The organism is Pseudomonas sp. SJZ077 (assembly GCF_007993905.1).
Taxonomy (GTDB): domain Bacteria; phylum Pseudomonadota; class Gammaproteobacteria; order Pseudomonadales; family Pseudomonadaceae; genus Aquipseudomonas; species Aquipseudomonas mandelii.
Genome location: NZ_VIUJ01000007.1, coordinates 179959 through 236422 on the forward strand (window position 1 = coordinate 179959; position 56464 = coordinate 236422).

Consider the following 56464-nt stretch of genomic DNA (forward strand, 5'->3'; position numbering starts at 1 on the left):
CATTGCCGCCGGGGTGGCGGCGTGTCCAGAGCTCAGTGGCTGGTTGATTGTGCTGGGGGATATGCCGTTTATCTTGCCGTCGAGTATCGAGCGGGTGGTGGCCGGGATTGCGGACGATTGCGTCAGCGTTCCGGTCCGTGCGGGGAAGTACGGACACCCGGTTGGGTTCGGTCGCAGTTTTGGGCCGGGGTTGATGGCGTTATCGGGTGATCATGGGGCCAAGCCGTTGTTTGCGCAGGGCAGGGTGGTTGAAGTGGCGGTGGATGATGCCGGGGTGTTGTGGGATGTGGATGTGCCTGCGGCATTAGTATTTTCCTGACACACCGTCTTGCCCGCGAAGAACGATAACGCGGTCTACTTGCTTTATCTCAGATGTAAAAAAGCCCCGCCTGGATCACCAGGCGGGGCTTTTTAGTGGCCGATGGAATCAGACGAGGGGTTTAGGCTCGTGTTCTTTTTCCAGGGCTTGTTCGTGTTGCTCGACCGCTTCCTGTACGGAGCGCGGTGCTTCTTCGATGACCGATTCGGCAACAGGTGCCGCTTCGATCACTTCAGCCACAACCGGTGCAGGCTCGTCAGCGACAATCGCTTCAACCGGAGCAGCAGCGGCAGCCAGTTCGGCTTCCTTCTGCAGACGCTCTTCTTCACGCTTGCGACGACGCACTTCACGTGGATCGTTCGGTGCACGGCCGCTTGGCGTCAGGGCGCTGACAGGGGCGGCTTCGACTTGCGGTGCAGCCACTTCGGCAACGACCGGCGCCGGTGCTTCAACGACTGGAGCAGGTTCGGCAGCCACAATCACTGGCTCGGACACCATGGCTTCAGCAACCTGAGCTTCAGCAACCGGAGCAGGCGCTTCAACCGCAGCCGGCTCGGCAACCCAGTTGAACGCGGTTTGTTCTTCACGAACTTCGCGGACAGCTTCGGTTACGGTTTCGCTGGAGGTTTCGGCAGCTGGCTCGGCAGCAAACACTGGCTCGGGGGCCGCTTCAACTTCAGGCTGTGCTTCACGAACCGGTGCCACTTCGATTTCCGGAGCCGCAGTGGCTTCTACCGGAGTCGTTGCTTCCACCACTGGCGCTTCGACCGAAGCCGTTTCCAGGGTGGCGGCCGTTGCGCGTTCGGCTTGCTCGTTGGCTTGGGCTTCAGCAGGCGCGCTGATCACGGTGCTGGCAACGGCTGCGGTAACAGCCAGGCCGGCGGCCAGATCGGAAGTGCTTGGCGCTTCGTTGCTTTCGCCCGCTTCGCTGCCTTCGGCGGATTCGGATTCTTCCGAACCTTCGATCACGTTGCCGTTGGCATCGCGTTGACGCTCGCGACGGTTGCTGCGACGACGCTGGCCACGGGAGCGGCGGCGTGGACGATCGCCTTCGGCGCCTTCCTGACCGTCTTCCTGCAGTTGCTCTTCGTTGGTTACCAGTTCTTCTTCGGCAACCGCGGCAGCGGCTTGCTCGGCACGTGGCTGACGTTCTTCACGCGGTGGGCGCGGAGCGCGTTCTTCACGTGGCTGGCGAGCTGGACGCTCTTCAGCGGTCGCAGCAGCGGCTGGAGCGGTTGCATCCAGAGGTTCGCGCAGTTCACGCACGCGTTCTTCACGCTCGCCACGTGGCTTGCGGTCTTCGCGAGGTGCGCGCGGTGCACGTTCTTCACGAGGGGCGCGTGGTGCGCGCTCTTCACGTGGAGCACGTTCTTCGCGGGCGACTACCGGGGTTTCTTCCCGGGTTTCGCGTGGTTGACGCTCTTCGCGTGGCTCACGTGGTGCGCGTTCTTCACGCGGTGCACGTTCCTCACGAGGCTTGCGCTCTTCATCGCGGCGACCGTTACGGTTGCGGCTCTGCTGACGACCGTTGCGACGCTCTTCGTTACGGGCCGGGCGCTCGGTGGTCGCTGGTTTTTCAACCACAACCGGAGCAGCAGGCTCTTCCTTGGTAGCAAACAGGCTGACCAGCGACTTCACCAGGCCTTTGAACAGGCTTGGCTCTGGCACGGCGATCGGTGCAGCAACAGGTGCGGCTGCGACGACTTCGGTCGGAACCGGAGCGTTGGCGCGGGCCGGCGCGGTCTTGACTGCGGCTTCCTGACGAACCAGGGTGCGGGTCGCGGCGGCTGGCTGGACTTCTTCGACTTCGGCAGCGGCTGCTGCGATTTCGTAGCTGGACTGGCCGACTGCGGCTTCCGGGCTGTCATCACGCAGACGCTGAACTTCGAAGTGCGGCGTTTCGAGGTGATCGTTCGGCAGAATGACGATGCGGGCACGGGTGCGCAGTTCGATCTTGGTGATCGAGTTGCGTTTTTCGTTGAGCAGGAAGGCTGCGACCGGAATCGGCACTTGGGCGCGAACTTCGGCGGTGCGGTCTTTCAGGGCTTCTTCTTCGATCAGGCGCAGGATCGCCAGGGACAGCGATTCAACGTCACGGATGATGCCGGTGCCGTTGCAACGCGGGCAAACGATGCCGCTGCTTTCGCCCAGGGATGGACGCAGGCGCTGACGGGACATTTCCAGCAGGCCGAAGCGCGAGATGCGGCCGACTTGCACGCGAGCGCGGTCGGCTTCCAGGCATTCGCGGACTTTTTCTTCCACGGCGCGCTGGTTCTTGGCAGGGGTCATGTCGATGAAGTCGATGACGATCAGGCCGCCGATGTCGCGCAAGCGCAACTGACGGGCGATTTCTTCGGCGGCTTCAAGGTTGGTCTGCAGGGCGGTTTCTTCGATGTCGCTGCCTTTGGTGGCGCGTGCCGAGTTGATGTCGATGGACACCAGGGCTTCGGTCGGATCGATAACGATGGAGCCGCCGGAAGGCAGTTCAACGACGCGCTGGAAAGCGGTCTCGATCTGGCTTTCGATCTGGAAACGGTTGAACAGCGGAACGCTGTCTTCGTACAGCTTGATCTTGCTGGCGTACTGCGGCATCACCTGGCGAATGAAGGTCAGGGCTTCGTCCTGGGCTTCAACGCTGTCGATCAGCACTTCGCCGATGTCCTGGCGCAGGTAATCGCGGATGGCGCGGATGATCACGTTGCTTTCCTGGTAGATCAGGAACGGCGCGGAGCGATCCAGCGAAGCTTCTTTGATGGCGGTCCAGAGTTGCAGCAGGTAGTCGAGGTCCCACTGCATTTCTTCGCTGCTGCGGCCCAGGCCGGCAGTACGAACGATCAGACCCATGTCGGCTGGTGCAACCAGGCCGTTCAGGGCTTCACGCAGTTCGTTGCGCTCTTCACCTTCGATGCGACGGGAGATACCGCCGGCACGCGGGTTGTTCGGCATCAGCACCAGGTAACGACCGGCCAGGCTGATGAAGGTGGTCAGGGCAGCGCCCTTGTTGCCACGTTCTTCTTTTTCGACCTGAACGATGACTTCCTGGCCTTCGCTCAGGACGTCCTTGATGTTGACGCGGCCTTCAGGGGCTTTCTTGAAGTATTCGCGGGAGATTTCTTTGAGGGGCAGGAAGCCGTGGCGCTCAGAGCCGAAATCGACAAAGGCAGCCTCAAGGCTTGGTTCGATGCGAGTAATCCGGCCTTTATAGATGTTGGCCTTCTTCTGCTCGCGTGCACCGGATTCGATGTCCAGGTCGTAGAGGCGTTGGCCATCTACCAGTGCAACACGCAACTCTTCGGGTTGAGTTGCGTTAATCAGCATTCTTTTCATGTAGTACCGTCGGTTTCCGGGCTGCCGGAAACGGCGTTCGGCACACACGACTTCTCATGGTCGGTGTCAGGTGCGTCGGGAGTGGTTGGCCATTCCCGTGTCCAGCGATGTCTGGCCAATTGGGCCGTTATCGCGACTTACGCGTCCTGCTTGCTGTGGCTACTTAAGCACTCAGTCAGGAGGAGGAATCAACCAGCGGCTGTGGACGAGATGAAGCGTCTTGATAAAGCCTATTGCTACACAGTCCAGCGGTTGTGCATCTCCACCCTACACGTATCCCTGATAATTCGGGTGCTGCCGCGCGCAGAATCCGCAGCGGGTTGGCATTTACCGTGAGCTCCGAAGGGGGAGGTCACGCATCATGGCTAATTTAGGCGTTGTTTCCGAAGCGTTCGCTCGGGGTCGTCCTTAGCTGACTGCACTTTGTGAACTGGCCATGAATATTGGCTCGCAAGGGGAGTGAAAACTCTGCTTTGCGGCTTGATTCAGGCCTCATGTCACCTGCGCTTGTTACAGCTGAAAACTCCACCGTTACGTAGCGAAAGCCCCGTAGGACGGCCTCGCGTCCTGGTGAATTGCGTTGGTCAGGGCCGGTTTTTGACCGTTAGTCCGCTGTCCAGGCCGCTTTTGGCGGCGTTCGCGACTATAGCAGCAATGATTAAGTGCTTCAATTCCATAAAAAATTGTTATCATCCGCGGCATGACGACTACTGCCCCTTCGACCCCAGCCGTACAACTGCTGGAGGTCTCGCCGGAATATGCCGGCCAACGTATTGATAACTTCCTTCTCGCTCGGCTCAAAGGCGTGCCCAAGACCTTGATTTACCGCATTTTGCGCAAGGGCGAAGTGCGAGTGAACAAAGGTCGGATCAAGCCCGAATACAAGCTGCAGGCGGGCGATATCGTGCGCGTGCCGCCGGTTCGCGTGCCTGAACGCGACGAGCCGGTGCCGCTGGCCCAAGGCCTGCTGCAACGCCTCGAAGCCTCGATTGTGTTCGAGGACAAAGCGCTGATCGTGATCAACAAGCCTTGCGGCATTGCGGTTCATGGCGGCAGCGGCCTGACTTATGGGGTGATCGAAGCCTTTCGTCAGTTGCGTCCCGATTGCAAGGAGCTCGAACTGGTTCACCGTCTCGACCGTGATACCTCCGGCCTGTTGATGATCGCCAAGAAACGCAGCATGTTGCGCCACTTGCACACGGCCTTGCGCGGCGATGGCGTCGACAAGCGCTATATGGCGCTGGTCCGTGGTAACTGGGCGGCTTCGATCAAGCAGGTCCGCGCGTCGCTGGGCAAGAGCAATCTGCGTTCCGGCGAGCGTATGGTCGAGGTCGACGAGGAGGAGGGCAAGGAGTCTGTGACCGTGTTCAAGGTCCTGCGCCGCTTCGGCGACTTTGCCACCCTGATCGAGGCGAGGCCGATTACCGGCCGGACCCACCAGATTCGCGTCCATACCTTGCATGCCGGGCATTGCATCGCTGGCGACACCAAGTATGGCGACGAAGGTTTCAGTAAGGAAATTCGCGATTTGGGCGGCAAACGCCTGTTTCTGCACGCCTACCTGCTGACTGTGCCGCTGCCCGATGGTGGCGAGCTGAAATTGCAGGCGCCGGTGGATGAAATGTGGGCCAAGACCGTGGAGCGCCTGAGTGCACCCCTCTGATTACAAACTGCTGATTTTCGATTGGGACGGCACGCTTGCTGACTCCATTGGTCGGATTGTCGAGGCGATGCATGTCGCGTCCGAACGGTCCGGGTTTCAGCTGCGCGATGATTTTGCCGTCAAAGGCATTATCGGTCTGGGTCTGCCTGAGGCCATTCGCACGTTGTACCCCGATATTGGCGATGCCGAGCTGATTGCGTTCCGCCAACACTATGCGGATCACTACATCGCCGCAGAGGCTGTGCCTTCACCGCTGTTCGAGGGTGTGCTCGAGTCGATGGAGGCGTTTCGCGCCGAGGGTTATCATCTGGCTGTGGCCACGGGCAAGGCGCGTCGCGGGCTGGATCGGGTGCTGAAAGCCCATGGCTGGGAAGATTATTTCGATATCACCCGCGCCGCCGACGAAACCGCCAGCAAGCCCCATCCGCTGATGCTTGAGCAGATTCTTGCGCATTGCGAGGTTCGCCCGCAGCAGGCACTGATGGTGGGCGATTCGTCCTTCGACCTGCAGATGGCGCGTAACGCCGGTATGGATTCGGTGGCAGTCAGTTATGGCGCGCAATCGATCGACGCGCTGAAGCTGTTCGAGCCGCGACTGGCCATTGATCGTTTTTCAGAATTGCATGCCTGGCTGGGTCAGCGGGCTTAACGGGTTTTTGCTGGGGTAGATGTCATGACCGACGAATGGAAAGCGCCCGCCAAGGCGAGCGCAGAGAGCGGTGACGAAAAAAGCTGGAAGCTGCTGGAAACGACCCTGCTGGCCAGTGTCCAGGAGCAGCGCCGGTCTCGTCGCTGGGGTATTTTCTTTAAATTGCTGACCTTTGTGTACCTGTTTGGCGCGTTGATTCTGTTCACGCCGCTCATGGACATGGAAAAAAGCGCGACCCGCGGTTCCCACTACACGGCGTTGATCGATGTAACCGGCGTGATCGCCGACAAGGAGCCGGCCAGCGCCGACAACATCGTTGGCAGTCTGCGTGCTGCCTTCGAGGATGAGAAGGTCAAGGGTGTGGTTCTGCGCATCAACAGCCCGGGCGGCAGTCCGGTGCAGTCGGGTTATGTGTATGACGAGATCGTCCGTCTGCGCGGCTTGCACCCGGATACCAAGGTGTACGCGGTGATCTCTGACCTGGGCGCTTCCGGTGCTTACTACATCGCCAGCGCGGCGGATCAGATTTACGCCGACAAGGCGAGTCTGGTCGGTTCCATTGGTGTGACGGCGGCCGGTTATGGTTTCGTCGGCACCATGGAGAAGCTTGGCGTCGAGCGTCGGACCTACACGTCCGGCGAGCACAAGTCGTTCCTCGACCCGTTCCAACCGCAGAAGCCTGAGGAAACTCAGTTCTGGCAGGGCGTTCTGGATACCACGCACCAGCAGTTCATCAACAGCGTGAAGAAGGGCCGTGGCGACCGTCTCAAGGATAAAGAGCATCCAGAGTTATTCTCCGGGCTGGTCTGGAACGGTGAGCAGGCGTTGCCGCTGGGTCTGATCGATGGCCTGGGGAGTGCCAGTTCGGTGGCGCGCGATGTAATTGGCGAGAAGGAGCTGGTGGATTTCACCGTTCAGGAATCGCCATTTGATCGTTTCTCGAAAAAGCTCGGTGCCAGCGTGGCTGAGCAACTGGCGATGTGGATGGGCTTCCAGGGGCCTTCGTTGCGTTGATTCTTTGGTTGCACCAGAAAACCGGCCTCAGTGGCCGGTTTTTTGTGTTCAGGGAATTTGCACGCCCTCGGTCAGTAGCATGTCGATCAGGCGAATCAGCGGCAGGCCGATCAGGCTGGTGGCGTCAGGGCCTTCGGTGCTTTGAAACAGGCTCACCCCCAAGCCTTCGGCCTTGAAGCTGCCAGCGCAGTCGTAGGGCTGTTCGGCGTGCAGGTAGCGCTCGATGCGTGCCGGGTCGAGGGTGCGCATGTGCACGGTGAAAGGCACGCAGTCGACCTGGCAGTCGCCGGTCTGGCTGTTGAGCAGCGCCAGGCCCGTCAAGAAGGTCACGCTGGCACCGCTGGATGCCAGTAGTTGTTCGCGGGCCTTCTCGAAGGTGTGGGGTTTGCCGATGATTCGATTGCCGAGGACGGCAACCTGGTCGGAGCCGATAATCAGATGAGCAGGATGGCTGCCGGCCAGTGCCCGGGCTTTTTCTTCGGCAAGGCGTTTTACCAGTTCGATGGCCGTCTCGTCGGAGCGATGGCTTTCATCGATATCCGGCGAGCTGCAGGTGAATGGCAGCTGCAAGCGGGCCAGCAATTGCCGGCGATAAACCGAGCTTGAAGCGAGTAATAAAGGCAGCATGCGTATCTCCGGAAGACAGGCGCGAATTCTACCGAGGCTTCCAAGTGACGGACAGGGCTGAATTTCCTTTGACATGGCTGGGTGCATCCCTATAATGCTGCGCCTATGTTGAATGACCCGATTCCACCTCACGTTGACCCGCGCAAATTGGCTGACCGTGGCACCACCCTTCAAGGTGAACTGCTGCTGGCCGATTTGGAGAGACTCTGCGACCCGCTTTCCGATACTGTCGGTACGGTGCAGGCTAAATTCGTTTTTGAACGAGATGAACGTAAGTCTGTGGTAATCCACAGTTTTATCGACACCGAAGTCAAAATGGTTTGCCAGCGTTGTCTTGAGCTGGTCACCCTGCCGATCCATAGCGAATGCAGTTATGCTGTGGTGAAGGAGGGTGCGAATACCCAGTCGTTGCCGAAAGGTTATGACGTGCTGGAACTGGGCGAAGATCCATTGGATCTGCAGTCACTGATCGAGGAGGAGCTTCTGCTCGCCTTGCCCATTGTGCCTGCTCATCATCCGGAAGAATGCCAGCAGCCGGCGGGTCTCGATGAGCCCGAACCGAGCGAGGACGAGGTAACGCGGTCCAACCCGTTCAGTGTATTGGCGCAGTTAAAGCGTGACCCAAACGTTTAGGAGTTAATCAATTATGGCTGTTCAGCAGAACAAAAAATCCCGCTCTGCCCGTGACATGCGTCGTTCGCACGACGCCCTGACGGCAAGCACTCTGTCTGTAGAAAAAACCACCGGTGAAATTCACCTGCGTCACCACGTATCGCCAGAAGGCGTATACCGTGGCCGTAAAGTGATCGACAAGGGCGCTGACGAGTAATCACTTGTCTGCTCAAGTCATCGCGATTGACGCAATGGGCGGGGACTTCGGTCCCCGCAGCATTGTTCAGGCCAGCCTTGCTTGTCTGTCTGCTACGCCCTCGCTGCACCTGACCCTCGTCGGTCAACCCTCTCTTCTTGAAGAATTGCTCTCTGGCCAATCGGCTGTGGATCGCTCGCGCCTGTCGATTGCTCCGGCGTCCGAAGTCATCGCCATGGACGAAAAGCCTGCCCAGGCCTTGCGTGGCAAACCTGACTCGTCGATGCGCGTGGCGCTAGAGTTGTTGCGTGATGGCAAGGTTCAGGCCTGTGTCAGTGCCGGCAATACCGGTGCGCTGATGGCGTTGTCGCGGTTTGTGCTCAAGACGTTGCCCGGCATCGATCGGCCGGCGATGGTGGCGGCGATTCCAACGCAGAAGGGTTATTGCCAGTTGCTCGACCTCGGCGCCAACGTTGATTGCAGTGCCGAGCATTTATTGCAATTTGCGGTGATGGGCTCGGTGGCGGCAGAAACCCTCGGCATTGTTCGCCCACGGGTGGCCTTGCTGAACATCGGCACCGAAGACATCAAGGGTAATCAGCAGGTCAAGCTGGCGGCGACCTTGTTGCAAAGTGCTCGCGGCATCAACTACATCGGCTTTGTCGAAGGTGACGGTTTGTACCGGGGCGAGGCGGACGTGGTGGTGTGTGACGGCTTTGTCGGCAATATCCTGCTCAAGTCCAGCGAAGGCCTGGCGACCATGATTGCCGGGCGCATCGAAGCCTTGTTCAAGAAAAACCTCGCCTCGAAAATGATCGGCGCGCTGGCGCTGCCCCTGATGAAGCGTTTGCAGGCCGATCTGGCGCCTGCGCGACATAACGGCGCAAGCTTCCTGGGTTTGCAGGGGATTGTGGTGAAAAGCCACGGTTCGGCCGGGGTTCAGGGTTTTCAGAGTGCCATTTCCCGTGCGCTGATCGAGATCCAGGAAAACCTTCCGGAACGCATTCACGGTCGTCTGGAGGATTTGTTGCTTTAGGCGTTTTCGTCGGACAATGCTTAAATGTGACCGCTCAGTTCAATTGGCCATCCAACTGTCAGTTTCTTGCGTCCCCCAAGCGGGACGTCAAATTCTCCGACGACAAGATCATTAGGGGCTTGTTACATGTCTGCTTCCCTCGCATTCGTCTTTCCAGGACAGGGTTCGCAGTCCCTCGGCATGCTGGCCGAGTTGGGCGCACAACATCCGGTTGTCCTCGAAACATTCAAAGAAGCTTCCGATGCTCTGGGTTACGACCTGTGGGCACTGACCCAGCAAGGGCCGGAAGAGCAACTCAATCAAACCGATAAAACCCAGCCGGCCATTCTGACTGCCTCGATCGCCTTGTGGCGTCTGTGGCTGGCGGAAGGCGGCGCGCGTCCGGCTTACGTTGCCGGTCACAGCCTGGGCGAGTACAGCGCACTGGTCGCGGCGGGCAGCCTGAGCCTGGGCGCCGCCGTCAAGCTGGTGGAGCGCCGTGGTCAGTTGATGCAGGAAGCGGTTCCGGCCGGGCAGGGCGGCATGGCCGCAATCCTGGGTCTGGAAGATGCTGACGTGTTGGCCGCCTGTGCCGAAGCGGCGCAAGGCGAAGTGGTCAGCGCGGTCAACTTCAACTCCCCGGGCCAGGTCGTGATCGCCGGTGCCAAGGCTGCGGTCGAACGCGCCATCGAAGGCTGCAAGGCTCGTGGTGCCAAGCGTGCCATGCCGTTGCCGGTCAGCGTGCCGTCCCACTGCGAATTGATGCGTCCGGCAGCCGAGCGTTTCGCCGAGTCGATCGCTGCCATTGACTGGCAGGCTCCGCAGATCCCTGTGGTGCAGAACGTCAGCGCCAATGTGCCGGCCGATCTGGACACCCTCAAGCGCGATCTGCTTGAGCAGCTCTACAAGCCTGTACGCTGGGTAGAGTCGGTCCAGGCGCTGGCCGCCAAGGGCGCGACCCAGCTGGTCGAATGCGGCCCTGGCAAAGTACTCGCCGGCCTGAACAAGCGTTGCGCCGAAGGCGTGTCGACATCCAACCTCAATACCCCAGACGCTTTCGCTGCCGCCCGTGCAGCGCTGGCCTGAATCAGGAGAAACTTGCATGAGTCTGCAAGGTAAAGTTGCACTGGTCACCGGTGCGAGCCGCGGTATCGGCCAGGCCATCGCCCTGGAACTGGGTCGTCAGGGCGCTATTGTTGTCGGTACCGCGACGTCCGCTTCCGGCGCCGAGCGTATTGCCGCTACCCTGAAAGAAAATGGTATTCAAGGCACTGGCCTGGAACTCAATGTCACCAGCGACGAATCCGTTGCTGCGGTGTTGGCGAGCATCACAGCACAGTTCGGTGCGCCGGCGATCCTGGTCAACAATGCCGGTATCACCCGCGATAATCTGATGATGCGCATGAAAGATGACGAATGGCATGACGTCGTCGATACCAACCTGAACAGTCTGTTCCGCCTGTCCAAGGGCGTTTTGCGCGGTATGACCAAAGCCCGTTGGGGACGAATTATCAGTATTGGCTCGGTTGTGGGTGCCATGGGCAACGCAGGCCAAGTAAACTACGCAGCCGCCAAGGCCGGTCTGGAAGGTTTCAGCCGTGCACTGGCGCGTGAAGTCGGTTCGCGTTCGATTACGGTAAACTCGGTGGCCCCTGGGTTCATCGACACCGATATGACCCGCGAACTGCCTGAGGCACAGCGTGAAGCCTTGCAGACGCAGATTCCGCTGGGCCGTCTGGGGCAAGCTCAAGAGATCGCGTCTGTGGTCGCTTTTCTTGCATCCGACGGTGCGGCTTACGTTACTGGGGCTACAATCCCGGTGAACGGCGGGATGTACATGAGTTAAATGTGACGGATTGCTTCAAAAAAATGTCATACGAGCTGTCTAAAATCCGTTATAAAGCTGCAATCTATTTATAGGCAGAGGGTCGTCGGGTTTGAGGAGTGAAGCTTTCAGTTGAAAAACTGAAAAGTCTTTCTATACACTTACCCACTGGCCAGCTGCCTGAATTTGTCCATTAGGAGTGAAAACAAGGTATGAGCACCATCGAAGAGCGCGTCAAGAAAATCGTTGCTGAGCAACTGGGCGTTAAAGAAGAAGAAGTGGTCAACACTGCTTCCTTCGTTGAAGACCTGGGTGCCGACTCCCTTGACACCGTTGAGCTGGTGATGGCTCTGGAAGAGGAATTCGAGACCGAAATCCCTGACGAAGAAGCTGAGAAGATCACTACTGTACAAGCCGCAATCGATTACGTTACTAACCACCAGGCTTAATAGCTTGTAATCGTTGCTTGCTGTCATGGAAAAACCGCACTGCCATCACGGCGTGCGGTTTTTTCTTTAGGCCTGATGCAAAGTCGTCATTTGAAAAAGGAGAGTGCTGTGTCGCGTAGACGCGTCGTAGTCACCGGTATGGGTATGTTGTCGCCACTGGGCACGGATGTGCCAAGCAGTTGGCAGGGCATTCTGGCTGGCCGCAGTGGCATTGGTCTGATCGAACACACCGACCTTTCTGCCTATTCCACCCGTTTTGGCGGCTCGGTAAAGGGCTTCAATGTCGAGGAATACCTGTCGGTCAAGGAAGCTCGAAAGCTCGACCTGTTCATTCAGTACGGTCTGGCCGCAGGTTTTCAGGCTGTACGTAACGCAGGCCTTGAAGTCACCGACGCCAACCGTGAACGCATCGGCGTGGCCATGGGGTCGGGTATTGGCGGTCTGACCAATATCGAAGAAACCAGCCGCACCCTGCATGATTCCGGGCCACGACGGATTTCTCCGTTTTTCGTGCCTGGCTCGATCATCAATATGATTTCCGGTTTTCTGTCCATCCACTTGGGTGCACAGGGACCTAACTACGCCATCGCCACCGCGTGTACCACCGGTACGCACTGCATTGGCATGGCTGCGCGCAACATCATGTACGACGAAGCCGACGTGATGATTGCCGGCGGCGCCGAGATGGCGGCTTGCGGTCTGGGCATGGGTGGCTTCGGTGCTTCCCGTGCGCTGTCGACCCGCAACGACGAGCCAACCCGTGCCAGCCGTCCATGGGACAAGGGCCGTGATGGCTTCGTTTTGTCCGACGGTGCCGGCGCCCTGGTTCTCGAAGAGCTGGAGCACGCCAAGGCGCGCGGCGCGACCATCTATGCCGAGCTGATCGGTTTCGGCACCAGCGGCGATGCCTACCACATGACTTCGCCTCCCGCCGATGGCGCCGGTGCTGCCCGTTGCATCACTAATGCCTTGCGCGACGCCAGGATCAATGGCGATCAGGTCCAGTACATCAACGCCCACGGCACCTCGACCTCGGCCGGCGACCTCGCCGAAGCCTGTGCGATCAAGTCGGTGTTCGGCGATCACGCCTACAAACTGGCCGTCAGTTCGACCAAGTCCATGACCGGTCACTTGCTGGGTGCAGCAGGCGCAGTCGAGGCGATCTTCAGCGTGCTGGCGATCAACAGCCAGGTAGCGCCACCGACCATCAACCTCGATGAACCGGACGAAGGCTGCGATCTCGATTTCGTGCCGCACACCGCGCGCAATATGGATATCGATGTGGTGCTCTCCAACTCCTTCGGATTTGGCGGTACCAACGGCTCGCTGGTGTTCCGCCGGTTCGCTGACTGATGGACAGCTGGGTCGACGGTCAGCCGGCTGACGCTTTGTCGCTGAAGGATCGCGGCCTGGCTTACGGTGATGGTCTGTTCGAGACCATCGCCGTGCGTGGTGGGCAACCCTTGTTGCTGGACCGACATCTGTCGCGTCTGGCCGATGGCTGTTCACGGCTGGCGATCACTGCCGATCACGAGCTGATCCGCAGTGAGCTGCTGGCCTATGCCGCCGCACTGGGTCAAGGTGTGCTCAAGCTCATCCTCACCCGCGGCGACAGTCTGCGTGGTTACGCTCCCGATCCTTCGGCTCAGGCCCGACGTATTCTGCAAGGAAATCCACCCGCTGCTTATCCTGCCGTTCATGGCGAGCAGGGCGTTCGCCTGTTCCCGTGTGCGACGCGACTGTCCAGGCAACCACTGCTTGCCGGCCTCAAACACCTGAACCGCCTGGAGCAGGTCATAGCCCGTTCCGAATGGCAGGACACCGAGCATGCCGAAGGCTTGATGCTCGACAGGACAGGGCGGGTGATCGAAGGCGTATTCAGTAATCTTTTCCTGGTGCGCGATGGCGTGTTGATCACAGCCGATTTGAAGCGCTGCGGCGTGGCGGGTGTGATGCGTGCCGAATTATTGTTTCAAGCCGAGTCATTGGGGATCCCCACGCAAATCACCGACATCAGCCTCGATCAGCTGCAATGGGCCGATGAAGTCTTTGTCTGCAACAGCGTGTATGGCGTTTGGCCGGTGCGCGCCTATGCTGCGCTGAGCTGGCCGGTTGGGCCGCTCACCCGTAAACTCCAAACCATTGCCCATGCGCTACTGGATGCTTGATACGTGAGACGTAAATTGTTGCTGCTGCTGGAAACCGGATTGGTTCTGGCAGGGCTGTGTCTGGGCGCCTCCGCCTGGAAGATTCATACGGCGCTGAATCAGCCGCTGAACATCACCCAGGAAGAACTGCTGGAAGTGCCTAAAGGCACGACACCCACCCGCACCTTCTATCGACTCGAAGCCGATGGCGTCATCAAGGACGCTTTCTGGTTGCGCGTGTATTGGCGATTCAATCTGGCCGGACAACCCTTGCACAAGGGCGAATACCGCATGCAGCCCGGCATGACCGTCGAAGGGCTGATCGACCTGTGGAAGCGTGGGGACATCGTTCAGTACAGTCTGACTCTGGTCGAAGGCTGGAATTTTCATCAGGTCCGGGCGGCATTGGCCAAGGATGAAAAACTCGAGCAGACCCTCAACGGCTTGAGCGATAGCGAAGTGATGACCAAGCTGGGCCATACCGGGATCTTTCCCGAGGGCCGGTTCTTCCCCGACACTTACCGCTTCGTGCGGGGCATGACCGACGTCGATCTGCTGAAAAAAGCCTACGATCGCCTCGACGAAGTCCTGGCCAGGGAATGGGAGCAGCGCGCTGCTGATTTGCCGTACACCGAACCCTATCAGGCGCTGATCATGGCCTCGCTGGTTGAAAAGGAAACCGGTGTGCCCCAGGAGCGCGGGCAGATTGCAGGCGTGTTCGTGCGACGCATGGCGATGGGCATGCTGCTGCAGACTGATCCGACGGTGATCTACGGCCTGGGTGATCGCTACAGCGGCAAGTTGACCCGCGCCCACCTCAAGGAGGCCACGCCGTACAACACCTATATGATTTCGGGCCTGCCACCCACCCCGATTGCCATGGTCGGCCGCGAAGCGATCCATGCCGCGTTGAACCCGGTGGCAGGCAACAGCCTCTACTTTGTGGCTCGCGGTGACGGCAGCCACGTGTTCTCCGATGATCTGGACGCCCACAATAATGCGGTGCGCGAGTTCCAGCTCAAGCGTCGTGCCGATTATCGGTCCAGTCCGGCACCGGTCTCCGCACCAGAAACTCCGAGTGCCGACACACCGGGTACCGAAGCGCCGATTCCGGCCGCTTCGCCCAATCCCGATCCCGAAGCTTTGCCAGAAGTAGCGCCACAAGACGTGCCGCAAGAACCCGCTCCGGCGCCCGAACCCGTGCCCGAGCCGGACACACCGGCTCCGCAAAGCCCGCAATGACTCTGATTAAGGACTGCCCGTGACTGGCTTGTTTATTACCCTGGAAGGCCCGGAAGGCGCCGGCAAGAGCACCAACCGCGAATACCTGGCCGAGCGCCTGCGCGCCGCCGGTATCGAGGTGGTGTTGACCCGCGAGCCGGGTGGTACGCCCTTGGCCGAGCGGATCCGCGAGGTGCTGTTGGCGCCGGTTGATGAAGTCATGAACCCTGACACCGAGCTGCTGCTGGTGTTCGCCGCGCGCGCCCAGCATCTGGCCGAGGTGATTCGCCCGGCGCTGGCCCGCGGCGCGGTAGTCTTGTGTGATCGCTTTACCACGACGCTATTTTTTAATGGAAGAGAATGTAAACGTGCAAAGGGGGTGGGACAAAATCGGGGATTAATAGGGCAATCCACTGTATCTAGGGAGCTTCAGGCCGCCTAGTACCTGCCCGCTAAATCTATCTTAGCACTGATCCCGAAAAAAAAGTAAACCCCCTCCATTTCGCGCCTTTCGAACCCCCGAATGTAAACCTGGTTTCACTGCATTCGCCCTATAGCGTGCATCTCGAAATCGAAAAATCTCTCAATCCCGCGAGTTTCTTAGCTTTTCAGGTTGACATTCTCTCTTTCTTACCCTTCCATACGCCTCAAAAAGCTCGTTGAAACGGTGGCATTTAGCTAGCCAGAAATTTTTGTCAGATAGCGCTGCACGGTCGATTTCGAGACCCCCAGCTGCTGGGCAATCTCAGAATTTGACATCCCGGACTGTTTGAGGAGAGGTGCGCGTTCGAGCGCCTTCTGCGCGTCACGAGCCACGGGGCGACCGGTTCTAGGTTCGGGTTCGTAGATGATCCGCTCGAGGGCTCCTTCACGTTTGAGAGAGTCGAGCTTAGTAGAGATGCGCTGCAAGGCCACATCTGCAGGTTCGCCAGACTGCAGTGAGTTGGCGAGGAGGATGATGAGGGCGGAATCAACATGAAGCATTTCGGCGATCTTTGAAATGGTCTCCATCGTCGCGTTAGCCTTGCCTCTTTCAACGCGATTTCTTTGAGAGCGACCGATCAAAGTTAGGTCGTCCTGCGTCATATTCGAACTCTGTCTCAGGGCTCTGACAACCGCTGCAAGGGCCTCGCTAAGAGACATAATTGCCACCTGTAAAAATACAGGATGAGGCCACATTGCATCGACCCATAACACCCCCTATACTGCCCGATATGGGTTTGCCCCGATTACCCCGCATACCCATAGGTGTGGCGCGGTGCCTCTACGTCTTAAAGAATGAAGATGGTTAAACATATGCCATATATTGACGGAAGTTAGGTTCCCGCGGAGATGGCTGAGTAGAGGAGAGTTGATTACGATGACGGCAGATCAAGGTCAGATTGGGGCGTGTCAAGTCGCTGCATGATGGGTAGGGCGTGCTGAGGAATTCGTGCGTATTAATATTACAGAAGGGGCGGAAATGTTTAGTAGTCATGAGTTTTGGAGTTCTAGTGCCTCTGTACTTTTAGGGGATGGTCACACCTGCATGACAATTGTTGAGTGGCACAGTAATTATCACTGGTATCAGGTTGTTGTGAGCGAAATTGAAAATGGAAAAAAGGTGTCGCGCACGTTCTTAATAAGCGATGTCGATATCCTAGACAGTGTTCTCGAAAAACAATGTGACGACTTTAAGGTTGCCGAAGTTCTTTTGGTAAGCCCAGCTTGGATGAATGGCACCAGTGGCTGGGCCCTGAATAAGCTATTGAGTTTGATTGTTGGGCGCAGCCAGTCCGGTGGGAAGGTTTGTTTGCATAAAGTAGCAGATGGTGTGGTTTACACTTCGCCAGCTGGGGGTAAGATTGATACGTTAGAGGAGGGTGGATTTAAAGTCATTATCTAAGTGCGCGGCTGATATGTCGGATCATATTTCCGAATTAATATCTAGCGTTAAAAACAGGCGCGCTGCGCACTTTTGCGTAAATGGGCTAAATTCCCGTATTCGGACGATCTATAAACACTCCAAGACTGCACATTCAGCAGAGAAGGAAAGTGCCGAGCACTCAACAAAACGGTGACTCCGATGAAACTTCAAATCTATTCAGATCTGCACCTGGAGTTCGCTCGGTTCGATCCAGCACCAAGCGATGCGGATGTGGTCATCCTGGCCGGTGACATTGATATCAAATCGCGCGGCGTAGCTTGGGCGAACGACACATTCCATTGCCCGGTGATTTACGTTTGCGGAAATCATGAGTTTTACGGCGGTCACATCGATCGCACGCTTCGAAAAATGAAGGACGCCGCAGCGCCACATGTTCACGTCCTCGAAAACGAAGTCTTGATACTCAATCAGAGGAGGTTTTTGGTCACGACTGCATGGACAGATTACTCGTCGACCGGAGATGTCGTTGCCGCGAAACGAGTCGCGTGGGACTGGATGAACGATTTCACTGTGATCAGAACTGATGCAAATTTCCGGCGTTTACGTCCTGATGACTTGATCGCTAAATCTCAGGCGGCGTACGCCTGGCTAACTGGCGAATTGGACAAGCCCTTCGCGGGTAAAACTGTTGTCGTCACTCACCATGCCCCCGCTTTGGAACACGTGAGTGAGGATTTTCCTGCACACCTCAGTGCTGCGTACGCAAACAATTGGCCTGAGCTTCTAGAGAAGGCCGATCTTTGGGTGTACGGGCATACCCACATCGCTGCGGATTTCGTTAAACGAGGCTGCCGAGTTGTGTCAAATCCTCGCGGATACCCGACCGAAGAGACCGGTTTCGACCAGGATTTTCTGATCGAGATTTGATGAGCTGTCTCTCAGTTATGAACCTTAGCGAACTGAATTTCGCTGCGTACGAATTCGAGAAAATTACATGGTCACGTTAGAAGAAATCTCGCAGCTACTTTACGGCGCAGGCGCGGAGATGGCTGGCTGGTTGGGGTCTGAGGAAGACCTGATCTATTTAGCAGCAAAGTCATTCCCAGGCAAAGCATTCTGCGTTGTTCGGCAGTGGATTTTGATCGACCTCACGGTCAATTCAGATGAGAAAGAAAAGCTCATCGGACTGGGTTTACTGCCCGCGACTCTGTATGCGCATGAAGTTGTTTTTGATAACCGAAATCGATTTCAGGCAGGCATGTGGGTACGCAGCAATTTTGGCGTGTCTTTTAGCCAGGGTTGCATGTTTGAAACCAGGAGTACGGTCTACCTCCTGCTGGGATCGGGCGTAAGAAAAAATGCCAGCATAGGTGCTGCTTTTTCAATGAAAGCGGATTGAGCAATGACTGGCGCAAAATACTACTTGAGTCATTTGGAGATGGACGGATGCCTGAAATCATCGAAGTCGAATTTCATAGTAAGTATCTCAGTGACTTCCAGCTGAACCGTCTTGTACAAGCGAGTCTTCAGAAGTACACAGTAGCCATAACGGCTTTTATCAGCGATGTGGTGATCATAGAGGACAGGTGCCTTGGAGTGTCTTTCGATCACCTGCAGCAAGACGACGCGTATCGGACAGCCAATGGCGGAATTATTCGCACAGAAAAAATCCAAAGGGCATGGAAAGAAGGGCGTTTTTGGCTTATCGAGACGCGAGAAGGAAATTACCTCATTGGTAGCTTCAAACGTGGGGGTGGACGACGTAGTTTTCTTGAGTTGCTTCGTTCCGGTGAACGTCTCCAATCTGAGGATTGAATGTTCTGGTGGAGTGGAACTGCATGGCAGCTGATGAACGCTGGACAGTTGCTCGGGCAACGAGAAATTTCGATGAGTTGCTCGAGAAGGTGATCATGATGTGTAAACCGGTTTTTATCGATGGTCAGCAAAGGAGTGCTGTGCTGATCTCGATAGAAGAGTGGAACGCCGTCCAGGATGAGCTCCGTGCCCGCGTTCTGTCAGACCTATGAGACATCGCTTGCTAGGCCTCATACGGTTTGAATTAGCAGCGCTCCGAGTTAGCCGTGCGGAGCGCTTCAAACTGCCTCTATCCCGCGAAGCTCATTTTGCCGTCGGAAGGATTCACAGCTCACCTCTCAGTAACCGTATTCGTTCAGCAGTTTCTGCAAAAACTCCCGCCTCCGCTGGACGATACTCAAAATGAGATAGTCACGCTCGGTGTCCCTCGTCGATAAATGCCCCGCGTCCACCAATCCGTGAATGTAGCCCTCGGCCTTACCTCTTGCTTCGAGTAATGCATTGATGGACGTGCTTTTGTAGATGTCTTCAGCGATGAGCTGCCACCGCTTCATTTGACGGCGTCCAACTGGGTCGTCCGAAAATTTTGGTGCACTAATCAGTGCGTTGAAATCGTTGGATACGCTGGTTGTGCTCAAGGTTGACTCTCAGAACAGTGATGTCTGAGCCGAGGCTAGCATGCGCACACTTAGTCGCCTGTTGCTGGTGGGTTTATAGCTCAACGATCTTTCCTATTGAGCGCACAACACAGCTAGACAGTCACAGCGGTCACTGGGATTCAGTGACTGCTTTTTTATGTTGCGGGCCTAATTGTCGGGTTCAGTTTCTCGCTTGCTCACGTGCGACTTGAGCCTGGTGAGCTGCAGTTTCCAGACGCTCCTGATGGCGTTTGTTGTCTTCTGCAGTAATCGCAGCAGATTCGGGGACGCTGTGATGCTGGAGCCACTCAGTGCTGAGCTTCCCGGTCAGGTGGAGCGCAATCAAGGGCTTCACGTCGCGCTGGTTGTACAAAACGGCAAGCAACTCACCGCCTGGAGCGTAGACGTAGGGTCTATAGGGGGAACGAGTCGGCCTTCCGTTAAAACCACGGTCTAATTGAAAGGCCCCGATGCGATATCCCACCGATATTCTTTTTCGAGCCAAGTCGTTGGCATGAGCCAATTGCTGGCAGCCGTAGACGATTGCGTACAAGGGGAAGACAGCCACGGCAGAAAGGGTGGACAAAACCCATGAAGGAACATGACTGGTGCATAGCACGAGAAATAAGACCAGGAAAAAACAGGCGTTCGATGCGATGAGAAAACCGCCCAGGCGCTTCAATAACCCAGCTCGTCCTTCGTCTTCGACAAGCTTTTTGAGGATGTCGTTGCCGTTGTAATTGATGTCCATGCCACTCATGGCAGCTCAATCCCTAACCGATCCTTCAGCACCTGCTTTCCGTATGCTTTGCCGATTTCCAGCATTACCGCCAGGCTCACCCCTCCAGCTTTTTCAGCACCTGCCTTCGTTAAACGCCATACCTCTCGATCTCGAATAGTGTCGAGGAACTCGTGGCCCCTGATGGTCAGGCGTTTTGGCCGCCAATCAAAATCACTCATGGAGCAAAGGTCTTGCGCAACGATGAACCCAGCCTCGTGCAGCAGCATGACGTGGTAGGAGACTTCATCCTCGCTATGACTTTCGATGGTGAGATCGATCCAGGAGTCAGGTGTTTTGTCGCTGGCTTCAATGGCCAACAGGATCTCGCGTACTAAGTCTTTGTCGAGTTTCATTGAAGTGTCCGTCCTGGATGTGATGAGGACATTATCACGCAGTGAAAGGCCATTCGTGCAAAACTCAAAAGTGGAGCGGATATCCGACTGACGATGTTCGTTGATAACCAAGGCTGCTGTGGACGCAGTGGGTCGAGTATTCCGGCCAGGGTTCAAGTACAGCAAGGCTGAGGTACTCCTACTCAACCTTTGCCAACAAGGTGAGTACACCGATGACCTGTTTTCAATTTCCCAGCCGGTCGCCACTGAGAAAGTCATGAGCGTGCTGGACTCCATCAATGAGCGATGGGGTAGGGGAACACTGTGCTTGGCGAGTGTGCCAACCAATCCGGATTGGGGTATGCGAAGGGAGATGATGAGTCAGAGCTTTACGACGCGGGTTGATCAGCTGTGGACGGTGTACTGCAGGTGATTCGAGTTTCACCAGCGCTGGGGAGGCCGCAAAACTGGATTAATCCAAATTATGGCTCAGCCATAATTATTGCTGAGCCATAATTTCTCAATTTCAAAAGCTTCAGTTCAGACATCGGAGCAACACTCCGACATCAAGAGTGATGGAACATCCCGCAGTTGCTGCAACGCCGAACTGCAGATAAGGTATGGGTCATGAATGATCCGCGTATCCCCATGACTTCTACGAGGCGTGTTCAGAGCGAGACCGCGCCGGTGCTTACTGAACCGATGGAAGCTCATCACTCCGTATCCCAAACTCTCGAACTATTGGCTACTGACATGAATGCGCATCCGGAGCACATTCGGCCCGTAGATTCACTTCTGGTCGATCGCATCATTGCGCTAGTCGGTCAGATGGATGTCGACCTCAATACGCCACTCTTGGCGGAGGACGAATAAATCAGGCCAGCGAACCTCGACGCGCATTCACGTGGCTTCCTTACTCTAAATTCAAATTCCTATTTATGGTGTATTGTTAGGGTACTAACTACACAGAGATCCCCCATGTCTAAGCTCGCAGAATTCCGTCAACTCGAAAAACATCTAGCCGAGCAACTCCAGGCCCTTGAAGCTTTAAAGGGTGATGCCGGCCTGAAGCAAGAAATCGAATTCGAAACCAAGCTTCGTGCCCTGCTTGCCAAGTATGGCTACAGCTTGAAAGACATCATCAACCTGCTTGATCCACAGGCAGGCCGTCGCGCTCCAGCCGTCGAATCAAAAACTGGCAGCCGTAAGCCCCGCCAGGTGAAAGTCTACAAAAACCCTCACACCGGCGAAGTCGTCGAAACCAAAGGCGGCAATCACAAGACGCTGAAAGATTGGAAAGCGCAGTACGGCTCCGCCACAGTCGAGTCCTGGCTGACCAAGTGAGTTTGGTTTGAGTACAAGAGGGCCCTTCGAGGGCACTTTTCAATGAGGGGTCACCGTTCTCACCTTCAACGAGGCGACGAGTCTAGATCTCATAACGGGCCTCCTTTGAAGGCGGGTGGCCGAAGTAGGTGCTGTAGCACCTGCTGAAGTGACCAGCTGAGACGAACCCACAGGCGATTGCAACATCGATGATCGCTAGCCTGGAGTTTTGTATGAGGCGCTGGGCCTCCCTGAGCCTCAACTCCAAATAGTATCTTTGGGGAGGAATACCGACCTGATCTTGAAAATATCGTTGGATCTGACGCCTGGAAAGTTTGACGCAGTCTGCGAGTTGATCGAGGTCTAATGGCTCTTCAAGGTTAGACTCCATCAGCGTGATGATTTCTCGCATGGGCGCGGTCACCTTCACGTCTCGGGTTATAGCAGTAGTACGAAAACGCGACTGGTCATAATCCAGTAAGTCAAACACAGCGTCCGCTACCTTCGGATCGAGAACCTTATAGAGCCACTTGATCATGACTTGAAACGCCCCTGCGGGCGTCGAAGCCGTGAGCCGGTCTCGATCAAATACCACGGCGTCCAAGCTCACGTTGGTGTTTGGGGAGTATTCAGCCAGGGCAATTCTTTGTTCTGCATGAATGGCGCAGCGGTAGCCATCCAGAAGTCCGGCCTTGCCAAGATACCAGGCACCATTCCATAGCCCGCCCAGTGCCATAGGTAGGCTTGCGAGTTTTTGTAGAAGGCTTGCCAGCCAGTTCGGCACTACACGTGGTGTGCGTAAACCACCGCATACCACCATTAAATCCAAATTTGAGATCCTAATCTCGGTCAGTGGCGTATCCGGTCTGATAGGTATTGCCAAGTCACTTATGACTTCAGCACCGTTTCGACTGAAAGTGTGTACTTTTACAGAGCCCGGCTGGATCAGATTCGCCGTCATCAGCACATCCAGGCACTGAGTGAAGCAAGTCAGAGAAAAGTTCTCTAGCAGAAGAAACCCTATGTTTGACACTTTGCGAGATTCCAATCGTGGATTTATTGACTGGAAGCCATCGTTCTGGGAGGTCACACTCAAATCCTCTTTTTAATTTTCATGTCGAACTATGCTGCCGGCCAATATGGAATGGATCTGCATTGAACATGATCAGGTGATCGCTTGAAGCAGCGATCACCCTGGGTTTTCTGTTAAAGCGCCTTCGAAGCCTCTCCAGCTTCAGTCATACGTCTGGCCATCAGTTCGCAATACCAGTCTATGAATTGGCAGACGCCATTCTCTACCAACGGCGAATAGGGGCCGGGCTGGTAGGCGGGCGAAGTCACGCCAACTTGAGCACCTTCCACCAGGCGACGATCCTGATCATTGGTTGCTATCCAAACTTTCGTGAGGCGCTCGAGATCGTAATCCACACCTTCTTGGGCATCCTTCGGCACCAACCATTTGGTGGTCACGACGGTTTCACCAGGGCCTCGGGGTAAGACACGGAAACTCAAAGCGTGATCGCCGAGAAAGTGGTTCCAAGTCGATGGATAATTGAAGTACAGCAGCGCGCCGATATTCTCTACGCCGCTGCGATCCAAGCGACGGCTAACCGCAGGCTTACCATCCATGGTGTAACTGCTAGCGCCGTGGTCGAGAGGAATTCGGGTCATACGGAACTGCCCGGCGGGATCCATGACAAGCCGACTGGCCAGTCCGCCAGCTTCACAAGTGCTCCAATACTCCGCTAGCTCAGGGTCTTCCTCGCCCTCGCCGCTGATCCCCTGAACTGATGCGAGCTCGGTATAAGACTGGAGCAGCTCTGGGTGCGTGCCGTCACAGTGGTAGCACTCACGGTTGTTCTCGAATACCAGCTTCCAATTGCCTTTCTCCACCAGGTTAGCTTCGAAGGCTACTTTGCAATCTTCCAGGTAGTGAGGGCCGATAAAAGGCGATACGGCGCTTCTAAATTTCTCAAAATCAGGTGCAACCTTGGCCACGCAGACATAGATGTAGCTGTGCACAACCTCGCAATGAGCAGGGAGTAGATCGTGGTCTGCATTGTTAAAGTCTGGGCCCATATTACCGGCAAACAAAAGCTTACCGTCCAGCTCGAATGTCCACTTGTGGTACGGACATACCAGTTTCGCAACTTTGCCCTTATCTTCTGTGCAGACCTTTGATCCACGATGGCGGCACGCGTTATGGAACGCTCGAATATTGCCATCTTTACCTCGCACCACGGCTATTGGGTAGTCGCCGATCTGCAAGGTCAAATACTGCCCAGGCTTTTCCAGCTCGAAAGTGTGGCCCGCAAAGATCCACTCACGATGCCAAATCTGCTCTAGATCTTGGCGATAAACATCAGGATCCACATACACAGCACCGGGAAGCCCGTGTTGCGCTTTACGTTGTTTGATCAGGTCTAATACGGTGGTGTGTTGATGCATTTTTTATGCACTCCTTAGTAGGGGCTTTTTTGCACTGACGGCATCACTGAGGGCTTGATTCGTGGACTGCTACAAGCGCGAATTGGCTTCTACGCTTCAGCCAATTCGGATAACCTGCGGCTATGCACGCCTCTCGATACGGTTCGCTGGTGCCGTGCGAACAGTCTAGGGCGAGGCCGGTAGTCTTAAGAATCGACATTTTATATGGGCTAATGATGACGTACTGTTATGGTTAAGCAGACCGAACCCGATCAGACCCTGATCAAGATGCCGTCCCTACGAGCCGTCAAAGCCTTTGTCGCGGCGGCCAAGTACCAAAATTTCACCCGTGCTGCCGAGGCCTTGTGCGTCACACAGGCTGCAATCAGTCGTCAAATACGTGAGTTGGAAGTCCATCTTGGTACGGAGCTTTTCGAGCGGGCTGGGCGGGCGGTAAAGCTCACCAATGCAGGCTCTAATTTCTATGATGTGGTGCAGTTGTCATTCTCGAGCATCGCTCAAGCGGCAGAGCGGATGCGGAGTGACACAAGCTCCAAGCATGTGGTCACGCTCTGTTGCTCACCTGCATTTACCAATTTTTGGTTGGGGCCACGACTCCCCGCTTTCTTCAAAGCGTACCCTGAGATTGACCTTAACCTGGTCGTTACCCAAAATTTTCTAACGATGGAGACTGGCGTCCATCCAGATATCATCATTTGCAAGATGATGAAGAGTCACGATGGTTATCACAGCCAACCTCTTGTTTGTGACGTGATCTATCCGGTGTGCACGCCGCAGTATTTGGAACAGCATCCAGAACTCGAATCCATTCATGGCATTCGCGACAGTGCGCTGTTGAATCTCAGTCCTTTTGGGCGCTCGCAGGTAGCGGAGCATGTGGACTGGTATGGATGGTTCGCTCACCACAACATCGACCTCAAAGCTCGATCCAGTGATGCGCCGCACTTCTTCAATGCGAATGACTACAACCTGCTGATTCAGCTTGCGCTTGGCCATCAGGGTGTCGCCTTGGGTTGGCATTATCTTGTAGCTCCCTTGCTTGAAAAGGGGTTGTTGGTACGCCCAGTCAAAGAGAAGCTGGTGCACAGAGAAACCCTGCATTACCTGAACTTCAATGAAGACAAGGCTCGTGATCCTAGCTGTTGCACGCTGAGGAACTGGCTGCTCGAGCAGTTCGAAGCAGGTTTGCTTGAGGATCCCGACGTCTCGGATACATAACGCCAGATCATCAATAGCTCAGCGTAAAAGTCGCTGTGTCCCGCTCCCGCTTGTCATTATTCTTTCACCATGAAATCTGAATACGAAATGCTTATTTCATGGTGACTGGATGAACATAACTTCTTGATCGTCTAGTCCCTATTCCAGATGCGTGATTTTCGTACCGTTAGGTCACGATAATTACTTTGGAATAGCGAAGATGAACCTACCGCTCATTAAGCGCTAAGCAAGCGCCAGGTAGAAGCTCGCATTTAATTTCGTTATTGCTGTCGATGGTCGCGCCCTGATAGATCAATGCGGGCTATGGAGTTGGCAGAGCTTTATAAAAACGATTTGGTTCGGTGGCTGCTATTAGTAGCTTCATTATCTCGAATCATTGCGCCCAGCTGAGAACTATCTGGCTGGATTTTTCCAGCTAATAACAAGATGAGGTTTGAATCAATGTCCGCATTCGCTTTTTCCGGCGTCAATCTGGCAATTACCACTCCATTTGATGCGCAGGGCAAGATTGATTATCCGCGCTTTGAAAGTTTGCTTGAACGCTACATCTCTGCTGGCGTGCATGGATTTGTCCTGAGCTCCGGCACGGGCATGCACGTATACCTGAGCAAGGAGGAGTCCAAGCAGCTCGTAGCTTTCGGCTCAAAGGTCATCAGGGGCCGTGCCCGAGTGATCGTGCAAACCTCTGCCTTGCTCGCAGACGAAGTAGTAGAACGTACGCGTCATGCAGCTGAGTGCGGTGCGGACGGAGTCATGGTGCTGCCTCCGTTTTTTGAAGGCCCGACCGACGACCAGGGCATCATCGATTTCTACTCTACTGTCTCCGAAGCCGGGCTTCCAATCATCGGCTACAACGTGCCTCAGGCTGTTGGTGTCGAAGTCACGCCCTCGTTGTTTCGCCAATTGAGTGAAATTCCAAATTTTGTATCGGTCAAAGACAGCAGCGGTGATCTTGCTGCGCAGGCTTCGCTAATCCGTACCGGCCTGCCGACAATGAATGGTGCTGACCCGCTGGTGCCATACGCTCTCTTCGCCGGCGCTGCTGGCCTGATTTGGGGGGGAGCGAACATGGCTCCCCGCTCTTGCGTTGCATTGGTGAATGCCGCTCGTGAGCAGGACTGGGTCGGTGCTCGGGAGATTTGGGATTCGATTGAGCCTGTCATGTCGTTGATATGGCAAGGTGACTACGTTCAGTCCGTTTATGCCGGTGCCGAAATTACTGGGTATGGCGCTGGAAATCCCCGTCGGCCATTAGCGCGTTTGTCCGCAGATAAGATCGGCGCACTCAAAGCTGCCCTCGAACCACTGATTTCTCTCGAGTCCAAACTCGCCTGACGACTTGGGAGTAGAAGTCATGTACGTAGCCACTAAATTCCCAAAAAACAGCAGTCGTTCAGCTTGGGTTGAAATGCTGCCTCCACGAGCACCGACCCCATCACTTCAAGGCGCCGTGACTGCTGATGTTGCAATCATTGGCGCTGGCTTTGCGGGTCTGTCTGCTGCACGACGGCTGTCTCAGCTCGATCCGACATTACGTGTTGCCGTGTTGGAAGCGGGCGTTGTCGGCGAAGGTGCCACGGGGCGGAATTCAGGATTCATTATTGATTTGCCCCATGAAGTCAGCTCGGAAGATTTCGGTGACACATCAACAGAGCGTGCTCGGCGGGACATTAAGCTGTATCGCACCGCGATTAGCTTGGCTACGGACATGGCGCAAGAAAACGGTTGGGGCAAGGAGATCATCGATCCATGTGGCCGCTACAGCGTAGCGATCAGTCCAAAGGGCGACGATCACATCCTTACCTATGCGCGCCAGCTTCAGGGTTTGGGTGAGTCCCATCAGATCCTTGATGCCAAGGGCATTTACGACGTGACCGGCAGCCGTATCTACACCTCCGGGTTGTACATGCCAGGGACAGTGATGGTGCAACCTGCAGCCTATATTCGAGCAGTTGCAGATAGCCTGAAAAGCCCGGTGACTCTGTATGAGAACTCTCCAGTTCTGTCCTTTGAAAAGCAGTCTGGTAACTGGTTACTGAAAACTTCCAAGGGCTCGGTCACGGCGAAGCGGATCATCCTGGCCAACAATGGTCATGCTCAGAGCTTCGGCCTCTTTCGCGGGCAGATGCTTCACGTCTTCACCTATGCGTCCATGAGCGAACCCTTCGATCCAAAACGCCTCAGCGGTAAACGCGATTGGGCGGCAACTCCAGCATTGCCTATGGGAACAACTGTCCGTCGCGTAAGTGGCGCCGCAGGCGACCGCATCTTGATCCGCTCGCGTTATTCCTACCACGCTGGACTGGAAATCAACGAAGGGCACGTACAAAGCGCAGGTCGGGTGCATGACGACAAGTTCGCGGATCGGTTCCCCAACCTCGCAGGACTTAAAATGCAATACCGCTGGGGCGGCCCGATGGCGTTGACCTGGAACAGCGTGCCGATTTTCGGAGAGATTGAACCCGGCCTGTTTGCCGCTTGCGCTTGCAACGGTCTGGGGGCCTCGAAATCGACGGCTGCTGGAATTGCTGCCGCAGAAGCGGCCCTGGGGATGAAGTCTGAGTTGGTTAAGATTTTCTCCAACTATGACTCTCCGAAAAACCTACCGCCTCAGCCGTTTTTAAGCATCGGTGCGAAAGCTGATTTGAAGCTGCGCGAATGGCGTGCTGGGCGTGAGTGACCCTTTAAAAATCAAGCGAACTATCGCACCTATCGTCGAGGAGACGAGCCATGAGTGATCTTTTGACGGTAGCCGAATACGCTGCCATTGCAGAGAAGCTGATTTTCCCTAGAGGCGCTTTCATCAATGGAGCCCTCCGTCCTGCTGCATCGGGAAAGACACTTGGCACCATCAACCCAGCGACCGGCGAGAAACTGACCGACCTGGCGGCGTGTGATGCGCAGGATGTAGATGATGCGGTAGCTGCGGCTAAAGAGGCTTTTGAAGATGGCCGGTGGCGTTTACAGCATCCTGCTGAGCGCAAGTCCGTGCTGTTGAAGCTGGCTCAGCTCATGGAAACCCATGCGCATGAGTTGGCAGTGCTGGAAAGTCTCGACAGCGGCAAGCCTATTCGTGAATGCCAGACGGTCGACGTTCCAGACACCATCAATACGATTCGTTGGCATGCCGAGCTAATCGACAAGATTTACGACAACACTGCTCCAGTCGGAAGCAATGCTCTGACAATCGTTGTACGCGAACCAATCGGTGTCGTTGGCTGTGTACTGCCATGGAATTTCCCTCTGCTAATGCTGGCATGGAAAATCGGCCCAGCGCTGGCCGCAGGTTGCTCTGTGATCGTTAAACCAGCCGAGCAAACATCGCTGACTACTTTGCGCGTGGCAGAGTTAGCCCACGAGGCAGGAGTACCAGCTGGAGTATTCAGCATCGTTACCGGAACAGGTAAAGAGGTGGGCGAACCCATAGGCCTCCATCCTGATGTGGACATGGTTTCCTTTACTGGGTCTACGGCTACGGGCCGACGCTTTTTGCATTATTCGGCAGATTCCAATCTTAAACGCATCGTTCTCGAGTGCGGCGGAAAAAACCCTGCAGTGGTTATGAATGATGCTGAAGATCTGGATCTAGTCGCTGAACAAGTCGTGAACGGTGCGTTCTGGAACATGGGCGAAAACTGCTCTGCGACCTCTCGCCTGATTGTTCATACCGAAGTGAAAGATGAGCTGCTCAAGCGCATCGCTGCTCGGATTGCCGAGTGGAAAATGGGCAATCCGCTAGACCCGCAAAATCGTCTCGGTTCGCTGATCAGTTCCGAGCATTTCGTGAAGGTAAGTTCATACTTGACCAAGGCACAGGATGAAGGGCTGAAGGTGCTCGTGGGCGGTAATACCGAGGCGGGCATTTTTGTCGAGCCGACAGTTATCGATGGCGTAGGCCGCGAGAGCAGCTTGTTCAAGGAAGAAATCTTTGGCCCGATTCTGGCGGTGACTTCGTTTACGTCGGTGCAGGAGGCCATCTCGCTTGCGAACGACACCGTCTACGGCCTGGCTGCGTCGGTGTACACCGGTAATTTGCGTACCGCAGTCAAATTGTCACGTGAGATTCGTGCAGGCGTGGTGACTGTGAACTGCTTCGGCGAAGGTGATGCCAGTACGCCTTTCGGTGGTTACAAACAATCCGGGTTCGGCGGACGGGACAAATCTGTACATGCACATGATCAATACACTGAACTTAAGACAGTGTGGATGGATGTGTCAGATCGCTCCGTGGACTAGGTCGGAAAAGTGAGGTTTATCAGGTGCCGGATGCACGGCGCCTGGTACCACTCTACCTCAGTGAAGAAGGTTGCAAATCGTTCAAACAAAACGCCTGAGAAGGCGCCTATAAAAACCTCTGAAGGGGAAACACCATGAAGACGATCTGGAAAGCGATGTTCGTGTTGCTGATGGTGATCGGCTCTATCTTGCCGGTGCAGGCCGAAGAAAAAAGTATCACGATGGGTACTATGGCATGGGAAGACATGTCGCCAATGGCTCTCATCACTAAGAAAGTTTTGGAAGATCAAGGTTATACCGTAAAGCTTACTGAGTTTTCTGAGTGGGGTATTGCCTACGCGGCGCTGGGCAAAGGTGACATTCAGTTACTGGTCTCTCAAGTTAACTACCTGGCTCAGGACTACTGGAATAAGAGCAAAAATCGTCTTGAGAGAATCTCCCCTGTTTCCGATGGCCTGTATCAAGGGATCGCCGTTCCGAAATACGTAACTGTCGACTCCATTGAGGAACTCAACGCTAACGCCGATAAATTTGGCGGTAAGATCATCGGTATTGAACCGGGCGCGGGCCTCATGCGCGATGCGAGCAAAGCCGTCAAGGACTACGGCCTTAAACTCCAGCTGGTTGAAGGCAGCTCCGCCGCCATGACCGCTGCCCTGAAATCCTCGATAGACCGCAAAGAGTGGATTGCAGTCACCCTTTGGGATCCATCCTGGATGTCTATGAAGTTTGACGTCAAATATCTTAAGGATCCGAAGGGTGTGTTTCCTCCGTCGCAAACTTACTACTGGATTGCGCAGAAGGGCTTTTCTGAGAAGAACCCCCAGGCTCGTGAAATCATCGCCAGTATTTTCATTCCTATCGCCGATATTCGCGCGATCAACGGTGAAATCAACGACGGTAAATCGGTAGATGAAGCTGCAAAGTCCTGGATGGCCAAAAATACTGATTTGATCGGGCGTTGGGCAAACAACAAGAAAAACTAAAGCGGTATTTATTCAGCTGCCGAACTTGAAACAACAATACCTGATAACAGGTTCGATAGGATTGCCATGATTACTCCAAAGTTAGACGTTAACGATGTGCTGGTAAGCTGCCAGTCGGTCTGGAAAATTTTCGGTGAGAATTCTGCAGCGGCTATGAAAGCCGTCGTCGAAAGGGGCCTGACCAAGAAGCAGATTCTTCAGGACTATAGCTGCGTCGTAGGCGTGTCTGATGTCAACCTAGAGGTTCGCCGTGGTGAGATTTTCTGCATCATGGGCCTGTCCGGCAGCGGTAAATCCACACTGATTCGCTTACTCAACAAACTGATCACTCCCAGCTCTGGCAAGGTGCTAGTTGGGGGCCGTGAATTATCGGCACTGAACGCTGCTGAATTACGTGCGGTAAGAGCCCGGCAAATCGGCATGGTGTTTCAGAGCGTAGCTTTGTTACCGCACCGTACCGTGCTGGAAAATACCGCTTTTGGACTTGAGGTACAGGGAGTAGCCAAGGCCGAGCGATTGAAGGTGGCCGAGGCAGCATTGACCAAGGTCGGCCTCGCTGACTGGATACATCGATACCCTGACGAGCTGTCTGGAGGGATGCAGCAGCGGGTGGGCCTGGCTCGCGCGCTTGCCGCTGATCCGCAGGTGATCCTCATGGATGAGCCCTTCAGTGCACTTGATCCGCTTATTCGTAGGCAATTGCAGGACGAATTCCGCCAGCTGACTAAAGAGTTGGGTAAGTCAGCGGTCTTTATTACCCACGACCTGGATGAGGCAATCCGAATCGGCGATCGTATCGCGATCATGAAAGACGGAATGATCATCCAGGTCGGAACGGCAGAAGAAATAGTGCTGAATCCTGCCGATGACTACGTAGCCGAGTTCGTCGCAGGCATATCGCGGCTTCACTTGGTCAAAGCCAAATCGGTGATGACTCCGGTTTCGCTGTACAAGGCGGCGCATCCGAATGTTGATGTCAGCCGATTACCCACTACACATCCAGACGCTGATCTTGATCAGATCATTGGGCTGGCTGTGGCCAATGATCGCGATGCGATTGCCGTTATTGAGGGCGGAGTTATCGCAGGTGTCATCACGATGCGTGACTTGCTTCGAGGTGTGCAGGGTACTGCGAATGAGTATTCGCAACCTGCGGGTGAAACGTTGGTGGAGGTGTCGTCATGAATATTGAAAATTTCCCCGACAGCTTTGACTCGACTGTAGACAGCGGACTCGCATGGCTTTCCGACAATGGCGCGGGGCTCTTCGACACGGTAAACGATGTACTCAAAGGCATTTACGAAGGCCTTCTCTGGCTGTTCAACCTGCCGCCGTATTACGTGGTTGCAGTGCTGATCGCGCTGTTGGGTTGGCGCCTGGCTGGGCCACGTTTCGCCATTGCTACGTTGATAGGGATGCTGTTCTGCGCCTTTATCGGTTTGTGGCCAGAAACCATGGGGACGTTGGCTTTAGTAGTCGTCGCGACTTTGATGGCGCTCGTGGTAGCCATTCCGTTGGGTGTGATAGCCGGATTGCTGCCGGCGATGGATCGCATGATTGAACCCACTCTCGATCTCATTCAGACCATGCCGCCTTATATCTACTTGCTGCCCGCCATCGCACTCTTAGGCTACGGCACAGGCACAGCGCTGATCGCGACATTCATCGTAGCGCTGCCCCCCGCGTTTCGCCTGACTTCGCTGGGTATTCGCATGACTCCCAACGAATTCATCGAGCTGGGTAATGCAAGTGGTGTCACTGGTTGGCAGATGTTCGTGAAGATTCGTCTGCCCTTCGCAATGCCGAGCATCATGGCGGGCATAAACCAAAGCCTCATGATGGCATTCGGCATGGTGGTTATCGCCGGGATAGTTGGCTCTGGTGGACTGGGTGAGACTATTTACGGCGCGATCCGCACCCTCGACATTGCCAAATCGATCAACGCTGCAATCGCAATCGTAATACTGACAATGGTGCTCGACCGCTTGGCGCAGAGCGCTGCGGCTCAGCAAGGGGGTAAACGATCATGAGCGATCCAATCATTCAATTCTCCCCAGGCAAGCACATCGCTCCATTCGTGGACTGGTTCAACACCAATCTGCATGTCGTCTCTAAAGCCATAAGCGTGGCGGTGGAGGTCAGCTTGCACGCCATAGAAGGTGCGCTGCTGGCATTGCCTCCCTTGGCAGTTATCGCCATCGTCGCTATCGCCGTGGCGCTGATCGTACGCGTACGTGTCGCTGTGTTAGCGGCTGTGATGTTGGGGTATTGCCTGATCTCAGGTCTCTGGATTGCTTCGATGCAAACCATTGCGTTGGTATCGGTCGCCGTACTCATATCCGTATCGATAGCGTTTCCACTAGGCATCCTTGCCTCACGGGTAAAACGTTTTGATGCGGCAGTGCGCCCCGTACTCGATGTCATGCAGACCGTTCCACCATGGGTCTACCTGATTCCAGCGGTCATGATTTTCAGCCTGGGACGCGTCCCCGCCATCATTGCCACTGTGGTCTATGGGATTCCCCCGATGCTGCGGTTGACCACTCTGGCGCTTAACCAGGTACCAAAAGAAATGATCGAGCTAGGCAATGCCATGGGTGCGACCAAACGATCAATTCTTTTCAAGATTGAGATTCCCTTGGCCACTCCCACGCTGATGGTGGGGTTGAACCAGTGCATTTTGTTATCTCTCGCAATGGTGGTGTTGGCTGGCCTGGTCGGAGCCGGTGGCTTGGGCGCGGAGGTAACCCGAGGGCTCACTCGTATGGAAATGGGGCTTGGGCTGCGAGCGGGGCTGGCCATCGTTGCTGTGGCGCTGCTTCTAGATCGCGTCAGTCGTGGGTTACTGAACCGTAATCGTCGACTCGCTGGCACACGTTGAAGGGGTGAGAGATCGTTTTCCAACAGGGCACGTACATCGATTGCAGCGCCAACAGTCTGGAAGTTGGCCGTAGCAAATTTGATGTGAACGATCCCTGTTGGGAACATGCATTCTCATTTCCAAGTCGATCACTGTAGCAAGTGCCATCGTCAATCTGGGCATGATCTGGATTGACGATTCGATGGCACGCTGCGGCCTCGTTCCCAAGTGAATTTCTTTGAAATGGATTCAGCATGAGACGTAGCTTTTTTTGCATTGACTCACACGCGTGCGGCAATCCGGTTCGGGTAGTGGCAGGCGGTGGGCCTTTACTGCCGGCGGTTTCCATGGCCGAACGCCGAGAGATTTTCGTCCGCGATCATGATTGGGTCAGAACCGCTCTGATGTTTGAGCCTAGAGGGCACGACATCATGTCCGGAGTCATCATCTACCCATCCTCCCGTGAGGATTGTGACTTTGGTGCCTTGTTCATTGAAGTCAGTGGTTGTCTGCCCATGTGTGGGGCGGGCACCATTGGGCTGTCGACCGTTGTCATTGAAGAAGGCCTGGTTACACCTCGCGAACCTGGAAAACTTGCTATTGAAACACCTGCGGGACGGGTCGATGTCGAATACACCATGGGCGGCGAATTTGTTGAGTCCATTCGCTTATTCAACGTGTCCAGCTACCTGCACAGTGCTGATGTGGTCGTGGATGTGCCAGGTGTCGGCGCGTTTATGGTGGATATCGCCTACGGTGGCAATTTCTATGCGGTGGTCGAACCACAGGAGTGCTGGGCTGGATTTGACGGACAAACGACAGCTGACATAGTGAGGTTGAGTCAGAAGCTGCGCTCAGCACTGTCGGTCATTTGTGATCCTGTGCATCCAGAGAACAGCAGAATCAGTGGAGTTCACCACATCATTTGGTGTGACAAACCAAAGAGTGGAAACGTACATGGTCGCTGCGCGGTGTTCTACGGAGATAAGGCTATTGATCGATCTCCCGGTGGCACCGGGACATCTGCACGCATGGCTCAACTCTACGGAAAGGGACGGTTGAACGTAGGCGACACTTACCGACTTGAAAGCCTGATTGGCACAATTTACGAAGGCAAAGTCGAGGCTGCGACCAGTGTCGGCTCGTTTGACGGCATAAGGCCTAGCATCAGTGGTTGGGCAGAGATTACAGGGCACAACACCATCTTCGTAGATGACAAGGATCCTCTGGCCCATGGTTTCCAACTTGCGTAACTAGCTTGATCGTGGCGCGAGTGGTTGTTCTTGCGGATGCCAGGACTCAATCAAATCAAGCGCCAGATCCGCGTCAGTAAAGAAAATGTACGAGGCGAAAGGTGATCGAACGGCGAGATTTTAGTGGGTGCATGAAGGGGAAAAACCTTCGTTATCTGGAAGAGGTTCGGATAGATCCCATGCCTCATGCGCGGGTAGGTTTTTTACTTCTCGAGCATTTTTCACTACCTGCTTTTACACAGGTGCTCGACACCATTGTGACCGCAAACCTTTTGAGCCCGAACTTGTTCGCGTCACGAACGTTTGGGTTGCAGGATGGCGAAGTAAACAGTGACCTTGGCTTAGTCATTCGACCCGATGCACGTTTAGAAATGAGCGCGCTTAAACACCTTGATTTGCTGGTCATTTGTGGCGGTTACAGGACGGAACTCAAAGTCCATCACAAGCTGATTAGCATCCTTAAAATGGCATCGGAACTTCGTATCACGTTAGCTGGGCTCTGGAACGGGGCTTGGTTTATGGGCGTTTCAGGGTTGCTTGAGGGGTATCGCTGTGCGATCCATCCCGAGCAACGATCAGCGCTCGCAGAAATTTCTAAAGCAACCAACGTAACCAGTGAAGCGTTCGTCATCGATGGAGACAGGCTTACGGCATCCAGTCCAGCCGGTGCATATCACATGGCCTTGGCATGGATGAAAAGGCTACACGGTAAGGCGCTAGTCGATGGCATCGAAGACATTCTTTCGTTCGAAGAGTCGCGCTACCGGCGCATCAAACCGGCGCAGCATTTCTCGCTAAGCGCCCCCCTGCGTGAAGTGGTCAACTTGATGGACGCTAACCTCGAAGAACCGCTGCAAATGGATCAGCTCGCCATTTATGCCGGACGTTCTCGTCGGCAGATTGAGCGCCTGTTCAAAGAGCAATTAGGAACCACGCCTCAACGGTACTACCTCGAGTTGCGCATCACCGAGGCGCGCCGGTTACTTCAGCACACGGAGCTTTCGCAGGTAGAGGTTCTGGTCGCCTGCGGTTTTGTTTCGCCAAGCCACTTCAGTAAATGCTACAGCTCGTTTTTTGGTTACCGGCCTTCAAAAGAAACACGGCTAGTGAGGTGAGGAGCATTCATCAATCGTGTTTGTCGTAGTCGATTGCGATGCGTTTTCCCATAAACAAGAGCAAAGGGAGTCAGGCATGACGGAGATGCAGTTGAAGGGTGATCAAGAAAAGATTGCTAAGCAGTTAGCCATGCCAACTGCAGCGATTGCATCACAAGCCTCAAGACCTCTGCTCGGCATTATTTTATGCCTCCTTTCGATGCTGATTTTCGCCGGCCAGGACGGCGTCACCAAGGTACTCGTCAAAGACCTGCCGGTGGCACAATTGGTCATGGTGCGCTACTGGGTGTTCGTCATTTTCGCAATCGGATATGCGGCTTACCAAGGGAGCGTCAGGGAGTCTTTGCGCAGCAGGCACCCTTGGCTTCAAATCATCCGCGCGCTGATAGGCGTGGGTGAAATAGCGCTATTCGGGATTGGTCTGCGATATTTAGGGCTAGCAGAGATGCACGCGCTCTACGCCGTATTTCCCCTGATAACCCTGGGATTGGCGGGGGCCTTCCTTGGTGAATTCATAGGACTTCGTCGTTGGATTGCTGCCGCTATTGGTTTCACCGGCACGCTGATAATCCTGCGCCCTGGTGCCGGCGTCTTCGAGCTTGCAGCCTTGATTCCATTGCTGTCCGCATTGGGGTTCGCGGTATTCAACGTGCTGACACGCAAAATCAGCCAGAACGACACCTTCGCGACAAACATGTTTTACATGGCGGGCTTTGGAGCAATAGCAGTCACGATTGTGGGATTGCCTGGATGGGTCACACCCACTCCCATGCAGGGGATATTAATGGGCGTGCTGTCATTGACCGGGGTAATAGCGCAACTTGTCCTCATTCAAGCGCTGAAGTACGCCACTGCTGCAACTCTTCAACCCTTCAACTACGCGCTTCTAGTTTTCGCCACATTGATCGGCCTGATCATTTTCGGAGAGCTTCCTGATACCTGGACGGTTGTTGGAGCGGCCTTAGTGATTATCGGGGGCATGTACGCGATCAAGTCGAAGACGTGAAAGCCACCAGCTTTAGCCCATAAGCAGGGTGATGCCTCCGCCTGCTCCGAGAGACCCCGTCAAGTCCGTTGCTACCCCAGCTATCTGTCCCCGGGTTCCCGGGGCTAATCAACTGTTGCAGGAACATCCATGACCATAAAACAAAAACTAACTTGGGCATTCGCCAGCATTGCTTGTTTACCCGTAGTCATCACTACTGCGGTAATGATCGTTAATCTGCGAGGCCAAGCGCAGGGAGACTTCATTGAAAATAGCACCCGCGAGATCCGACAGATTGACAACGCCATGAACCTGTTTTTCGACGGCATCGCCCAGAACGTTGAATACTTGGCCAACATGCCGCAAATCACGGATCTCACTGATCTGAAGAACTACTCAAGCGCTGAAGCGGCACAGCTACCGCTTCCAACCAGTAATCAAGAGGTGTTGAAGCTGTTCACGAGCTTTGCCAGCAGCCATCCCAGTACAGCCTTCCTTTCCAAAGGCCAGGTGGATGGCGGTTACGCTACGTGGCCTGACGTCCCCAATATGGCCAACTACGACCCGCGCGTTCGCCCTTGGTACAAGACCGCCATGGCATCGCCTGGAAAGACAGTCCGCAGTGCTGCCTACTACTGGGCCGGAACCAACGTCACACTGATGGCAACCGCGCGGACAGTCAATAACGCCCAAGGCGCACCTGTTGGCGTGCTTAGCCTAGATGTATCTCTGAATGACCTAACCGATATGCTCAAGCGGATCAAACTGGGCCAGAGCGGCTACCTGATGCTGGTGGAAGCCAACGGTAACGTCCTGGTAGATCCGAGCAACCCCGAACACAACTTCAAATCATTGAGTGAGTTGGGCAGTAGCTACGCCGAGTTGGCTAATGCCAAGCAGAGCCTTATGCAAGTCGATCTCGATGGCGTGTCGTACATGGCCAACATTTGGTCGTCGGATAGGCTTGGATGGCGTTTTATTGGCCTCATCCAGCGAGACGAGGTGATGTCTAAGGCAACACATCTAACCTGGCTCATTGCTGGAATCGCATCAGTATTGGTGCTGATTTTTGCTTTAGTCGGCACAAGAGTCGCGGGGCTGATTGTGCGGCCAATTCGCAGCGTGGCCGGTGGATTGGAAAGTATCGCTCAAGGTGAAGGCGATCTGACCCGCAGCCTGGAAGTTCGCGGCCAGGACGAAACCGCCGTTCTAGCCCGCTGGTTCAACCAATTTCTCGGGGCGATTCGGCAGCTAGTTCAAAGCATCAGTTCTGCTTCCGGCGAGTTGCGGAAAGCCTCGGATAAGACAATTGAAGTCTCGCATGACATGAATAACGCTGCTGGCCGTCAACGGGAGGCGGTTGAACTGGTGTCTACAGCGTTCAATGAAATGGTGGCCACGGCCAACGAAGTGGCACGTTCCTGTAGTGCAGCCGCGACTTCGGCTAAAGCAGGCCATAGCCAAGTGCACAACGGCCAGTTGCGCATCGATGAGGCTACCGGCAGCGTTAGCCAGCTTAGCGAGAACCTGCTGAAGTCGACACAGGCCATAGAGTTGTTGGCCCAAGACAGTAAAAACATAAACACGATTCTCGATACCATCCGATCAATTGCGGAGCAAACCAATCTGCTGGCACTAAACGCAGCTATCGAAGCCGCGCGAGCAGGTGAGCAAGGTCGTGGTTTCGCTGTGGTGGCCGATGAGGTTCGCGCTTTGGCTAAGCGCACTGCTGACTCTACCGGTGAGATCGACAACCTACTCGGCGGCTTGGCGCAACGTACCCAGGAGGTGACCGCGCAGATGCAAAGCAGCTTGTTAATGTCGCAAGCCAGTGTTGAGCGCATCCATCAAGCGCGGGAAAGTTTCGAGCAGATTCGCAGTTCGGTAGACGATATCCGCAGCCAGACCACACAGATCGCTACCGCAGCTGAGCAGCAGCACCAAGTGGCGGAGGATATCAATCGGCACATCACCCAGATCCACGCCGATGCGCAGTTGGTGGAAGAGCTAGCGCAGTCCGCACGCAGTGACTCGGGCACATTGGCGCTATTGTCGGGCGAGTTGCACGGGCTGGTGGGGCGTTTCAGAACTTGAATCTAGGAGTGGGTAAGTACCCGATTTGAGGAGGGATTGCTCATTGGTGTGATCACATTGAGTGGGACAGCTTTAGTGCAGTTGTCCCACTCAATGAGGCTATGTTCACTCCGACCGAATTGAGCGTCGTCCAAGTCATGTACACCTAAACCGACAGCGGTAAAAACAGCGCCGAGCACACAAACTGCACTCCAGCCAGCGCATCTCCATGCCAAACTTGCTCCAGCCGAACGTATAGGAAACGATGGTGTTTGCGGCGGAGTACAGAAGCAGGGAGATAATCGGAAGTGTATTTCTTCGACCCAAGCTGCAGAGCGTAGAGGTTATGAGTAGAGTTTCCGCCGTGCTCACCCCATCAGATCAGAAGGCCTACTGGAACACCGCCTTAGCGTCATCAGTTTTCAAGAGATCCAACGTGGCCGTTTTTCCGGACAAATGTAGTGGTCAACAAATTACCCCTGCTTCGTGGAGAGAATCGCAGGCATCTGAAGATACCGGTAAATGGCCAGAAACCTCAGGCCAACGGTGAAAATCAAAGCGATCCAACCGGCGACCCAGTCCGACGGGAATATGTTGCGCAACACAACATACAGGGTGCATCCCAACAGGATTGGTGTGGCGTATATCTCCCGAGACATCAACAGTGAAACTCTTCCCGCCAGGACATCGCGTGCTATACCGCCTCCAATGCTGGTCAGCACACCCATCATCACTGCCAAAGGTGCGGCGAGCTGCAAATTCAGTACTTTCTCAGTCGCGGCCAGTCCAAACAGGGCAGCGGCCAAACCATCGAGATAGAGCAGCAGGCGGTAACGTCGTTGTAATCGTTGGGTCAGAAAAAACGCCAGCAGTGCGGCAACCAATGCAGCCCAAATGTAATTGAAATCTGCAATCCAAAAGATCGGTAGATTCAGCAACAGATCCCGTATCGTGCCGCCACCGATAGCGGTGATGATGCCGAGCACCACAGCACCGAATAAATCGACATCGGCTTTTTGGATAGCCAGTACACCGGTGATAGAAAATACGGCAATGCCAAGCATTTCCTGGAAGTAGAGCATCTTCTATTCCTTTCTCAGGTCAGTGTTCAATGCCATCAATCGTCTGTTGAGTACACACGGTTACGCGACGGAAAAATCACTAGATTGCTAGGCACCCAAGTTTTTCAGTGCCCACAATGCTCCCAGACCGACCACCAGCGTGAGCAAGGTGCTTTTGGTTCGCCAGGCAGCCAGGCCTGCCAGGATGGCGGCGGGAATTTGCGGGTTGCTCCAGTCGAACGCCGCCTGCCGATCCGGGTACACCACCGCCGGCAAGACCAGCGCGGCCAACACGCTAGCAGGCACGTACAGCAAGGCACGGCGCAGCAGCGGTGGAATGCGCAAGCATCCATAAAACTCGATAAACGACAGACGAATAGCGAAGGTGCCGGCGCCGATCAACAGGAACAGGCCCCACTGGGAGAGCTCACTCATGATGCCTCCTGTTCGGCGTCATCGCCGCGTGCGGTATTCAGGTCTTTTCGCAGGTGCTCGACGGTAAGCCCGGAGATGACCCCGCCAAGGGATGCCGTCAGCATGCCCAGGTTGTAGGGTAAATCGATTGCCAGCACCGCCAGCGCACCTCCCACCAGGGCGGCGCAGAGCGTTGCAGCACTACGAATGCTGGGGATCAAAAGCGCCAGAAATGACAGCGGAATCGCAAAGCCCAATGACCAGGCTTCGGGGATGCGCGCACCCAGGATGACACCCGCCAGCACCGCAAGCGTCCAACCGAGCCACATCGTGATCGCTGCCCCGACGTAGTAGTGAAAAGCGTAGCGTCCCAGTTCGCCAGAGGCGGATCTTAGGCTGAACAGCGCGAAAACTTGGTCGGCGAGCAGATAGGACAGAGGCCAGGTCTTGCGCCGGGGTAAGTGGTGCAGGTGAGGTGCCAGGGATGCGCTGTACATTAGAAAGCGAAGATTGATCACCAGAGCGGTGATCACCATGGTCACTGGCAGGGCGCCATTTTGCAGTAACTGCAGTACCGCTATCTGCGCCGAGCCGGAATAGAAAAGCAGAGTCATGCCCATGGTGGTGGTGAGTGACATCCCCATTCCGGCAGCGCTGACCCCAGCGATCAAGCCGAAAGGAATGACCCCGGTGGTGAACGGGGAAGCGGTGTGAGCACCGTGCATGAACGCATGTGTCCCACTTCGATAGTTCATTTGAATTCCTTGATTGTGATCAGACTGATGGCTGCGCGTTGCGACTCGCGTCAGCAAGGAAAGTCAGATCAAAATAAAGCTCGGGCTAACTGGGAACAACGGGAGATTTCTGAAATATTAGGCCTAGAAAAAATGAGGTTTACGACATGTATCTGGACTCGCCCGTAAGGCACACATTGCAACTGAATGCTCTGCGTGCATTCGAGGCATCTGCACGCCTTGGCGGCTTCGCCCGGGCGGCCAATGAGTTGAAGGTGACGCCAGGCGCCATCGCGGCACAGGTCAAGGCCTTGGAAAATGAATACGGCGCAGCCTTGTTCGAGCGCCATGCAAAGGGTGTCAGGCTGACGGCGCTGGGCGAGAGCATGAAGGAGCAATTCATCGAGGCATTCGATGCCGTGGAGGAAGCCGCTCGAACCCTTCGGCGACTATCTGCACCACAACGGGTACATATCGTCACTTCCCCCGCGTTGGCGGAGTTGTGGATTGGGCCGCGACTTCCCCGCCTTACCGAAATCCTGGCGCCCATAGAAATATCGGTCACCGCCGTCGATGAGCCTCCCAACCTTAAACGCAGCCCATTCGACCTGTGCCTTTTCTACACCGCGCAACTGGAACGCGGACAGCGGATGCTTGCCGTCGAGGAAGTGCTACCGGTCTGCGTACCTGCGCTGGCGTCACGGATCACCCAACCTAATGATCTTGCCAATGTCCGGTGTATCGCAGATGTGGGATGGAGTGACTGGGAGATATGGACTCGCTCAGTCATGCCTGGTCAGAAGTTCGTAGCCCGTGGGCCCGGTTTTTCCTTGTACTCCATCGCCGTGCAGCAAGCTTTGCTGGCAGCAGGGGTACTGATTGGCCGCCGCAGCCTCATACAGCGGTATCTGGACAGTGGTGAGCTTGTTGCGCCGATTGATCAATCGATACCACTTGGTATGGTCATCGCTGCCTGGAAGCTGCCAGGCGCCAAGGGCAATAGGATGGTGACTGAAGTGGAAGAAACGTTAATGCAGCTGGCATAGAGACTGAGTCGCGCCGACGCCTATGCACAAACCCTCTCCATGGAGAGGGAGTTGATGTTGGAAATTCCCTTTACCTAATCGAAGAGTACGTAGGTACCACTGGTTGCATCGTACTCAGTAAGAGCTCGTGAGCTCCTGATCGCACGGGTGAGTTGTTGGAGCGTGAGCAGCCATGAGAACGGCGCTCTTTCAAAAGGTGCGAAGTGAATTTTTTGTGTTCACTGATACAAGATCGGTATGGTCACTCCGGTGTCATGAGCACTGCGAGCGTCATATTCCGCGCGATCTTTGAGTCTTGGCTGACTAAGTGATCTTGTTTTGAGTAAAAAAGGCCCGAGACAGACTGTGTGAAAACACACTGACAGGCCTTAGACCAAACGCCCCGACTTGTTCGGGGCGTTTGTTTTTGTGCTGAAAAAGGCTCTTCAGCCCATCAGTTGCATCATTTTCTTGGCTCCCAGGACACTGATCGCCCGCTTGAAGTTGTAAGCGGTCACCGCCAGGGCCATTTCAGCTCTCGTCCCTTCAAGTTGCCGTAGCAAGAACCGCCCGTTCCCAAATAGCCATTGTTTGAGATTGCCAAACGGGTGCTCCACGATGGATCTGCGTCGCGCCATCATCTCTGGATGCAGTTGCATCCGCTGCGCCATACGCTCAAAGGCTTCCTCCTGTGCGTGACGTGAGACATAGCGGCGCTGAGCCGTTGTACATTGGGCTTTCAGCGCACATCCAGTGCAGTCGCTGACTGCCGCCTGGTAGATCCGGTCGCCTTTGTAGCGCTGCTTCAGGGTTAGCCATTGACCTGCCGGGCACTGGTATCGATCCTGTTCAGCGTCATAGGTAAAGTCCTGGCGCTCGAATAATGTCTCTCCGCCTGGGTTCGAAGTTCGGTTTGGCGGCACGTACACGGTAATGGAGGCCTCCTCGCACGCCTGGAATTGCTGGCCATTTGAGTAGCCCATATCGGCTGTCACGGTCAGCGTGTCCTGCCCCAGTTCGGCCTTGGCAGCTTTAGCTATGGGTTCAAGCTGTTTGCGGTCGTCACCATCTTGCGTCACCTCATGGTGCAAAATCAGACAGTGCTCTGCGTCCACGGCTGTTTGCACGTTATAGGCAACACGCGCCCCCTTTGGCGTGCGCATCATTCGGGCATCGCTTTCGTGCGTGTTGAATTGCTCCAGCCCCATCGACTTCATCAAAGCTTGGCAACTACGGTTGTCTTGCTGCTTGGCCTCAAGCTTCGCCAGTGCCGCCTTGATCGCAGTGCGATCGACCACTTGCTCGCCCTCTGCTTTATCAGCGGCATCCAGGTCAGCCAGGTATTGGGCAATCCGCTTATCCAGCTTCTCCTCCTGACGCTTGAGCTGATTCAAATTCAGGTGGCGTCGCGAGGAAGCGACTGCCTGAAACTTACTGCCATCGATCGCAACCAGATCACCCGCAATCAAGCCGACGGATCGGCAGAACTGCACAAAAGCTCGGCACGTCGTAACGAAAGCTACTTTGTTGTTCTTGCGAAAGTCGGCGATGGTCTTGAAGTCGGGTTTAAGCCGGTTGATCAACCACATCACTTCGATGTTGCGTTGGCACTCAGCTTCTAGGCGCCGCGACGAGCGAATGCGCTGAAAATAGCCATAGAGATAGAGCTTGAGCTGATCGGCGGGGTCGTAAGCAGGGCGCCCAGTGGCCTTGGGCTGAGCTTTCTCAAAACCGAGCTGGCCCAGATCGAGCTTGGCGACATATAGGTCGATGACCCGTACGAGGTGATCTTCAGGGATCAGTTCCTCCAGCGAGACCGGGAACAGGCTGGTCTGGCTACGGGACTCTCCTTGTATGTAGGCCATAACGAAAAAATGCTCCGTATCTTTCGATACGGAGCATTTTCTTAAAGGGCCGGACAGATTGCTAGGTTTTCACACAGTCTGGAGAAGGGCCTTTTTATTGATCAGCGGACGTTGATTCTAGAGTTGGTTTTCCATACTCAATAAGACAACTGGCTGACTTGGCTTTTGCGTATTTTCTCGGGCCAGCTCAATGCACTTCAATGCCAAAATGGTCGTCGGGTCGACCAATGCAACCTCATAATTTTTGATCATGTAGGATTCGCTATGCTCTAGTACCAGAGGTAACTCCGTGCAGCCCAGAATGAGCACGTCTGCACCCAGGTCACACAAGTGCTCTGCTGCGATCAAGAGCTGGTCTTTACAAATGCCGTCAGTGAAACCCGCTTTGATTCCGTGGTCTCCATAAATCGACTCCATCACCAAAGCTTGGTATTCCACACCAGGGGTGATGATTTGAAGTCCTGCTCTGCGGGCAGCCTCGTGATAGACCTGACTTTTGATAGTGCCGGACGTTGCTAACAGTCCTACCGTTTTGCCAGCACCGTACCGCTGCACGATAGCCTCAACCGTCTCGGTCAGCATATTCACTATAGGTACACGCAGGTGCGGTTGGATACGCTCTACGAAGGCGTGGGCCGTATTGCACGGAATCGCTATGGCATTGGCTCCAGCGCTTTCCAGTCGCTTGCACGTTGCGTACATCGCCATCGTCGGATCAGTTTCGTCATTCAGCAAGTTGGCTGTGCGATCAGGGATCTGGGGGTTTTGTTCCACCACCATTTTGATGTGCTCTTGATCGCGACCTGCCGGTGTGTGCGCCACAACCTTACCCATGAAGTCGACCGTTGCCGCTGGCCCAACTCCCCCCACTATCCCAAGCTTGAATGGCGGACGGGTCGACTGACCTTTCTCCAAGGTTGCGAAAGTGGCATAAATCTCGTTGATATCCAGGACAGTCAAGCCACGCCGTTGCAGATCACCGCAGACCAACGACAGCTCAGTCATGCCGGGCAGGATGATTGTGGCTCCTTGATCCTGAAGTGATAGGCAGGCCTGATAGACACATTCGAGTGGTACACCGTCAAGGAATCCATCTTTAATTCCATTAACCCCGTACATTGCGTCCATTAACCCAGATTGCTCGCTTTCGTTCGGGTAAACGAGATTGAAATCGGTGCCGAAATAGCGTTCAAACAACCCGGAGTGTCTGACATAGTCGGACGCGATTATGCCCAGTGTTGTGCCAGGTTCAGCGACATGATCCACGTGCTTGCGTAACGCAGCCATCATATCCAGGACTGGTATCCCAATTTCCTCCTGGATCTCCTCCCGAAATGTGTGACTGGCAAAACAAGGCAGTAATACTGCGTTGACGTCGCTTGCCTCAAACGTCTGGCAAACCTGAAAAACATAGAACTTTCTTGAGGTCATGCTGGCGCCCCGATCCAGGGGCATCAGGACGTCCTTGAAGGGATGTTGCTCAAACAGGAAGTGATAGCGGCCTTGATCCTCCAAAACCGCTCGGGATTTCACCAGCTTGTAGAAAAGATCGCCGCCGGCCAGTGATCCAAGTCCGCCGACGATACCTAGTTTGCGAGCAAACGATGAGTTGCTGGACGGCTTCGATTTACCTTTCATGTCTATGCTCTCAAGCGGTGGCTACAGTGGGGGTCGGGAGCGCAGATGTGGTGTCTGGCGCGTCTTCAACCTCTTCATGTGGTTCTGATTTGGCAACCACAGCCGTCGCGATGCTATTGCCAACCACGTTGGTGGCAGTCCTGGCCATATCAAGGAATTGGTCAATGCCAAGGATCAATAAAATGCCGGCTTCGGGGAGGTTGAACATGGGTAGCGTCGCCGCCACTACAACCACCGATGCTCGGGCTACACCTGCCATCCCCTTGCTGGTGATCATCAGCGTCAGCAAGATGAGCAGTTGCTGTGTGAAGCTCAAATCGACGTTGTAGGCCTGAGCGATGAACATGATGGCGAACGCTTGATACATCATTGAACCATCAAGGTTGAATGAGTACCCCAATGGAAGGACAAAGCTGGATACGCGCTTTGGCGCACCGAATTTCTCCAGTGCCTCCATCGTTTTCGGATATGCGGACTCGCTACTGGCGGTGGAAAATGCCAACAGAACAGGTTCGCGGATGAGCTTACCCAGGGCAAACACTGAGCGCCCTAAAAACAGGTAGCCAGCAGCGAACAACACGCACCACAAAATCACGATGCCCAAGTAGAACTCGGCAATCAGCTTTCCGTAATCAACAATCAAGCCGAGGCCTTGAGTGGTGATAGCTGAGGCGATGGCTGCGAAAACGCCGATGGGCGCGAAGGCCATGACGAAGTCCGTGACCTTGAACATCACCTTGGCCAGCTCCTCGATGCCATCGACGATCGTCGTGTAACCCGCTCGCTTCACACCTGCCAAGGCAAACCCGAAGAACAACGAGAACACTACGATTTGCAGGATTTCGTTGTTGGCCATTGCTTCAGCAATGCTGCGTGGAAACACGTGACTGATGAATACTTTGAGGCTGAAGTCCCCAGTGTTCACTACGGGAGTTGCCGCATGCTGGACGACTTCCATGTTCAGCCCTGCGCCAGGTTGGAACAGGTTCACCAGGCCCATGCCGATTGCCAGCGATATCACCGAAGCGGTTACGAACCAGGCCATGGCTCTTAAGCCAATCCGGCCAACGGAGCGGGAGTTACCCATACTCGCGATGCCGCCGACCAAGGTCGCGAACACCAGCGGCGCGATGATCATCTTGATCATGCGTAAAAAGATATCGGTGACCATCGAGAAGTAAGAGGCAATCTCTTTGGCGCTTTGTTCGCTCCCTGCGAAGTGGTGGCACGCCCAACCGACAAGCACGCCTAAGGCGATGCCAATTGCGATTCGACGTGGAAGTTTATTTTTCTTCACGGAGCTTTCCTCAAGTGGTTTTTTTGCTTTTTTTACTTGGCAGGAGTCAAGTGTCGTTCAGTCGAAGCTCTTCGGCCTCGCTTCTACGTTTTCGATTCTAGGGTCGGGTTTGTAGGGGCGTGATGAGTAATCCCGATAGGCTCATGCGTTTTTGGAATAGTTTTCGAGATCGCTGCTTCATACAGGCTGTGGGGCAGTAAACTGCGCATTCGGACATGAGGTGTCGGTATGCAAATCAAATGGCTGGACGATCTTCTGGCGGTCGCGGAGTGGAAGAATTTTTCTCGGGCTGCGGAGATTCGCTGTGTCACCCAGTCGGCGTTGTCGAGACGTATAAAGTCTCTTGAAGAATGGGTAGGTGCTGAACTGGTGGATCGTGGCACCTATCCAGTTCAACTGACCCCTGCTGGGCGCACATTTTGTGAAGAAAGCCGTGAGGCATTAGCAGGGCTCATGAGGTTGCGCTCAAGCCTGCGAGAGGTAGAGCGGATGCCAGGGCGCTCCATTCAAGTGACTGCCGGCCACAGCTTGTCGATGACGTTTCTACCTAAGTGGCTAACCCAGTTTCAGCAGCACAATGAGCAATTTAACGCCCGAGTCGTCGCTGCGAACATTCATGATGCCGTCATAGCTTTGGAGGAGGGGAGCTGCGATCTCATGATCGTCTATCACCATCCCTTGGCACCTATACTTCTAGATCCGGCAAAATTCGGCAGCCTGACGTTGGGACATGACGCCTTCATTCCGTTGTGTGCACCTGATAAGAAAGGGCAACCGCTGTATCGCTTGCCCGGCACGTCAGCCAAAGCAGTTCCACACCTCGCCTATACGGCCACAACGTTCTTAGGTCGCGTTGCTGACATCGTCATCAAAAATGGGCCAAGTGTTAGTGTGCTGGAGCGGTGCTACGAGGCTGACATGGCGATGCTTTTAATGCGAATGGCGATAGAGGGATACGGCGTGGCATGGTTGCCACAAAGCGCCGTTATTGACGAGCTCCAGCGAGGTCAGTTGGTGAAAGCCGGTGGTGATGAGTGGAGTACGCGACTGGAGATACGCTCCTACTGCTCCATAACCAACGAGAACCCTACGATGCGCAGCTTATGGAAAACCCTCGAGGGAGCGTCTCGCGATCTCCATGGCAAAACAATCAATTGATCGAGACCTGAAGGTTCGAACAGCATTCGCCAAGTTTTGTAATGACATCTATGTATTGGACTACCTCGAAGGTTCATCCTCCTTCCTCGACAGTTTTTTCGGCAACTGGACAGTGAGTAGGGGACGTCCTGATGATTGTCGACGGCATTGGTACAGCATCATGTTGTACCCAGCCGCCAGCATCACCAATGCAGTCCCTTCTTTTGGCCTGCGGTTAATGCGGTTCCCGTTCATTTTTTCAGGCGACGAGCATTATCCCCTTAGACCTGTCGAAATTACTTAGCGCCAGAGCTTGTCAGCCTCCATGAACGGCGACGAGCCGCTCTGACAACGACCAGAGCCGCTCGCCAGTCGCATCGTCTCTGGCGGCTCTACTCGGCTCAGCGACTTTGCAGTCGCTAAAATACTGGCCGGTGACAGCAGCAACGTCGGGGTGGGCGGCTAGGTAACATTGCGTTGCCGCGCCCTGCGCAATGGTTTTTGTGAACAGCCGTGCTATTGGCGTGACCGCTCGCATCATCACCCCCAAGTGACGAGACAAATTGGTATCGGCGATGACACCAGGATGTAGCGTATTCACGGTGATTCCGACATTGCTGAGACGGCGTGATAACTCACGGGAGAATAGAATTCGGGCAACATTTGACTGCCCATAAAAAACCCAGGGTTTGTAGTTACGCTCGCCTGAGAGATTGTCGAACTCAATGCCAGCTGTTGTCGCACGGGTGTGCGCACTACTTGCCAGAATCACGATTCGCGCGCCTGCATGCTGCACAACGTTGTCCAAGATGCCTGTGATGAGCATGAAATGCGCAAGATAATTGACGACGAATTGCTTTTCCAACCCATACAGCTGCTCTAACTGGGGCAATGCCATGATGCCGGCGTTAGCGATCACGATGTCCAACCGGTGGCCACTGGCACGGACAGTGGCGATGGCCTGCTTCACGGATGAGAGGTCACTTAGATCGCAGGCCAGCGGTGTGGTGATACCACCGACTTTTGCGCAAGCTTCTTGAGCTGTTTTGAGATTACGCGCCGCCGCGATGACGTGTGCGCCATGGCTGGTCATCTGCCGTAACGTCTCGAATCCGAGGCCGGAGTTGCAGCCGGTCAGCAGCACAGTTTTTCCAGTGAGATCAATACCTGTGAGAACTTCGTCCGTAGTGGAGCGGGCGTTGAACGATTTTTTCATTTTTGAATTCCAGAGAGCTAGGACTTTCATTAGGGCTGCACTGTTCCAACACCATCAAGTAAGAGATGGCATGGGTAGCGATAAGTTTTTTGACAATCGAAGGCGGCGGCCGGTAGTGACGATTGTGTTTGTAAGTGCATGTGGCGCGAGTGAACGATCAACAGTTCTATGCGGTGCTCATCGGCATAATTCCGCTTTCACACCAGTTTGGCGGCGAGGACGGCTCCCAGCACTTTCGGCTGTTGGTGGGAAAGTCGCTCGACATCACCTGTAACGATGTCGAACTTGCCCTTGATAAAGCCGGTTTTGATGTCCGTCATGGCATCGAGAATCATCTCAGGAAGGCCTGCACTAGCCAGCCCGGCACGGAGTTGCTCCACCGTGATGTAGATGTAGTTAATCGGTTTTTCTACAATCGCTGAGACGATGGCAGCCCGATCGGGCCCGGTGACGGCAGCCGGGCCGGTTAGGTTGTAGATTGCCCCGGCATGCCCTTCGCCAAGTAACGCACCAGCGGCAGCGCCAGCGACATCGTCACGGGACACGAAGGCTACACGCTCGTCACCCAAACCGGCCAGCACGCCGCTGTTTAATGACATTTTGATCTCGTCCGCCATCGACTCTGCGTAGTAATTCATACGTAAGATCGTCCACCGCGAGACCGTCTTAATGAGCTCTTGTTCACCAACCCAATATGCTTCCCCCAGTGAAGGAGCTATTTCCTCATAGGTGCCCACTGCAGACATCAAAAAGACGTGGCTAACTCCGGCGTGCTTGGCTGCATTGATGGCGGCTCTAAGTTGAGAGCCGCGCACACCTGGCGCAAGATCTGCGCTCGGGATGATCAATAAGCGGTCGAGGCCTTCGTATGCTTTTTTAAGCGAATCTGGACTGTTGTAGTCACCGAATCGACCTTCGAGAGGGGCAACAACATTCTGTGGAGACCGTGAGATACCTACGAATCGATGTTCTTCAGCGTGCTCGACAAGCAACGACGATACTTTTTGGCCGAGTTGACCACTTGCGCCACTGATTCCAATTTCCATGAGGTAACCTTTTAATCGTTAGGAACAAAATGTTCTTGTGAATGTGCGCGCGCTCATCTAGGTTCGCAAGAATGAACAGTTAAGTTCGTAGCGCACATCCGTGTTCCTAAGGTGCAAGGTGGGTCGTAGTTATGACATGTACTCAGAAGGTAGAACTGGCATCACCAAGCGGCGCGGACGATGATCATGCGCGGTGCAAAGCATTGGGCAGGGTATTGGATCGGATTGGGGATAAGTGGACGATTATGGTGGTCGGCGCGCTGTCTAATGGGCCAGTTCGTTTCAATGCCCTGCTGCGCTTGGTGGGAGGTGTCTCGCACAGAATGTTGACGTTGACGTTGCGCGGTCTTGAGCAAGACGGCTTGGTAAAGCGTACGGTCTATCCGACGGTTCCACCCAAAGTTGAATATCAGCTTACTGACGTTGGTCGCTCCCTCATCGAGCCATTGAGCGTACTTTGCTCTTGGGCAGAGACAAACCTTCCGGCCATAGAAGGTTCACGCAACAAGAGTGAGGATTGAAGGCCAAAGTGAGAGCGATGTGATAGGGATCGATTTGGGATGAGCAGGCGGGGCGAACAGTTCCTCACTACACTTATACAGCTACGATTTTTTTAAGTCGTGTTACCGACATCGTCATCCACACCCTACAACGCGCAGCTTGTGGAAAAAAACTCGAAGGAGCCTCTCGCGATATCCATGGAAAACAGTCAGTTGGTCGAATCTTCCAAGCTAAAAAAGCATTCCTCAAGTATGTGATGACGTCTGCGCATCGGGTCATTCTGAAACGTCATCACCCCTGTTTTTTTGCATGATAGTCTCGCCGCACTTTTGAGTTGGCACTCATCGTTCGCACGATGACGGCCACAGTGAGGATAGATTATGTCCAGAGTTTACCACCAAACATTGCGCCGTTCGTTTCGCGACCTGCTGGCTTCCAGTGAGTGTTTTCAGACGGCTTCAGTCTTTGATCCGATGTCAGCACGTATTGCCGCCGATCTCGGATTTGAAGTGGGTATTCTGGGTGGGTCAGTTGCATCTCTACAGGTTCTAGCTGCACCAGACTTCGCGCTGATTACCCTGTCTGAATTTGTCGAACAAGCGACCAGAATTGGTCGTGTGGCGCAATTGCCCGTCATCGCTGACGCCGATCACGGTTACGGAAATGCACTCAATGTCATGCGAACCGTCCAGGAGTTGGAGCGGGCAGGAGTAGCGGCGCTTACAATTGAAGACACTCTCCTTCCGGCTCAATTCGGATGTAAATCAACAGACCTCATTAGCATTGATGAAGGGGTAGGGAAAGTACGGGCTGCACTGGAAGCGCGCGTCGACTCGGAACTTTCGATTATTGCTCGAACCAACGCATCAGCTTTATCTGTGCATGAGATCGTTCACCGTACGCGCGCTTATCAACAAGCCGGCGCGGACGGAATTTGTATCGTTGGCGTACAAGACGTTGCCCACCTTGAACAGATCGTGGAGCACGTCTCTATTCCAATAATGTTGGTCACCTACGGAAACCCAAGACTCAAAGATAACGAACGGCTAGCGAAGCTAGGAGTGCGGATCATCGTTGCAGGTCATAGCGCATATTTCGCGTCTATCAAGGCGACCTATGACTGCCTTCGTGAACAACGACAGCTCACCCGCAGCACATCAAACTTAAGCGCTACCGAGCTGGCCTATACCTACACGTTGCCGGAAACATATTTGAATTGGGCTAAGGATTTCATGGACGTTCAGGAGTGATGAAAATCTCCTGATCAGCTCCCGCTGCTCTGTCTACAAGTTTCCTCCTGTTTGAATCCGCAAGCATGATTTGCGTGCCGAGAAGAGCTTTCGCACTCATGCGGTTTGGTCACCCTCGGTTGCGTATTCAGCAGTTTGCTTCCGGAGCGATCCGGGAGCTTTTTTCTTCTCAAATAGCGCTCGAAGCCCTAAGTATTTTCGTCTGCTCATTAGCTCTGAGCATGGGGGAGCGAAGTTTCTTTCGAGCCAGAAGAAGCGAAATAAGCGCTTATAGCCAGTAGTTGTCTGTCTTAAAGAGTAGCCATCGTTTGTGAATTCACTGATGGGTACAATCGATTGGTTTTAGCTGTCAGCGAGCGTTGTTACGCGCCGGAGATCTTCCAATGTTCGGGTCACAATCTGGGGCCGTTTCTATGCAAATCCTGATGCTTGAGCACAATGGCTGGGTTCCCAATAACCCACGCCTACCTGTACTCATATACCTCAACGCGATTGTAAGTCGGCGTATCGATTTGGCTTCACTGTTCGAGGAAACCTTCAGAGCTAATGGCTGGCTGCCCCAATGGCGTGACGGGGTATGCGGCCACCACCATTACCATACTGAAGGGCACGAGGTGCTTGGCATCGCCAATGGCCACGCTCGATTGATGCTGGGCGGCCCTGATGGCTTTGTAGTTCAGGTCAGGGCAGGTGATGCATTGTTGCTACCCGCCGGCACAGGTCACTGCAACTTGGACTCCAGCAACGACTTTCTGGTGGTCGGCGCTTACCCGCCGGGACAGCGCGCAGACATATGTCGTGAGGCACCAGACAAGTCGCAACTGGCGAGCATCGACATGTTGCCGTTTCCAGATCAAGACCCGGTGCAAGGCGTACATGGCGCCTTACGTAAATATTGGAAGTAGTACGTTCCCTGTCGAGGCGGATTGAGCAGGGCAGGTAACGCAGCCATTGGCCGCGATTAGCGCACACCTGCTTCAAAGCGATTCGAAGGCCAATCGGGCGGTAACACTTAAGGCTCAAACGCTTTTAGGTTTACGACCGCGTGAGCTTGGCTTCACCGGCACGCTGTTTCCATACTCACTCCACCATAACGCGAGTGCCTCCATCGTTGGCCCGAGCGCACGGGCCTTTGCCGTCATCTCATATTCGACGCGTGGGGGGACTTCTGCGAAGACTGTTCGCGATACCAGGCCATCGTTTTCAAGTTCACGAAGTTGTGCTGTCAGCATGTGCTGAGTGATGCCGCTGATCGCCTTACGAAGTTCTCCGAAGCGATAGATTCGCTGGTTCAACAACCACATGATTTCCAGCTTCCACTTGCCTGAGAGGAGCGCAAATGCACGGCGCATTTCCTCGTGCATGTTGATCTGATCGCCATCAATAGTCTGGTTTTCCATACTAAGCACCACTTTTTCATCCTACTTGTAGCTTTTCATATTAGACGACATCTTTGACCTAAGTCGACGCATTAAGGCTCTCTTAGGAAAATGCCCATGATTGAAATCTACATTTATTGGATCAGTACGACACTGCTGTCGTTGCTGTATTTGGCCTCGGCGACTCTGTACCTGGCCAAAAGAGAGTGGGTGCGTCAAGCACTCGCTGACCTCGGCTACCCCGCAACTTTAATGCCGCTGCTCATTGCAGTGAAGATCCTGGCGGTGGTCGCCATTCTTCTGCGCCTCAACGTGCCGCTCAGCGATCTTGCCTACGCTGGCATGCTTTATCACCTGCTGCTCTCTGCGTTTGCTCACATCAATGTGCGCAAGCCTAGTGGGGCGTTGCCGGCTGCTATTTGCCTCGTGTTGCTGATCACTTCTTTCGTCACTCAAAACGCCGCTCGTGACGTGCAGTCACCCTACGTGCAAGCACCAGCGGCACATTTAATAACCCCTGAATAACTGGAGATACATATGTCCCGACTCAATGGGAAAGTAGCCATCGTCACTGGAGCCGGTCGTGGTATTGGCCGCGCAACCGCAAAACTTTTTGCAGAAGAAGGCGCGAGGGTAGCCGTTGTTTCACGAACGGCTGAGAATGTTACTGGTGTGGTCGCTGAGATTCAGGCAGCGGGTGGTACTGCGCTCGGAGTAGTCTGCGATATTTCCGATTTGGATCAGGTCAGCGCCGCCGTGGAACAGGTCGTGGCTGAATATGGCCGCATCGATATTCTTGTGAACAATGCATTCGACCCCTCAGTCGTCTCTTCATCGGTTCTCGACCTATCGACCGAAAAGCTGCAACGCAATTTAGATATGGGGCCGATTGCCTATCTACGGACGATGCAAGCCTGCTATCCGCACCTCAAAGCCAGCGGTGAAGGGCGGGTCATAAATTTTGCATCGTTAGCCGGCGTAATCGGCTTGCAAGGTTATGCCCCTTACAACATGGCAAAGGAGGCGGTACGTGCTCTGACCCGCTCGGCGGCAAGGGAATGGGGGGCTGACAACATCACGGTCAACAATGTCCTGCCTGTCGCTGACACATGGGGCGTAGATGCTAATACGCCCGCGCCTACTAACGCACTTGGGCGTTATGGATCACCTGAAGGGGACATTGCGCCGGTTGTGCTGTTCCTCGCCAGCAAGGATGCACAATTCCTGACGGGTTACAGTCTGACACCGGACGGTGGCCAAATCATCGACAGCGCACGCTGACAGTCACCTCAATACGCCACTCTTGGCGGAGGACGAATAAATCAGGCCAGCGAACCTCGACTCGCATACACGTGGCTCCCTTACTCTAAATTCAAATTCCTATTTATGGTGTATCGTTAGGGGACTAACTACACAGAGATCCCCCATGTCCAAGCTCGCAGAATTCCGCCAACTCGAGAAACACCTCGCCGAACAGCTCCAAGCCCTCGAAGCTCTGAAAGGTGATGTCGGCCTGAAGAAAGAAATTGAATTCGAGACCAAGCTACGTGCACTGCTGGGTGAGTACAACTACAGCCTGAAAGACGTAATCAACCTGCTTGATCCACAGGCAGGCCGTCGCGCTCCAGCCGTCGAATCAAAAACTGGCAGCCGTAAGCCCCGCCAGGTGAAAGTCTACAAAAACCCTCACACCGGCGAAGTCGTCGAAACCAAAGGCGGCAATCACAAGACGCTGAAAGATTGGAAAGCGCAGTACGGCTCCGCCACTGTCGAGTCCTGGCTGACCAAGTGATTTGGGTTTGAGTACAAAAGGGCCCTTTTTTATGCAGAGTAGTGCTTCACTGTCCCTCCTGAAATCAAGGGCGAAGATCGGTCACTACCGTGCCTTGAGAAGTAGGCAGCTTTAAACCAGTTAGTTGTTCCATTAGGTGCGACTGTCTGTAGTGGTATTGTTTATGCGTCACACTCCAGAGTTCCGCATTTTGGGAAGGAAATAAGCTTTCGGATCAGCATGATGCAAATCCTAAAGACGGACGCTGGCAAAGGTTGATTCGTCGCGGGCGTCGTTGAGCGTCAACAACGCCCTGGACAATGGTGAAAGCACCAGGGATTGCGGCAACGGAATCATCGCTACGTGTTTCGCGGTGTTGGAGCTAAAGCGCTCTTCGCGTGGCGGAGTACCGTAGTATTCGCGGTAGCACTTGGAAAAGTGCGGCGTGGACACAAAGCCACAGATAGACGCAACTTCGATGATTGACATCGGCGTTTGCTTAAGCAGTTGCCGTGCGCGAACCAGGCGTAGTTTCAAGTAGTACCGCGATGGAGAGCAGTGCAGGTACTTCTGGAACAGGCGCTCGAGTTGACGGCGCGACACCGAAACGTAGACGGCCAGCTCATCCAGATCAATCGGCTCTTCCAGGTTGGCTTCCATCAACGCGACGATTTCCTGCAGCTTCGGCTGGTTGGTGCCGAGCATGTGCTTGAGTGGCACGCGCTGGTGATCTTGCTCGTTGCGGATGCGCTCGTAGACGAACATTTCCGAGATCGCCGCCGACAGTTCACGACCGTGATCGCGACTGATCAGGTGCAGCATCATATCCATTGGCGCGGTGCCGCCGGAGCTGGTGAAGCGGTTGCGGTCGAGGGTGAACAGCCGGGTGCTCATGTTCACTCGCGGGAAGGCTTCCTGCATGGCGGCCAGACATTCCCAGTGCACGCTGCAATCAAAACCGTCGAGCAGACCGGCGCAAGCCAACGCCCAGCTACCAGTGCAGACCGCACCAAGACGACGGTGCTGGCGGGCCTGGCTCTGCAGCCAGGACACGTGTTCGCGAGTGACGGTGCGCTGGATCCCGACACCACCGCAGACGACGATCGCATCCATGGGTGGGGCTTTGTGCATGGAGG

58 protein-coding genes and 3 pseudogenes (2 of these 61 running past the window's edge) are annotated in these 56464 nt (G+C 54.9%); 43 read left to right on the forward strand and 18 right to left on the reverse strand.

The window, feature by feature from the left end; translation table 11 throughout:
* On the forward strand, window positions 1-319 hold the 3' portion of the coding sequence (locus tag FBY01_RS13315; RefSeq protein WP_145308040.1) for an NTP transferase domain-containing protein. 272 nt of this gene lie to the left of the window's left edge; the window shows 319 of its 591 coding nt (coding positions 273-591); its start codon lies off the left edge, out of view; the stop codon is at window positions 317-319.
* Window positions 320-427: 108 nt separating this feature from the next.
* On the opposite strand, the gene rne is transcribed toward FBY01_RS13315, so the two are convergent.
* On the reverse strand, window positions 428-3646 hold the full coding sequence (rne, locus tag FBY01_RS13320; RefSeq protein ID WP_145308038.1) for a ribonuclease E: 3219 nt from the start codon (window positions 3644-3646) through the stop codon (window positions 428-430).
* Between the two features lie 700 nt (window positions 3647-4346).
* On the opposite strand from rne, the gene rluC reads away from it, so the two are divergent.
* The 3 genes from rluC to sppA are packed head-to-tail and all read left to right on the forward strand — an operon-like array spanning window position 4347 to window position 6972.
* Complete coding sequence (gene rluC, locus FBY01_RS13325) at window positions 4347-5309, forward strand: 23S rRNA pseudouridine(955/2504/2580) synthase RluC (RefSeq protein WP_010461871.1); 963 nt, start codon at window positions 4347-4349, stop codon at window positions 5307-5309.
* Window positions 5296-5958, forward strand: a complete 663-nt coding sequence (locus FBY01_RS13330; RefSeq protein WP_145308035.1) for an HAD-IA family hydrolase — start codon at window positions 5296-5298, stop codon at window positions 5956-5958. The genes rluC and FBY01_RS13330 overlap by 14 nt, the downstream gene beginning before the upstream one ends.
* 24 nt (window positions 5959-5982) lie before the next feature.
* Entirely contained in the window at window positions 5983-6972 is a 990-nt protein-coding gene (gene sppA / locus FBY01_RS13335) for a signal peptide peptidase SppA (RefSeq protein WP_010461867.1), read from the forward strand.
* Between the two features lie 48 nt (window positions 6973-7020).
* Here sppA and FBY01_RS13340 read toward each other — a convergent pair whose 3' ends face one another.
* Window positions 7021-7599 (reverse strand): nucleoside triphosphate pyrophosphatase, encoded by a 579-nt coding sequence (locus FBY01_RS13340; RefSeq protein ID WP_145308033.1) that lies wholly within the window; start codon window positions 7597-7599, stop codon window positions 7021-7023.
* Window positions 7600-7704: 105 nt separating this feature from the next.
* Between FBY01_RS13340 and FBY01_RS13345 the strand changes: the two genes are divergently transcribed.
* From FBY01_RS13345 to tmk, 10 genes and pseudogenes are all read left to right on the forward strand, one after another.
* On the forward strand, window positions 7705-8232 hold the full coding sequence (locus FBY01_RS13345; RefSeq protein WP_004371317.1) for a YceD family protein: 528 nt from the start codon (window positions 7705-7707) through the stop codon (window positions 8230-8232).
* 13 nt (window positions 8233-8245) lie between these two features.
* Window positions 8246-8428, forward strand: a complete 183-nt coding sequence (gene rpmF / locus FBY01_RS13350; protein ID WP_008152339.1) for a 50S ribosomal protein L32 — start codon at window positions 8246-8248, stop codon at window positions 8426-8428.
* A 4-nt stretch (window positions 8429-8432) separates the two neighbouring features.
* The gene (gene plsX / locus FBY01_RS13355; protein ID WP_077747995.1) at window positions 8433-9443 is read left to right on the forward strand and encodes a phosphate acyltransferase PlsX; all 1011 of its coding nucleotides are present in this window, start codon (window positions 8433-8435) and stop codon (window positions 9441-9443) included.
* Between the two features lie 126 nt (window positions 9444-9569).
* Entirely contained in the window at window positions 9570-10508 is a 939-nt protein-coding gene (fabD, locus tag FBY01_RS13360; RefSeq protein WP_145308031.1) for an ACP S-malonyltransferase, read from the forward strand.
* 16 nt (window positions 10509-10524) lie between these two features.
* Window positions 10525-11268, forward strand: a complete 744-nt coding sequence (gene fabG / locus FBY01_RS13365; protein WP_010461854.1) for a 3-oxoacyl-ACP reductase FabG — start codon at window positions 10525-10527, stop codon at window positions 11266-11268.
* Between the two features lie 191 nt (window positions 11269-11459).
* Window positions 11460-11696 (forward strand): acyl carrier protein, encoded by a 237-nt coding sequence (acpP, locus tag FBY01_RS13370; protein ID WP_003442511.1) that lies wholly within the window; start codon window positions 11460-11462, stop codon window positions 11694-11696.
* A 108-nt stretch (window positions 11697-11804) separates the two neighbouring features.
* Entirely contained in the window at window positions 11805-13049 is a 1245-nt protein-coding gene (fabF, locus tag FBY01_RS13375) for a beta-ketoacyl-ACP synthase II (protein ID WP_008152330.1), read from the forward strand.
* Window positions 13049-13864: an aminodeoxychorismate lyase gene (gene pabC / locus FBY01_RS13380; protein WP_010461852.1), complete on the forward strand. Its 816-nt coding sequence runs from the start codon at window positions 13049-13051 to the stop codon at window positions 13862-13864. The genes fabF and pabC overlap by 1 nt, the downstream gene beginning before the upstream one ends.
* A gap of 3 nt (window positions 13865-13867) precedes the next feature.
* Window positions 13868-15085, forward strand: coding sequence for an endolytic transglycosylase MltG (mltG, locus tag FBY01_RS13385; protein ID WP_145308029.1), 1218 nt, complete (start codon window positions 13868-13870; stop codon window positions 15083-15085).
* A gap of 19 nt (window positions 15086-15104) precedes the next feature.
* A pseudogene (tmk, locus tag FBY01_RS13390) lies at window positions 15105-15410 on the forward strand (dTMP kinase); the annotation flags it as partial.
* 332 nt (window positions 15411-15742) lie between these two features.
* Here tmk and FBY01_RS13395 read toward each other — a convergent pair.
* Window positions 15743-16243: a helix-turn-helix domain-containing protein gene (locus FBY01_RS13395; protein WP_145308027.1), complete on the reverse strand. Its 501-nt coding sequence runs from the start codon at window positions 16241-16243 to the stop codon at window positions 15743-15745.
* A 253-nt stretch (window positions 16244-16496) separates the two neighbouring features.
* Here FBY01_RS13395 and FBY01_RS13400 point away from each other — a divergent pair, with 253 nt between their 5' ends.
* The 5 genes from FBY01_RS13400 (at window position 16497) to FBY01_RS13420 (ending at window position 18958) form a co-directional block, all read left to right on the forward strand.
* Window positions 16497-16949 carry a hypothetical protein gene (locus FBY01_RS13400; RefSeq protein ID WP_145308025.1) on the forward strand — a complete coding sequence of 151 codons (453 nt, stop codon included), beginning with the start codon at window positions 16497-16499 and terminating at the stop codon, window positions 16947-16949.
* 180 nt (window positions 16950-17129) lie between these two features.
* Window positions 17130-17858, forward strand: a complete 729-nt coding sequence (locus tag FBY01_RS13405) for a metallophosphoesterase family protein (protein ID WP_145308023.1) — start codon at window positions 17130-17132, stop codon at window positions 17856-17858.
* A 67-nt stretch (window positions 17859-17925) separates the two neighbouring features.
* The gene (locus tag FBY01_RS13410; RefSeq protein ID WP_145308022.1) at window positions 17926-18330 is read left to right on the forward strand and encodes a hypothetical protein; all 405 of its coding nucleotides are present in this window, start codon (window positions 17926-17928) and stop codon (window positions 18328-18330) included.
* A gap of 47 nt (window positions 18331-18377) precedes the next feature.
* Complete coding sequence (locus tag FBY01_RS13415) at window positions 18378-18746, forward strand: hypothetical protein (RefSeq protein WP_145308019.1); 369 nt, start codon at window positions 18378-18380, stop codon at window positions 18744-18746.
* Window positions 18747-18769: 23 nt separating this feature from the next.
* A complete protein-coding gene (locus FBY01_RS13420; RefSeq protein WP_145308017.1) occupies window positions 18770-18958 on the forward strand; it encodes a hypothetical protein in 189 nt (62 codons plus the stop codon).
* A 126-nt stretch (window positions 18959-19084) separates the two neighbouring features.
* On the opposite strand, the gene FBY01_RS13425 is transcribed toward FBY01_RS13420, so the two are convergent.
* From FBY01_RS13425 to FBY01_RS13435, 3 genes are all read right to left on the reverse strand, one after another.
* Window positions 19085-19384 (reverse strand): hypothetical protein, encoded by a 300-nt coding sequence (locus FBY01_RS13425; protein ID WP_145308015.1) that lies wholly within the window; start codon window positions 19382-19384, stop codon window positions 19085-19087.
* Window positions 19385-19565: 181 nt separating this feature from the next.
* Window positions 19566-20144: a hypothetical protein gene (locus FBY01_RS13430; RefSeq protein ID WP_145308013.1), complete on the reverse strand. Its 579-nt coding sequence runs from the start codon at window positions 20142-20144 to the stop codon at window positions 19566-19568.
* Window positions 20141-20518 carry a DUF2513 domain-containing protein gene (locus tag FBY01_RS13435; protein WP_145308011.1) on the reverse strand — a complete coding sequence of 126 codons (378 nt, stop codon included), beginning with the start codon at window positions 20516-20518 and terminating at the stop codon, window positions 20141-20143. Before FBY01_RS13435 ends, FBY01_RS13430 begins: the two co-directional genes overlap by 4 nt.
* Before the next feature lie 80 nt (window positions 20519-20598).
* Between FBY01_RS13435 and FBY01_RS13440 the strand changes: the two are divergent.
* From FBY01_RS13440 to FBY01_RS13450, 3 genes and pseudogenes are all read left to right on the forward strand, one after another.
* Window positions 20599-20930 (forward strand): annotated as a pseudogene (locus FBY01_RS13440) (DUF4113 domain-containing protein); the annotation flags it as partial.
* A gap of 194 nt (window positions 20931-21124) precedes the next feature.
* A complete protein-coding gene (locus FBY01_RS13445; RefSeq protein WP_145308009.1) occupies window positions 21125-21370 on the forward strand; it encodes a type II toxin-antitoxin system PrlF family antitoxin in 246 nt (81 codons plus the stop codon).
* Window positions 21371-21475: 105 nt separating this feature from the next.
* The gene (locus FBY01_RS13450) at window positions 21476-21841 is read left to right on the forward strand and encodes a histone-like nucleoid-structuring protein, MvaT/MvaU family (RefSeq protein ID WP_145308007.1); all 366 of its coding nucleotides are present in this window, start codon (window positions 21476-21478) and stop codon (window positions 21839-21841) included.
* A gap of 82 nt (window positions 21842-21923) precedes the next feature.
* Here FBY01_RS13450 and FBY01_RS13455 read toward each other — a convergent pair whose 3' ends face one another.
* The gene (locus FBY01_RS13455) at window positions 21924-22781 is read right to left on the reverse strand and encodes a GlxA family transcriptional regulator (protein ID WP_145308005.1); all 858 of its coding nucleotides are present in this window, start codon (window positions 22779-22781) and stop codon (window positions 21924-21926) included.
* 245 nt (window positions 22782-23026) lie between these two features.
* On the reverse strand, window positions 23027-24268 hold the full coding sequence (locus FBY01_RS13460; protein ID WP_145308003.1) for an aromatic ring-hydroxylating dioxygenase subunit alpha: 1242 nt from the start codon (window positions 24266-24268) through the stop codon (window positions 23027-23029).
* Window positions 24269-24496: 228 nt separating this feature from the next.
* Here FBY01_RS13460 and FBY01_RS13465 point away from each other — a divergent pair, with 228 nt between their 5' ends.
* The 13 genes and pseudogenes from FBY01_RS13465 to FBY01_RS32230 all read left to right on the forward strand — a co-directional run bounded on the left by FBY01_RS13465 (window position 24497) and on the right by FBY01_RS32230 (window position 39015).
* Complete coding sequence (locus tag FBY01_RS13465; protein WP_145308001.1) at window positions 24497-25486, forward strand: LysR family transcriptional regulator; 990 nt, start codon at window positions 24497-24499, stop codon at window positions 25484-25486.
* A gap of 441 nt (window positions 25487-25927) precedes the next feature.
* Window positions 25928-26821: a dihydrodipicolinate synthase family protein gene (locus FBY01_RS13470; RefSeq protein WP_145307999.1), complete on the forward strand. Its 894-nt coding sequence runs from the start codon at window positions 25928-25930 to the stop codon at window positions 26819-26821.
* Window positions 26822-26840: 19 nt separating this feature from the next.
* Window positions 26841-28166, forward strand: coding sequence for an FAD-binding oxidoreductase (locus FBY01_RS13475; protein WP_145307997.1), 1326 nt, complete (start codon window positions 26841-26843; stop codon window positions 28164-28166).
* 50 nt (window positions 28167-28216) lie between these two features.
* Window positions 28217-29722, forward strand: a complete 1506-nt coding sequence (locus FBY01_RS13480) for an aldehyde dehydrogenase (protein ID WP_145307995.1) — start codon at window positions 28217-28219, stop codon at window positions 29720-29722.
* A gap of 134 nt (window positions 29723-29856) precedes the next feature.
* Complete coding sequence (locus FBY01_RS13485; RefSeq protein ID WP_145307993.1) at window positions 29857-30708, forward strand: glycine betaine ABC transporter substrate-binding protein; 852 nt, start codon at window positions 29857-29859, stop codon at window positions 30706-30708.
* A 66-nt stretch (window positions 30709-30774) separates the two neighbouring features.
* Window positions 30775-31893: a glycine betaine/L-proline ABC transporter ATP-binding protein gene (locus FBY01_RS13490; protein WP_145307990.1), complete on the forward strand. Its 1119-nt coding sequence runs from the start codon at window positions 30775-30777 to the stop codon at window positions 31891-31893.
* Window positions 31890-32738, forward strand: coding sequence for a proline/glycine betaine ABC transporter permease (locus tag FBY01_RS13495; protein WP_145307988.1), 849 nt, complete (start codon window positions 31890-31892; stop codon window positions 32736-32738). Before FBY01_RS13490 ends, FBY01_RS13495 begins: the two co-directional genes overlap by 4 nt.
* The gene (locus FBY01_RS13500; protein WP_145307986.1) at window positions 32735-33589 is read left to right on the forward strand and encodes a proline/glycine betaine ABC transporter permease; all 855 of its coding nucleotides are present in this window, start codon (window positions 32735-32737) and stop codon (window positions 33587-33589) included. The genes FBY01_RS13495 and FBY01_RS13500 overlap by 4 nt, the downstream gene beginning before the upstream one ends.
* Window positions 33590-33822: 233 nt before the next feature.
* Window positions 33823-34821 (forward strand): 4-hydroxyproline epimerase, encoded by a 999-nt coding sequence (locus FBY01_RS13505; protein ID WP_145307984.1) that lies wholly within the window; start codon window positions 33823-33825, stop codon window positions 34819-34821.
* Between the two features lie 101 nt (window positions 34822-34922).
* Entirely contained in the window at window positions 34923-35936 is a 1014-nt protein-coding gene (locus tag FBY01_RS13510; RefSeq protein ID WP_256664415.1) for a GlxA family transcriptional regulator, read from the forward strand.
* Window positions 35937-36012: 76 nt separating this feature from the next.
* The gene (locus FBY01_RS13515) at window positions 36013-36942 is read left to right on the forward strand and encodes a DMT family transporter (protein ID WP_145307982.1); all 930 of its coding nucleotides are present in this window, start codon (window positions 36013-36015) and stop codon (window positions 36940-36942) included.
* A gap of 204 nt (window positions 36943-37146) precedes the next feature.
* Window positions 37147-38160 (forward strand): annotated as a pseudogene (locus FBY01_RS32225) (cache domain-containing protein); the annotation flags it as partial.
* 87 nt (window positions 38161-38247) lie between these two features.
* The gene (locus tag FBY01_RS32230) at window positions 38248-39015 is read left to right on the forward strand and encodes a methyl-accepting chemotaxis protein (RefSeq protein ID WP_372241866.1); all 768 of its coding nucleotides are present in this window, start codon (window positions 38248-38250) and stop codon (window positions 39013-39015) included.
* A 452-nt stretch (window positions 39016-39467) separates the two neighbouring features.
* Here the strand turns inward: FBY01_RS32230 and FBY01_RS13525 are convergent, their stop codons facing one another.
* The 3 genes from FBY01_RS13525 to FBY01_RS13535 form a co-directional block, all read right to left on the reverse strand.
* Complete coding sequence (locus FBY01_RS13525; RefSeq protein WP_145307978.1) at window positions 39468-40076, reverse strand: trimeric intracellular cation channel family protein; 609 nt, start codon at window positions 40074-40076, stop codon at window positions 39468-39470.
* Between the two features lie 87 nt (window positions 40077-40163).
* The gene (locus tag FBY01_RS13530; RefSeq protein WP_145307976.1) at window positions 40164-40490 is read right to left on the reverse strand and encodes an AzlD domain-containing protein; all 327 of its coding nucleotides are present in this window, start codon (window positions 40488-40490) and stop codon (window positions 40164-40166) included.
* Window positions 40487-41224 carry an AzlC family ABC transporter permease gene (locus FBY01_RS13535; protein ID WP_145307974.1) on the reverse strand — a complete coding sequence of 246 codons (738 nt, stop codon included), beginning with the start codon at window positions 41222-41224 and terminating at the stop codon, window positions 40487-40489. Before FBY01_RS13535 ends, FBY01_RS13530 begins: the two co-directional genes overlap by 4 nt.
* 146 nt (window positions 41225-41370) lie before the next feature.
* Here FBY01_RS13535 and FBY01_RS13540 point away from each other — a divergent pair, with 146 nt between their 5' ends.
* Entirely contained in the window at window positions 41371-42249 is an 879-nt protein-coding gene (locus FBY01_RS13540; protein ID WP_145307972.1) for a LysR family transcriptional regulator, read from the forward strand.
* Between the two features lie 425 nt (window positions 42250-42674).
* Here the strand turns inward: FBY01_RS13540 and FBY01_RS13550 are convergent, their stop codons facing one another.
* The 3 genes from FBY01_RS13550 to FBY01_RS13560 all read right to left on the reverse strand — a co-directional run bounded on the left by FBY01_RS13550 (window position 42675) and on the right by FBY01_RS13560 (window position 47028).
* On the reverse strand, window positions 42675-44093 hold the full coding sequence (locus tag FBY01_RS13550; protein ID WP_145307970.1) for an IS1182-like element ISPfl3 family transposase: 1419 nt from the start codon (window positions 44091-44093) through the stop codon (window positions 42675-42677).
* A gap of 117 nt (window positions 44094-44210) precedes the next feature.
* Window positions 44211-45731, reverse strand: a complete 1521-nt coding sequence (locus FBY01_RS13555; RefSeq protein ID WP_145307967.1) for an amino acid racemase — start codon at window positions 45729-45731, stop codon at window positions 44211-44213.
* Window positions 45732-45741: 10 nt separating this feature from the next.
* Complete coding sequence (locus FBY01_RS13560; RefSeq protein WP_145307965.1) at window positions 45742-47028, reverse strand: dicarboxylate/amino acid:cation symporter; 1287 nt, start codon at window positions 47026-47028, stop codon at window positions 45742-45744.
* A gap of 228 nt (window positions 47029-47256) precedes the next feature.
* Here FBY01_RS13560 and FBY01_RS13565 point away from each other — a divergent pair, with 228 nt between their 5' ends.
* Complete coding sequence (locus tag FBY01_RS13565) at window positions 47257-48186, forward strand: LysR substrate-binding domain-containing protein (RefSeq protein WP_145307963.1); 930 nt, start codon at window positions 47257-47259, stop codon at window positions 48184-48186.
* A gap of 295 nt (window positions 48187-48481) precedes the next feature.
* On the opposite strand, the gene FBY01_RS13570 is transcribed toward FBY01_RS13565, so the two are convergent.
* Window positions 48482-49381: an SDR family NAD(P)-dependent oxidoreductase gene (locus tag FBY01_RS13570; RefSeq protein WP_178113246.1), complete on the reverse strand. Its 900-nt coding sequence runs from the start codon at window positions 49379-49381 to the stop codon at window positions 48482-48484.
* A gap of 197 nt (window positions 49382-49578) precedes the next feature.
* The gene (locus FBY01_RS13575) at window positions 49579-50427 is read right to left on the reverse strand and encodes an NAD(P)H-binding protein (RefSeq protein ID WP_145307959.1); all 849 of its coding nucleotides are present in this window, start codon (window positions 50425-50427) and stop codon (window positions 49579-49581) included.
* Window positions 50428-50558: 131 nt separating this feature from the next.
* On the opposite strand from FBY01_RS13575, the gene FBY01_RS13580 reads away from it, so the two are divergent.
* The 3 genes from FBY01_RS13580 (at window position 50559) to FBY01_RS13590 (ending at window position 53083) form a co-directional block, all read left to right on the forward strand.
* On the forward strand, window positions 50559-50948 hold the full coding sequence (locus FBY01_RS13580; protein ID WP_145307957.1) for a helix-turn-helix domain-containing protein: 390 nt from the start codon (window positions 50559-50561) through the stop codon (window positions 50946-50948).
* Between the two features lie 360 nt (window positions 50949-51308).
* Entirely contained in the window at window positions 51309-52178 is an 870-nt protein-coding gene (locus tag FBY01_RS13585; RefSeq protein ID WP_145307955.1) for an oxaloacetate decarboxylase, read from the forward strand.
* 383 nt (window positions 52179-52561) lie between these two features.
* Window positions 52562-53083 carry a cupin gene (locus tag FBY01_RS13590; protein ID WP_145307953.1) on the forward strand — a complete coding sequence of 174 codons (522 nt, stop codon included), beginning with the start codon at window positions 52562-52564 and terminating at the stop codon, window positions 53081-53083.
* 114 nt (window positions 53084-53197) lie between these two features.
* On the opposite strand, the gene FBY01_RS13595 is transcribed toward FBY01_RS13590, so the two are convergent.
* Entirely contained in the window at window positions 53198-53578 is a 381-nt protein-coding gene (locus tag FBY01_RS13595; protein WP_145307951.1) for a helix-turn-helix domain-containing protein, read from the reverse strand.
* Window positions 53579-53674: 96 nt separating this feature from the next.
* Here FBY01_RS13595 and FBY01_RS13600 point away from each other — a divergent pair, with 96 nt between their 5' ends.
* From FBY01_RS13600 to FBY01_RS13610, 3 genes are all read left to right on the forward strand, one after another.
* A complete protein-coding gene (locus FBY01_RS13600; protein WP_145307949.1) occupies window positions 53675-54082 on the forward strand; it encodes a DoxX family protein in 408 nt (135 codons plus the stop codon).
* A 12-nt stretch (window positions 54083-54094) separates the two neighbouring features.
* Window positions 54095-54838, forward strand: a complete 744-nt coding sequence (locus FBY01_RS13605; RefSeq protein ID WP_145307947.1) for an SDR family NAD(P)-dependent oxidoreductase — start codon at window positions 54095-54097, stop codon at window positions 54836-54838.
* 145 nt (window positions 54839-54983) lie between these two features.
* Entirely contained in the window at window positions 54984-55349 is a 366-nt protein-coding gene (locus FBY01_RS13610) for a histone-like nucleoid-structuring protein, MvaT/MvaU family (protein WP_145307945.1), read from the forward strand.
* A gap of 231 nt (window positions 55350-55580) precedes the next feature.
* Here the strand turns inward: FBY01_RS13610 and FBY01_RS13615 are convergent, their stop codons facing one another.
* Window positions 55581-56464, reverse strand: the 3' portion of a protein-coding gene (locus FBY01_RS13615; RefSeq protein ID WP_145307943.1) for a GlxA family transcriptional regulator. 220 nt of this gene lie beyond the right edge of the window; 884 of the gene's 1104 nt are visible here — the last part of the coding sequence; its start codon lies beyond the right edge, outside the window; it ends in the stop codon at window positions 55581-55583.

Bases quoted from the DNA above. Each gene is read 5' to 3' on its own strand.
- rne (WP_145308038.1), bottom strand. From the start codon at position 3,646: ATGAAAAGAATGCTGATTAACGCAACTCAACCCGAAGAGTTGCGTGTT.
- rluC (WP_010461871.1), top strand. From the start codon at position 4,347: ATGACGACTACTGCCCCTTCGACCCCAGCCGTACAACTGCTGGAGGTC.
- sppA (WP_010461867.1), top strand. From the start codon at position 5,983: ATGACCGACGAATGGAAAGCGCCCGCCAAGGCGAGCGCAGAGAGCGGT.
- FBY01_RS13340 (WP_145308033.1), bottom strand. From the start codon at position 7,599: ATGCTGCCTTTATTACTCGCTTCAAGCTCGGTTTATCGCCGGCAATTG.
- FBY01_RS13345 (WP_004371317.1), top strand. From the start codon at position 7,705: ATGTTGAATGACCCGATTCCACCTCACGTTGACCCGCGCAAATTGGCT.
- rpmF (WP_008152339.1), top strand. From the start codon at position 8,246: ATGGCTGTTCAGCAGAACAAAAAATCCCGCTCTGCCCGTGACATGCGT.
- fabD (WP_145308031.1), top strand. From the start codon at position 9,570: ATGTCTGCTTCCCTCGCATTCGTCTTTCCAGGACAGGGTTCGCAGTCC.
- fabG (WP_010461854.1), top strand. From the start codon at position 10,525: ATGAGTCTGCAAGGTAAAGTTGCACTGGTCACCGGTGCGAGCCGCGGT.
- acpP (WP_003442511.1), top strand. From the start codon at position 11,460: ATGAGCACCATCGAAGAGCGCGTCAAGAAAATCGTTGCTGAGCAACTG.
- pabC (WP_010461852.1), top strand. From the start codon at position 13,049: ATGGACAGCTGGGTCGACGGTCAGCCGGCTGACGCTTTGTCGCTGAAG.
- FBY01_RS13395 (WP_145308027.1), bottom strand. From the start codon at position 16,243: ATGTGGCCTCATCCTGTATTTTTACAGGTGGCAATTATGTCTCTTAGC.
- FBY01_RS13405 (WP_145308023.1), top strand. From the start codon at position 17,130: ATGAAACTTCAAATCTATTCAGATCTGCACCTGGAGTTCGCTCGGTTC.
- FBY01_RS13410 (WP_145308022.1), top strand. From the start codon at position 17,926: ATGGTCACGTTAGAAGAAATCTCGCAGCTACTTTACGGCGCAGGCGCG.
- FBY01_RS13415 (WP_145308019.1), top strand. From the start codon at position 18,378: ATGCCTGAAATCATCGAAGTCGAATTTCATAGTAAGTATCTCAGTGAC.
- FBY01_RS13420 (WP_145308017.1), top strand. From the start codon at position 18,770: ATGGCAGCTGATGAACGCTGGACAGTTGCTCGGGCAACGAGAAATTTC.
- FBY01_RS13430 (WP_145308013.1), bottom strand. From the start codon at position 20,144: ATGAGTGGCATGGACATCAATTACAACGGCAACGACATCCTCAAAAAG.
- FBY01_RS13435 (WP_145308011.1), bottom strand. From the start codon at position 20,518: ATGAAACTCGACAAAGACTTAGTACGCGAGATCCTGTTGGCCATTGAA.
- FBY01_RS13445 (WP_145308009.1), top strand. From the start codon at position 21,125: ATGAATGATCCGCGTATCCCCATGACTTCTACGAGGCGTGTTCAGAGC.
- FBY01_RS13450 (WP_145308007.1), top strand. From the start codon at position 21,476: ATGTCTAAGCTCGCAGAATTCCGTCAACTCGAAAAACATCTAGCCGAG.
- FBY01_RS13455 (WP_145308005.1), bottom strand. From the start codon at position 22,781: ATGACGGCGAATCTGATCCAGCCGGGCTCTGTAAAAGTACACACTTTC.
- FBY01_RS13460 (WP_145308003.1), bottom strand. From the start codon at position 24,268: ATGCATCAACACACCACCGTATTAGACCTGATCAAACAACGTAAAGCG.
- FBY01_RS13465 (WP_145308001.1), top strand. From the start codon at position 24,497: ATGGTTAAGCAGACCGAACCCGATCAGACCCTGATCAAGATGCCGTCC.
- FBY01_RS13470 (WP_145307999.1), top strand. From the start codon at position 25,928: ATGTCCGCATTCGCTTTTTCCGGCGTCAATCTGGCAATTACCACTCCA.
- FBY01_RS13475 (WP_145307997.1), top strand. From the start codon at position 26,841: ATGTACGTAGCCACTAAATTCCCAAAAAACAGCAGTCGTTCAGCTTGG.
- FBY01_RS13480 (WP_145307995.1), top strand. From the start codon at position 28,217: ATGAGTGATCTTTTGACGGTAGCCGAATACGCTGCCATTGCAGAGAAG.
- FBY01_RS13485 (WP_145307993.1), top strand. From the start codon at position 29,857: ATGAAGACGATCTGGAAAGCGATGTTCGTGTTGCTGATGGTGATCGGC.
- FBY01_RS13490 (WP_145307990.1), top strand. From the start codon at position 30,775: ATGATTACTCCAAAGTTAGACGTTAACGATGTGCTGGTAAGCTGCCAG.
- FBY01_RS13495 (WP_145307988.1), top strand. From the start codon at position 31,890: ATGAATATTGAAAATTTCCCCGACAGCTTTGACTCGACTGTAGACAGC.
- FBY01_RS13500 (WP_145307986.1), top strand. From the start codon at position 32,735: ATGAGCGATCCAATCATTCAATTCTCCCCAGGCAAGCACATCGCTCCA.
- FBY01_RS13505 (WP_145307984.1), top strand. From the start codon at position 33,823: ATGAGACGTAGCTTTTTTTGCATTGACTCACACGCGTGCGGCAATCCG.
- FBY01_RS13515 (WP_145307982.1), top strand. From the start codon at position 36,013: ATGACGGAGATGCAGTTGAAGGGTGATCAAGAAAAGATTGCTAAGCAG.
- FBY01_RS32230 (WP_372241866.1), top strand. From the start codon at position 38,248: ATGAATAACGCTGCTGGCCGTCAACGGGAGGCGGTTGAACTGGTGTCT.
- FBY01_RS13525 (WP_145307978.1), bottom strand. From the start codon at position 40,076: ATGCTCTACTTCCAGGAAATGCTTGGCATTGCCGTATTTTCTATCACC.
- FBY01_RS13530 (WP_145307976.1), bottom strand. From the start codon at position 40,490: ATGAGTGAGCTCTCCCAGTGGGGCCTGTTCCTGTTGATCGGCGCCGGC.
- FBY01_RS13535 (WP_145307974.1), bottom strand. From the start codon at position 41,224: ATGAACTATCGAAGTGGGACACATGCGTTCATGCACGGTGCTCACACC.
- FBY01_RS13540 (WP_145307972.1), top strand. From the start codon at position 41,371: ATGTATCTGGACTCGCCCGTAAGGCACACATTGCAACTGAATGCTCTG.
- FBY01_RS13550 (WP_145307970.1), bottom strand. From the start codon at position 44,093: ATGGCCTACATACAAGGAGAGTCCCGTAGCCAGACCAGCCTGTTCCCG.
- FBY01_RS13555 (WP_145307967.1), bottom strand. From the start codon at position 45,731: ATGAAAGGTAAATCGAAGCCGTCCAGCAACTCATCGTTTGCTCGCAAA.
- FBY01_RS13565 (WP_145307963.1), top strand. From the start codon at position 47,257: ATGCAAATCAAATGGCTGGACGATCTTCTGGCGGTCGCGGAGTGGAAG.
- FBY01_RS13570 (WP_178113246.1), bottom strand. From the start codon at position 49,381: ATGAAAAAATCGTTCAACGCCCGCTCCACTACGGACGAAGTTCTCACA.
- FBY01_RS13575 (WP_145307959.1), bottom strand. From the start codon at position 50,427: ATGGAAATTGGAATCAGTGGCGCAAGTGGTCAACTCGGCCAAAAAGTA.
- FBY01_RS13580 (WP_145307957.1), top strand. From the start codon at position 50,559: ATGACATGTACTCAGAAGGTAGAACTGGCATCACCAAGCGGCGCGGAC.
- FBY01_RS13585 (WP_145307955.1), top strand. From the start codon at position 51,309: ATGTCCAGAGTTTACCACCAAACATTGCGCCGTTCGTTTCGCGACCTG.
- FBY01_RS13590 (WP_145307953.1), top strand. From the start codon at position 52,562: ATGTTCGGGTCACAATCTGGGGCCGTTTCTATGCAAATCCTGATGCTT.
- FBY01_RS13595 (WP_145307951.1), bottom strand. From the start codon at position 53,578: ATGGAAAACCAGACTATTGATGGCGATCAGATCAACATGCACGAGGAA.
- FBY01_RS13600 (WP_145307949.1), top strand. From the start codon at position 53,675: ATGATTGAAATCTACATTTATTGGATCAGTACGACACTGCTGTCGTTG.
- FBY01_RS13605 (WP_145307947.1), top strand. From the start codon at position 54,095: ATGTCCCGACTCAATGGGAAAGTAGCCATCGTCACTGGAGCCGGTCGT.
- FBY01_RS13610 (WP_145307945.1), top strand. From the start codon at position 54,984: ATGTCCAAGCTCGCAGAATTCCGCCAACTCGAGAAACACCTCGCCGAA.